This is a genomic window from Pseudoalteromonas piscicida (assembly GCF_002208135.1).
Classification (GTDB): Bacteria; Pseudomonadota; Gammaproteobacteria; order Enterobacterales; family Alteromonadaceae; genus Pseudoalteromonas; species Pseudoalteromonas piscicida_A.
The window spans coordinates 1743943-1801319 of the sequence record NZ_CP021646.1 but is presented as its reverse complement, the minus strand read 5'-3'; the positions used below and the strand labels follow the sequence as shown (position 1 = coordinate 1801319).

General features: G+C 43.5%; 61 protein-coding genes, 1 tRNA gene and 1 pseudogene (2 of these 63 only partly in view). 47 read left to right on the top strand and 16 right to left on the bottom strand.

What is annotated here, in order from left to right:
* A protein-coding gene (gene bioD, locus B1L02_RS08500) for a dethiobiotin synthase (protein WP_088530689.1) crosses the window boundary here: on the top strand, positions 1–369 show its 3' portion. Its footprint begins 327 nt before the window's first position; only the last 369 of its 696 coding nucleotides appear in the window; its start codon lies beyond the left edge, outside the window; the stop codon is at positions 367–369.
* Between the two features lie 235 nt (positions 370–604).
* On the opposite strand, the gene B1L02_RS08495 is transcribed toward bioD, so the two are convergent.
* Together B1L02_RS08495 and B1L02_RS08490 are read right to left on the bottom strand one after the other, a co-directional pair.
* On the bottom strand, positions 605–2110 hold the full coding sequence (locus B1L02_RS08495) for a hemolysin (RefSeq protein WP_088530688.1): 1506 nt from the start codon (positions 2108–2110) through the stop codon (positions 605–607).
* 187 nt (positions 2111–2297) lie between these two features.
* Positions 2298–2501, bottom strand: a complete 204-nt coding sequence (locus B1L02_RS08490) for a hypothetical protein (protein WP_088530687.1) — start codon at positions 2499–2501, stop codon at positions 2298–2300.
* A gap of 114 nt (positions 2502–2615) precedes the next feature.
* Here B1L02_RS08490 and B1L02_RS08485 point away from each other — a divergent pair, with 114 nt between their 5' ends.
* Positions 2616–3095, top strand: a complete 480-nt coding sequence (locus B1L02_RS08485; protein WP_088530686.1) for a GNAT family N-acetyltransferase — start codon at positions 2616–2618, stop codon at positions 3093–3095.
* Between the two features lie 44 nt (positions 3096–3139).
* Here B1L02_RS08485 and htpX read toward each other — a convergent pair whose 3' ends face one another.
* Both htpX and B1L02_RS08475 read right to left on the bottom strand, forming a co-directional pair.
* Positions 3140–4000 carry a protease HtpX gene (htpX, locus tag B1L02_RS08480; protein WP_088530685.1) on the bottom strand — a complete coding sequence of 287 codons (861 nt, stop codon included), beginning with the start codon at positions 3998–4000 and terminating at the stop codon, positions 3140–3142.
* Positions 4001–4147: 147 nt separating this feature from the next.
* Positions 4148–4672 carry a TetR/AcrR family transcriptional regulator gene (locus B1L02_RS08475; protein WP_088530684.1) on the bottom strand — a complete coding sequence of 175 codons (525 nt, stop codon included), beginning with the start codon at positions 4670–4672 and terminating at the stop codon, positions 4148–4150.
* A gap of 129 nt (positions 4673–4801) precedes the next feature.
* Here B1L02_RS08475 and B1L02_RS24365 point away from each other — a divergent pair, with 129 nt between their 5' ends.
* The 4 genes from B1L02_RS24365 to B1L02_RS08455 all read left to right on the top strand — a co-directional run bounded on the left by B1L02_RS24365 (position 4802) and on the right by B1L02_RS08455 (position 9612).
* Positions 4802–5008 carry a hypothetical protein gene (locus tag B1L02_RS24365; protein WP_088530683.1) on the top strand — a complete coding sequence of 69 codons (207 nt, stop codon included), beginning with the start codon at positions 4802–4804 and terminating at the stop codon, positions 5006–5008.
* Between the two features lie 132 nt (positions 5009–5140).
* Positions 5141–5623, top strand: coding sequence for a 5-(carboxyamino)imidazole ribonucleotide mutase (purE, locus tag B1L02_RS08465; RefSeq protein ID WP_010372883.1), 483 nt, complete (start codon positions 5141–5143; stop codon positions 5621–5623).
* A 1-nt stretch (position 5624) separates the two neighbouring features.
* A complete protein-coding gene (locus tag B1L02_RS08460) occupies positions 5625–6773 on the top strand; it encodes a 5-(carboxyamino)imidazole ribonucleotide synthase (RefSeq protein WP_088530682.1) in 1149 nt (382 codons plus the stop codon).
* A 355-nt stretch (positions 6774–7128) separates the two neighbouring features.
* Positions 7129–9612 (top strand): prolyl oligopeptidase family serine peptidase, encoded by a 2484-nt coding sequence (locus B1L02_RS08455; protein WP_088530681.1) that lies wholly within the window; start codon positions 7129–7131, stop codon positions 9610–9612.
* 25 nt (positions 9613–9637) lie between these two features.
* Here B1L02_RS08455 and rrtA read toward each other — a convergent pair whose 3' ends face one another.
* Positions 9638–10222 (bottom strand): rhombosortase, encoded by a 585-nt coding sequence (rrtA, locus tag B1L02_RS08450; RefSeq protein ID WP_088530680.1) that lies wholly within the window; start codon positions 10220–10222, stop codon positions 9638–9640.
* 82 nt (positions 10223–10304) lie between these two features.
* Between rrtA and ggt the strand changes: the two genes are divergently transcribed.
* The 7 genes from ggt (at position 10305) to B1L02_RS08415 (ending at position 17845) form a co-directional block, all read left to right on the top strand.
* Positions 10305–12065 carry a gamma-glutamyltransferase gene (gene ggt / locus B1L02_RS08445; RefSeq protein ID WP_088530679.1) on the top strand — a complete coding sequence of 587 codons (1761 nt, stop codon included), beginning with the start codon at positions 10305–10307 and terminating at the stop codon, positions 12063–12065.
* Positions 12066–12237: 172 nt separating this feature from the next.
* Positions 12238–13932, top strand: a complete 1695-nt coding sequence (locus tag B1L02_RS08440; protein ID WP_088530678.1) for an NAD-dependent malic enzyme — start codon at positions 12238–12240, stop codon at positions 13930–13932.
* A gap of 216 nt (positions 13933–14148) precedes the next feature.
* Entirely contained in the window at positions 14149–14853 is a 705-nt protein-coding gene (locus B1L02_RS08435) for an SIMPL domain-containing protein (protein ID WP_088530677.1), read from the top strand.
* 57 nt (positions 14854–14910) lie between these two features.
* Positions 14911–15285, top strand: coding sequence for an MAPEG family protein (locus tag B1L02_RS08430; RefSeq protein WP_088530676.1), 375 nt, complete (start codon positions 14911–14913; stop codon positions 15283–15285).
* Between the two features lie 2 nt (positions 15286–15287).
* A complete protein-coding gene (locus B1L02_RS08425) occupies positions 15288–15941 on the top strand; it encodes a sulfotransferase family protein (RefSeq protein WP_088530675.1) in 654 nt (217 codons plus the stop codon).
* A 42-nt stretch (positions 15942–15983) separates the two neighbouring features.
* Positions 15984–16556 carry a tRNA-(ms[2]io[6]A)-hydroxylase gene (locus B1L02_RS08420; protein ID WP_088530674.1) on the top strand — a complete coding sequence of 191 codons (573 nt, stop codon included), beginning with the start codon at positions 15984–15986 and terminating at the stop codon, positions 16554–16556.
* 44 nt (positions 16557–16600) lie between these two features.
* Positions 16601–17845, top strand: coding sequence for a S41 family peptidase (locus B1L02_RS08415; protein ID WP_088530673.1), 1245 nt, complete (start codon positions 16601–16603; stop codon positions 17843–17845).
* A gap of 184 nt (positions 17846–18029) precedes the next feature.
* On the opposite strand, the gene B1L02_RS08410 is transcribed toward B1L02_RS08415, so the two are convergent.
* Positions 18030–18323 (bottom strand): hypothetical protein, encoded by a 294-nt coding sequence (locus B1L02_RS08410; protein WP_088530672.1) that lies wholly within the window; start codon positions 18321–18323, stop codon positions 18030–18032.
* Positions 18324–18539: 216 nt separating this feature from the next.
* On the opposite strand from B1L02_RS08410, the gene B1L02_RS08405 reads away from it, so the two are divergent.
* The 21 genes from B1L02_RS08405 to B1L02_RS08320 all read left to right on the top strand — a co-directional run bounded on the left by B1L02_RS08405 (position 18540) and on the right by B1L02_RS08320 (position 29494).
* Positions 18540–18725, top strand: coding sequence for a hypothetical protein (locus B1L02_RS08405; protein WP_088530671.1), 186 nt, complete (start codon positions 18540–18542; stop codon positions 18723–18725).
* Complete coding sequence (locus B1L02_RS08400; protein ID WP_088530670.1) at positions 18722–18937, top strand: hypothetical protein; 216 nt, start codon at positions 18722–18724, stop codon at positions 18935–18937. Before B1L02_RS08405 ends, B1L02_RS08400 begins: the two co-directional genes overlap by 4 nt.
* Positions 18934–19296, top strand: coding sequence for a hypothetical protein (locus B1L02_RS08395; protein WP_151208247.1), 363 nt, complete (start codon positions 18934–18936; stop codon positions 19294–19296). Before B1L02_RS08400 ends, B1L02_RS08395 begins: the two co-directional genes overlap by 4 nt.
* Positions 19286–21232, top strand: a complete 1947-nt coding sequence (locus tag B1L02_RS08390; RefSeq protein ID WP_088530668.1) for a hypothetical protein — start codon at positions 19286–19288, stop codon at positions 21230–21232. The genes B1L02_RS08395 and B1L02_RS08390 overlap by 11 nt, the downstream gene beginning before the upstream one ends.
* Positions 21225–21410, top strand: a complete 186-nt coding sequence (locus B1L02_RS08385) for a hypothetical protein (RefSeq protein WP_088532253.1) — start codon at positions 21225–21227, stop codon at positions 21408–21410. The genes B1L02_RS08390 and B1L02_RS08385 overlap by 8 nt, the downstream gene beginning before the upstream one ends.
* A 12-nt stretch (positions 21411–21422) precedes the next feature.
* On the top strand, positions 21423–22052 hold the full coding sequence (locus tag B1L02_RS08380; RefSeq protein ID WP_088530667.1) for a hypothetical protein: 630 nt from the start codon (positions 21423–21425) through the stop codon (positions 22050–22052).
* Positions 22021–22434 carry a hypothetical protein gene (locus B1L02_RS24360; protein ID WP_088530666.1) on the top strand — a complete coding sequence of 138 codons (414 nt, stop codon included), beginning with the start codon at positions 22021–22023 and terminating at the stop codon, positions 22432–22434. Before B1L02_RS08380 ends, B1L02_RS24360 begins: the two co-directional genes overlap by 32 nt.
* Positions 22424–23224, top strand: a complete 801-nt coding sequence (locus B1L02_RS08370; protein WP_088530665.1) for a hypothetical protein — start codon at positions 22424–22426, stop codon at positions 23222–23224. Before B1L02_RS24360 ends, B1L02_RS08370 begins: the two co-directional genes overlap by 11 nt.
* Before the next feature lie 283 nt (positions 23225–23507).
* Positions 23508–24353 (top strand): major capsid protein P2, encoded by an 846-nt coding sequence (locus B1L02_RS08365; protein WP_088530664.1) that lies wholly within the window; start codon positions 23508–23510, stop codon positions 24351–24353.
* Positions 24354–24362: 9 nt separating this feature from the next.
* On the top strand, positions 24363–24668 hold the full coding sequence (locus B1L02_RS08360; protein WP_088530663.1) for a hypothetical protein: 306 nt from the start codon (positions 24363–24365) through the stop codon (positions 24666–24668).
* Positions 24669–24791: a hypothetical protein gene (locus B1L02_RS24995; RefSeq protein ID WP_257790110.1), complete on the top strand. Its 123-nt coding sequence runs from the start codon at positions 24669–24671 to the stop codon at positions 24789–24791.
* A complete protein-coding gene (locus B1L02_RS08355; protein ID WP_088530662.1) occupies positions 24792–25010 on the top strand; it encodes a hypothetical protein in 219 nt (72 codons plus the stop codon).
* A 9-nt stretch (positions 25011–25019) separates the two neighbouring features.
* Complete coding sequence (locus B1L02_RS08350) at positions 25020–25376, top strand: hypothetical protein (protein ID WP_088530661.1); 357 nt, start codon at positions 25020–25022, stop codon at positions 25374–25376.
* On the top strand, positions 25366–26202 hold the full coding sequence (locus tag B1L02_RS08345; RefSeq protein ID WP_088530660.1) for a hypothetical protein: 837 nt from the start codon (positions 25366–25368) through the stop codon (positions 26200–26202). The genes B1L02_RS08350 and B1L02_RS08345 overlap by 11 nt, the downstream gene beginning before the upstream one ends.
* An 11-nt stretch (positions 26203–26213) precedes the next feature.
* Positions 26214–27251, top strand: a complete 1038-nt coding sequence (locus B1L02_RS08340; protein ID WP_232003165.1) for a hypothetical protein — start codon at positions 26214–26216, stop codon at positions 27249–27251.
* Positions 27251–27733 carry a virion protein gene (locus B1L02_RS08335; RefSeq protein WP_088530658.1) on the top strand — a complete coding sequence of 161 codons (483 nt, stop codon included), beginning with the start codon at positions 27251–27253 and terminating at the stop codon, positions 27731–27733. The genes B1L02_RS08340 and B1L02_RS08335 overlap by 1 nt, the downstream gene beginning before the upstream one ends.
* The gene (locus tag B1L02_RS08330; protein ID WP_088530657.1) at positions 27726–28106 is read left to right on the top strand and encodes a hypothetical protein; all 381 of its coding nucleotides are present in this window, start codon (positions 27726–27728) and stop codon (positions 28104–28106) included. Before B1L02_RS08335 ends, B1L02_RS08330 begins: the two co-directional genes overlap by 8 nt.
* A 3-nt stretch (positions 28107–28109) precedes the next feature.
* Positions 28110–28259, top strand: coding sequence for a hypothetical protein (locus B1L02_RS24015; RefSeq protein WP_167651255.1), 150 nt, complete (start codon positions 28110–28112; stop codon positions 28257–28259).
* Positions 28253–28408 carry a hypothetical protein gene (locus tag B1L02_RS24010; RefSeq protein WP_167651254.1) on the top strand — a complete coding sequence of 52 codons (156 nt, stop codon included), beginning with the start codon at positions 28253–28255 and terminating at the stop codon, positions 28406–28408. The genes B1L02_RS24015 and B1L02_RS24010 overlap by 7 nt, the downstream gene beginning before the upstream one ends.
* A 623-nt stretch (positions 28409–29031) precedes the next feature.
* On the top strand, positions 29032–29259 hold the full coding sequence (locus B1L02_RS08325; RefSeq protein ID WP_088530656.1) for a DUF3892 domain-containing protein: 228 nt from the start codon (positions 29032–29034) through the stop codon (positions 29257–29259).
* 10 nt (positions 29260–29269) lie between these two features.
* A complete protein-coding gene (locus tag B1L02_RS08320) occupies positions 29270–29494 on the top strand; it encodes a hypothetical protein (protein WP_088530655.1) in 225 nt (74 codons plus the stop codon).
* A 33-nt stretch (positions 29495–29527) separates the two neighbouring features.
* Here B1L02_RS08320 and B1L02_RS08315 read toward each other — a convergent pair whose 3' ends face one another.
* On the bottom strand, positions 29528–30010 hold the full coding sequence (locus B1L02_RS08315; protein WP_088530654.1) for a hypothetical protein: 483 nt from the start codon (positions 30008–30010) through the stop codon (positions 29528–29530).
* Between the two features lie 388 nt (positions 30011–30398).
* Between B1L02_RS08315 and B1L02_RS08310 the strand changes: the two genes are divergently transcribed.
* The 9 genes from B1L02_RS08310 (at position 30399) to B1L02_RS08270 (ending at position 40619) form a co-directional block, all read left to right on the top strand.
* Positions 30399–30782, top strand: a complete 384-nt coding sequence (locus tag B1L02_RS08310; RefSeq protein ID WP_088530653.1) for a response regulator — start codon at positions 30399–30401, stop codon at positions 30780–30782.
* On the top strand, positions 30779–31684 hold the full coding sequence (locus tag B1L02_RS08305) for an AAA family ATPase (RefSeq protein WP_088530652.1): 906 nt from the start codon (positions 30779–30781) through the stop codon (positions 31682–31684). Before B1L02_RS08310 ends, B1L02_RS08305 begins: the two co-directional genes overlap by 4 nt.
* Positions 31685–31698: 14 nt before the next feature.
* The gene (locus B1L02_RS08300) at positions 31699–32628 is read left to right on the top strand and encodes a DUF58 domain-containing protein (protein ID WP_223191878.1); all 930 of its coding nucleotides are present in this window, start codon (positions 31699–31701) and stop codon (positions 32626–32628) included.
* Positions 32618–34561, top strand: a complete 1944-nt coding sequence (locus B1L02_RS08295) for a transglutaminaseTgpA domain-containing protein (RefSeq protein WP_088530650.1) — start codon at positions 32618–32620, stop codon at positions 34559–34561. Before B1L02_RS08300 ends, B1L02_RS08295 begins: the two co-directional genes overlap by 11 nt.
* Before the next feature lies 1 nt (position 34562).
* Entirely contained in the window at positions 34563–35891 is a 1329-nt protein-coding gene (locus tag B1L02_RS08290; protein WP_088530649.1) for a Na+/H+ antiporter family protein, read from the top strand.
* A 149-nt stretch (positions 35892–36040) separates the two neighbouring features.
* Positions 36041–36640: a response regulator gene (locus tag B1L02_RS08285; protein WP_088530648.1), complete on the top strand. Its 600-nt coding sequence runs from the start codon at positions 36041–36043 to the stop codon at positions 36638–36640.
* Positions 36641–36642: 2 nt separating this feature from the next.
* The gene (locus B1L02_RS08280; protein ID WP_088530647.1) at positions 36643–38541 is read left to right on the top strand and encodes an EAL domain-containing protein; all 1899 of its coding nucleotides are present in this window, start codon (positions 36643–36645) and stop codon (positions 38539–38541) included.
* Positions 38531–39670: a response regulator gene (locus tag B1L02_RS08275; RefSeq protein ID WP_088530646.1), complete on the top strand. Its 1140-nt coding sequence runs from the start codon at positions 38531–38533 to the stop codon at positions 39668–39670. The genes B1L02_RS08280 and B1L02_RS08275 overlap by 11 nt, the downstream gene beginning before the upstream one ends.
* On the top strand, positions 39642–40619 hold the full coding sequence (locus B1L02_RS08270) for a response regulator (RefSeq protein ID WP_088530645.1): 978 nt from the start codon (positions 39642–39644) through the stop codon (positions 40617–40619). Before B1L02_RS08275 ends, B1L02_RS08270 begins: the two co-directional genes overlap by 29 nt.
* Positions 40620–40751: 132 nt before the next feature.
* Here the strand turns inward: B1L02_RS08270 and B1L02_RS08265 are convergent, their stop codons facing one another.
* On the bottom strand, positions 40752–41186 hold the full coding sequence (locus tag B1L02_RS08265; RefSeq protein ID WP_088532252.1) for an AAA family ATPase: 435 nt from the start codon (positions 41184–41186) through the stop codon (positions 40752–40754).
* Between the two features lie 228 nt (positions 41187–41414).
* Between B1L02_RS08265 and asnS the strand changes: the two genes are divergently transcribed.
* The 4 genes from asnS (at position 41415) to B1L02_RS08240 (ending at position 48482) form a co-directional block, all read left to right on the top strand.
* Complete coding sequence (gene asnS / locus B1L02_RS08260; protein WP_010379069.1) at positions 41415–42812, top strand: asparagine--tRNA ligase; 1398 nt, start codon at positions 41415–41417, stop codon at positions 42810–42812.
* Between the two features lie 278 nt (positions 42813–43090).
* Positions 43091–44101, top strand: coding sequence for a heme-binding protein (locus B1L02_RS08255; RefSeq protein ID WP_088530644.1), 1011 nt, complete (start codon positions 43091–43093; stop codon positions 44099–44101).
* Positions 44102–45116: 1015 nt separating this feature from the next.
* Complete coding sequence (locus B1L02_RS08245) at positions 45117–47510, top strand: TOMM precursor leader peptide-binding protein (protein WP_088530642.1); 2394 nt, start codon at positions 45117–45119, stop codon at positions 47508–47510.
* 9 nt (positions 47511–47519) lie between these two features.
* Positions 47520–48482, top strand: a complete 963-nt coding sequence (locus B1L02_RS08240; protein WP_088530641.1) for a Gfo/Idh/MocA family oxidoreductase — start codon at positions 47520–47522, stop codon at positions 48480–48482.
* Positions 48483–48671: 189 nt separating this feature from the next.
* Here B1L02_RS08240 and B1L02_RS08235 read toward each other — a convergent pair whose 3' ends face one another.
* The 8 genes and pseudogenes from B1L02_RS08235 to B1L02_RS08200 all read right to left on the bottom strand — a co-directional run.
* On the bottom strand, positions 48672–49286 hold the full coding sequence (locus tag B1L02_RS08235; RefSeq protein WP_010604796.1) for an FKBP-type peptidyl-prolyl cis-trans isomerase: 615 nt from the start codon (positions 49284–49286) through the stop codon (positions 48672–48674).
* 119 nt (positions 49287–49405) lie between these two features.
* Complete coding sequence (locus B1L02_RS08230; RefSeq protein ID WP_088530640.1) at positions 49406–49789, bottom strand: hypothetical protein; 384 nt, start codon at positions 49787–49789, stop codon at positions 49406–49408.
* 53 nt (positions 49790–49842) lie between these two features.
* A tRNA-Ser gene (locus tag B1L02_RS08225) sits at positions 49843–49933 on the bottom strand.
* A gap of 90 nt (positions 49934–50023) precedes the next feature.
* A complete protein-coding gene (locus B1L02_RS08220) occupies positions 50024–50395 on the bottom strand; it encodes a hypothetical protein (protein ID WP_088530639.1) in 372 nt (123 codons plus the stop codon).
* A gap of 234 nt (positions 50396–50629) precedes the next feature.
* A pseudogene (locus B1L02_RS08215) lies at positions 50630–53618 on the bottom strand (efflux RND transporter permease subunit).
* A gap of 45 nt (positions 53619–53663) precedes the next feature.
* Positions 53664–54701, bottom strand: coding sequence for an efflux RND transporter periplasmic adaptor subunit (locus B1L02_RS08210; RefSeq protein WP_088530638.1), 1038 nt, complete (start codon positions 54699–54701; stop codon positions 53664–53666).
* 198 nt (positions 54702–54899) lie between these two features.
* Positions 54900–55910: an L-threonylcarbamoyladenylate synthase gene (locus B1L02_RS08205; protein ID WP_088530637.1), complete on the bottom strand. Its 1011-nt coding sequence runs from the start codon at positions 55908–55910 to the stop codon at positions 54900–54902.
* 107 nt (positions 55911–56017) lie between these two features.
* Positions 56018–57377: the 3' portion of an NAD-dependent succinate-semialdehyde dehydrogenase gene (locus B1L02_RS08200; protein WP_088530636.1), read on the bottom strand. Its footprint extends 23 nt past the window's final position; only the last 1360 of its 1383 coding nucleotides appear in the window; its start codon lies beyond the right edge, outside the window; it ends in the stop codon at positions 56018–56020.

The window sequence follows — 57377 nt, the reverse complement described above, 5'->3', positions numbered from 1 at the left end:
GGCGCTGAGTATATATTATGTGAAGGTGCAGGTGGCTGGGCACTGCCCATTAACGACAATGAATACCTGTATGATTGGGTCGTCAGAGCACAACTTCCCGTAATTTTAGTGGTTGGCATGAAGTTAGGCTGTTTGAACCATGCGTTTTTAACGGCAGAATCTATCAAGCAAAAAGGACTGAATTTGGTGGGGTGGATAGCAAATCAGATTGACCCTGAGATGTCAGTATTTGAAGAAAACCTTGAAAGTTTAAAGCTTCGTCTAGACTGTCCACTGCTTGCAACAGCGCCTTACAGTGAGGGCACACCAAAGCTACAGCTTCGCTCAGCGTTACTAGAGTTGCTTGAGCTTAAATCAGGCACCAGTTAATACTAAATAACCAGAACACGGGATAACAACTTGTTCTCTAGCAGCTGTTATCCCCCTTACTACTGCGTTAAATTTGCTTGCAATAGGCCAGCTATTGGCGCACAAATTTGCCTTATATTAAGAGAGTGATATTACGCTTTTGAACTTAGTGATTTTAGTGGATTAACTAACTTCTTATCCCTAGTTCAGGTTAAATCAAAGCGGCTTCTAAAAATAGTAAGCCGCTTTGAGTCTGTTAATTACAACCTTTTTGAATGGTTTGTGTTGTCACACTGACCTCAAAGTCATTGTAATCATTATCGTTTTCATCTTCCCAACGTTGGTTGGTACCTGCAACTTGGTACTTGGTTGATAGAGCATTGCTGTTACCATCGATAGCGAGCACATAGATAAAGGATTGTCCTTGAAGGATGTCATAGCTGCCGGCACTGCCGTATTCATCAAGCAGTTTAATATATTGGCCATTTACTTTGATACCCCAGTCATTACTGAATAACGAGTCCTCTCTGACAAAGGCGTAATTGATCCGCGTATAGTTATCAGGCACACACGCGGTTTCATTGTCGAGGATGTTTCCTGCCTGAGTCTTGTTACCAGAGGTATTGCTCACGCCAGTTACGCTCAAAGAGAGCTCCCGATCGCCGGTATAGTCAGCATCGTCTATTGTTGCTATTTGAATGTTAGCGGTTGTGCCGCCAGCAGGTATTATCAGCGAAGTAGGTGGTGCTACGTAGTCATTTGATTGCGTTGTCACATCATTGACTGCCACCGCAAAACTGACGTCCTGTTCGAAGGCTTTGCTCAATGTCACTTGATAGCTAAGTGTACTTCCTTCATAAACCTCGTTTTCAATACTCGTCAACGTAAAAGATGGTGGCGAAGGAGGCGTTGTTGTGCCGCTGCAACCAGAAACGGTATAGCATGTACTGCTGCCATTTGGGTTATATGCAAGGTCATTTAGTCTTACTGGCAGTGTATTGATATAGCAGGTGCTTCCTGTATCAGGATTTAACTTATAAATCGCGCTTTTGTTGGTGTGACCAGCGTCATTAATGATAACGCGACTAATAATAAGCTCTCCGTTGCTATTAAGGCTAGCACCTGTAACAGAGGATAAGTCGTGATCCGCTAATTTAGTGACAGAAAAGTCGTTTGTATTAACTTGGTAAACAGCTGCACTGGTAACTAGGATTAAACGGCCATTATAAAACTCAACATCGCCGCGGTATTTACCTGCCAATGACGGAAGATCCGAGAGCTTAGTTGCCTCACCGGTGTTTTTATCTATGCTGTAAATAGAGTCGTAGCTTGTTCCAATGAGTCTATCGTTTGCGCTGTCATACGCTAACCCCACCAAATAAGTCGTCCTGCCGACAACGGTATGAGTGGTACCGTCAAAATACGCCAATTGAATATAGCGGTGTTTATTCCCCTCAATGGGAATATCTGCATTAGCTGGTAAGTTTAGATGGCTGGTATCGACTTTGTAGTCGATTGGTCTTGGTGCTGCTGCATAATACCATCGCGCACTGTTAGTATCATAGGCGAGTGCCGATGAACTAAAAGCGGCTAAACTGTCGGCGCTGGCTTGTCCTGCCCCTTCATCTAGGCCAAACAAAATACCAATATCGCCGCGGCCAGCGTTAATACCAAAAACCTGACCTGAGCAACTATCTGCATGGGTGTATGTGGAAAGTAATGTTGAGAGTAAAGCAAGTGTTGTGAGTGATGCTTTTAACATAGCAGGAACCCTAAAAAGATTACGTCCTGTAATTTAAAACAACACAAAGCAATGTCTTCGCAATTGAGTCCAACTCAATGCGATGACTTAATCCTTTAAGGCGGGCGCATCCATTATTAACTTTGCAATCTATAACCATGATTGATCAAAATTCACACTTTTACAACAGTAAAATAGTTAAAAAGTACTAATTATTTGATTCTTGCCTATTTTTAAAGTTCGGTAATAATGACTCAACGATTTCTTTTGCTGAGATGGTATAGCGTACGCCAGAGAACATCACCGATGCATTCTCATCTATTCCTGTTATGCCCGTTAAAGTCCACCCTTCACCTCGCTCTGGGCAGTAAACCTTTGTCGTTGGGGGGATAACGCTGAACTCTTGACTCATTTAATTCTCCAAAAATGCTAAATTATAAAGCAATGCAAGCGGTCATAATATTGAAAGGTGTATTTGCTGCAATAAGTGCTACCATGGCGGCAGATACTTAGACCCGAGCATTTTATGGAATTTGAAACACCAAGGCTAGTCATCAGGCCCATAAGGCACAAAGATAATCCGCAATTGTTAGCGCTACTTAATTTACCGCAGGTAAAAGCGTATAACGATTACGGCGACAACCTCACAGAAGTAGACCTTAAATGCATGATCCAGATGGATATTGAGCGTCAATATGAAGGTAGAGGTGGCCGTTTTTGCCTCGTTTGTAGAAGCACTAAAGCGGTGATTGGTTGTATTGGCTTTTATCACAAAGGCGGTGACGTTGAGGGTCTATATATAGGTTATGAGTTAACGCCAAGTTATTGGGGGAAAGGCCTGATGTCTGAGGCATTATGTTGTCTATTTGCAAATAAAAGCCAGATTGCATTTAAGCTCAGTGTTATATTGGCGCACGTATCGGCTGATAATCAACGTTCATTAAACCTACTCATACGCCTAGGGTTTAGCGCTATCGGAAATAATCTTTACAAAATTGAGTTGTAAAAAGGGCAACTTAATCGTTGCCCAAGTATGAATTTGAAAGAGAGTTACGACAGCGCTCTAATTCTTTCGTCTAGTGGCGGGTGAGAAGCAAAGAAGTCTGCAATAGACTTGCCTGAAGCAATACCAAAAGCCATCATTGAGCCTTCTAATTGCGATTCATGGTTGTGCTTCAAACGCTCTAGTGCTGAACGCATTTTCTGCGCGCCGACTAAATCCGCTGCACCTTTATCTGCTGCGAATTCGCGTTTACGACTAAAGTAAGCGACAACAATAGAAGCCAAAATACCAAAGAGGATCTGGAATATCATATCAAAAATAAAATATGTCCAGCTTCCACCTGACTCTTCTTCATCGCCATTCAAGAAGTTATCAACAATACCCGCCAATACTTTAGCGAAGAATATAACAAAGGTATTTACAACACCTTGGATCAAGGTAAGTGTAACCATGTCGCCATTTGCAACGTGCGACACTTCGTGCGCAAGAACTGCCTCTGCTTGGTCTTGATTCATGTTGTGGAGTAGGCCAGTACTCACAGCAACTAAGCTGTTATTTTTACTCGGCCCGGTTGCGAACGCATTCATTTCAGGGCTGTCGTAAATCGCAACTTCTGGCATCGCAATTCCTGCTTTTTTAGCTTGCTCTGCGACAGTAGAAACTAACCAATGTTCAGTTTCGTTTCGTGGTTGCTCAATAACATAGGCACCTGTTGATTTCTTTGCAATCCACTTCGACATGTAAAGAGAGATAAAAGAACCACCGAATCCAAATACGGCAGCAATAACCATAATGCCTGTATAGCTTCGGCTAGAAATACCAAACACAGACATTAAGATAGATAATACAATTCCTAACACAAGCATCACTGCTAAGTTAGTGATAAGGAATAAGATGACGCGTTTCATTTTGACCTCGTTAGACAAAAATAAGGAACTAAGTAACTTTTCCCAAGCACTTGCTTATTACACTAGTCCTAGATGCTTTATATGGTCAGAAGTTCAAAAGCACAAGTAAATTCGTATGAATATTCAATAAAGAACACATCATACAACTTATTGGTTAACCAGTTTCAACTTCTGAGATAGAGAATGCAGCATCTGGTCAACAGAACTATGATCATTGCTTAACCCTTCTAATAAGGTCATAAAGTAGCAATCCATCATAACGGTGGCTTTCAACTCATTGTATTCCTGCTCACTGAATAACAAGTGTTTGAACAAATTGAGTTGCCCCTTAAAGAATTCGCTATGCCAAATAATCCCACAAAGCAGCTCTTTACTGAAATCTCTATTGCTAAGATAAAAAGCAAATAAATACTTTGCATAGTGGCGTAACTTTAAGCTAGCACTATGCTGCTCATCTGATGTTTTTGCTTCATTAATTAATTCATCTATTTGGTTATGCATTGCTACTTTGAGCATGTCGAGCTTAGTGGGGAAATGAGAGAAAACTGTTCCCGTCGCCACGTTTGCCGCTTGGGCTATTTGCCGAGTAGTAGTGTTTTCAAAACCATTGTCTTGAAAAAGTTGCCAACTGACTCTGAGAATTCTATTGTACGTAATTTCTCTTTTTTTCATATGGTTACCTTTTTATTTGCGAAGAGAGTGTAGCACAATTCCAGATTTTTTAAGAGATAAAGTTTGCAATTAATGAGCGTGCTCACTAATATAATTGAGCGCGCTCATTAAATTTCAATAGGAGTTTTTATGCAATATTTGAGCTTATTCATTGGGTACATTTTGTTCATCCCGTTTATCTTTTTTTACAGCTATATTCTCGGCCCAGTTCTAAAAATGGTGCTAGTCCCAGGTGGACTAGCGGTATTGTGCTTAATAATGGGGCCTAAGACGTTTGCCTCTCACTTTAAGCGTGCTAAAGCATTGAGTATTGAGGAATTGGTGGTGTCGAAATAACTTAGGGGACCATCGCGTGATAATTGCAATAAGTTGATTCTTCGCATTAAAGACGAACTCAGGTATAATGCCCGCAGCTAAGGTGTGAAGGACCTTAGCCCTGTATCGTTCAAAATTAGTCGAGGAATTATTATGACCGTTGGCATCATTATGGGCTCAAAATCAGACTGGCCTACAATGCAACATGCAGCTGAAATGTTAGATAAATTTGGTATTGATTATGAAACTAAAGTGGTTTCAGCTCACCGTACTCCACAGCTTTTAGCGGATTATGCTTCGACAGCGGCAGAGCGTGGGATCAAAGTTATCATTGCCGGTGCTGGCGGTGCTGCACACCTACCGGGTATGGCGGCAGCATTCACAAGTCTGCCTGTACTTGGCGTTCCAGTAAAATCAAAAACGCTTAATGGCGTGGATTCATTGCTTTCAATTTGCCAAATGCCTAAAGGTGTTGCGGTAGGAACGTTAGCAATTGGCGACGCCGGTGCTGCAAACGCTGGTTTGCTAGCAGCTCAAATTTTAGGTTGTCAGCAGCCAGAGATTTTTGCAAAAGTCGAAGCGTTCAGAAAAGAACAAACAGAAACTGTACTAGCTAATCCAGATCCTGCGAAATAACATGAATATTCTTGTTTTAGGGGCGGGACAATTAGCCCGTATGATGAGTTTATCCTCAACTCATCTAGATATAAAAGTGTTGGCTTATGATGTTGGCAGCCAAACGGTAATAAACCCCGTTACCTTTGCAACAACACCAGAGTCATTACAGCAAGCCATTGACAATGCTGACGCCATCACTGCCGAATTTGAACATATTCCTCATGATGTTTTAGCGCTTTGCCAACAAAGCGGTAAGTTCTACCCTGGCGCAGAAGCGATAGCCACCGGCGGTGACCGCGCGAAAGAAAAAGCACTACTAGATAAAACATCTGTGCCTTGTGCTCCGTTCAAAATCATTACGGATAAAGCACATTTTCTCACAGCTATTGATGAATTAGGTATGCCGTTGGTCGTTAAAACCTGTCAGGCTGGCTATGATGGTAAAGGGCAATGGCGAGTAAAATCAGAGTCTGAAATAGACAGTACTTGGGCCGAAATGTCCGAGTTTTTGCAAGCCGGCACTGAGGCACAGCCTCACTCTATCGTCGCTGAAAAAATGATACCGTTTGACCGTGAGGTGTCGATTATTGGTGTGCGCGCTAAAAATGGCGACTGTAAAATTTATCCGTTGACTGAAAACCAGCACACAAATGGTGTACTGACCCTATCAATTGCGGGTAAAGAGAAAGCCAATATTCAAGCGCAAGCGGAAGATGCATTTGCAAAACTCGCGAATGCACTCGATTATGTTGGTGTCCTTGCTATTGAGTTTTTCGATGTTGAAGGTCAACTACTGGTTAATGAAATAGCGCCTAGGGTACATAACTCAGGACATTGGTCTCAACAAGGCGCCCACGTGAGCCAGTTTGAAAACCATATCCGTGCCGTTGCTGGCTTACCGATTGGTGATACAAACCTGCTTCGCCCAACCGCAATGATTAATGTTTTAGGGCAAAGTCACATTCCATCACAAGTTCTAGCTGTGTCAGGAACAACCAGTCATTGGTACGGCAAAGATGCGAAACCGGGGAGAAAAATGGGCCATATTAATGTTTCAGCTGACTCACTTCATAAGCTAGGCGAAGCACTGGCAGAGCTCGCTGACATCTTGCCCGAAGCAGACTACCCAGGGGTGATGGAAACTGCTCAGCAATTAATTTTGAATTAGTACTACTGTTTTTAGCGAAAAAGGTCCATTGTTAACTAAAAACCTAAGCTTATGATAACTATTGAGTTAACTCATTCTTTATAACAGAGCTCAGGGTAGATATAAAAAATTTAATTTTTTACTGTTATTTTTGGAACTCTTTTCTGATAGCGCGGTCTACTATTGTGAGGCGCGGATAGGCCTCATTTCATACTCGTTGTCCATCAACGACTATGTGAGCGCAGAGAGTATTTGGCCAGCATCCCTATGCTGGCCTTTTTTTGTCCCACCCATCGTGCTTTTAATCTTAAATCTGTCGAAATTCCGCTGGCTTTCTGCTTAAATTAGGAAAATTTAACTATTATAAGAAAGTCACATGTTGAAACTCTCTCTTATCTCGATGGCAGTTGCTTCAGGTTTACTCCTCTCGGGTTGTCAAACCACTGAAGTAAACTCGCAATCACAACAAGCTGAATCCAATTCACCAGTCCCACAAGTCGTTGCTACCCCCGTTGATTTCGGTGGTGAGCAAATCACCTTAAAACAAGCAATGGCGCATCCCGATTGGCTGGGAAGACAACCAGAAGGCGCATACTGGGGAGCTGATAGCAAAACCGTTTTCTATAAGCGTAAGCAAGCTGGTTCAGAGTTAAGAGATCTATTTAAAGTCAGTAGCGCACAAACAAGCGAAGCGGTTTCGCTGTCAGATTTGCACGCTGTTGGTGCTGCAAACGCGATTTATAATAAAGCGCGGACGCTACAATCTTATGAGTTTAAAGGCAACATCTTCATTAAAGACCTGAAGTCTGGTGCCATAACACAAGTGACTCATTCTTCAAACTATGAGTATGCTCCGCAATTCTTAAGTGATAACCGATTAGCTTACCGTTCAGGCAACACGCTGTTTGCGTTCGATGTAGCCACTGGCTTAACGAAAGAACTGGTAAAGTTACATTTAGCGGATAAGCCTGAAGGGGTGAAAGAGCCAAATGGATATATCGCTGAGCAGCAACACAAACTGATTCAATTCGTCGCGCTAACGCACAAAAACAGCAAAGATCGAGAAGCGAGAAATCAAGAGATAGAAGCGAATAACGCAAGCATCCAAGATAATCAGTTTTATCTTGGTAAAGGAAAAACGCTTATCTCAGTTAGCTTAGCACCTACTGGTGACAAGTTAATCGCCGTGGTCACCGATGATAAACCAAGTCGTTCTGACTCTGACATCATGCCTAACTACGTGAGTCAAAACGGTGACATTGATCCGGTAAAAGCTCGCCGTCGTGTTGCAGACACTAAACCAATGAGTTCTGATATTATTTTCATTGATTTAGCAAAATCAGAGCAAGTCACGCTGAGCTATGATACTTTACCTGGCTTTGATGAAGACGTACTTGCCGATGTAAAACGCGAAAATGCAAAAGCAAAAGGTGAATCATATCAGAGTGAAAAAGCACCTCGCGACATCAATCTAATCGACACATGGGGCTGGAGTCAATCCGCTATCCAATGGAATAGTGACGGTTCTCAGGTTGCAGTCATGCTCGGCGCTTGGGATAATAAAGACAGATGGTTAGCGACCGTTGATTTTGATAAACAACAACTCGTTTCTCAGCACCGTCTGCACGACGATGCATGGATCAATTATACCTACAATGATTTTGGTTGGTTAAACAACCAAGACGCTTTGTATTATCTTTCAGAGCAAACTGGATATAGTCAGCTTTATGTTAAGCCGCTTAACGGTAAGGCAAAAGCAATGACTTCAGGGAAGTTTGTGGTATCTGAACCAACCTTAACCCACGATAGTCAATTTGTTTATTACAAGGCAAATAAAGACCATCCGGGTTTATACGAAATTTATCGCGTCAATTTAGAAAGCGGCAAAGACGAGCAAATAACTGATTTAGATGGCCTGACTGACTATCAGTTAAGCCCAGATGAGCAAAAGCTGCTATTAACTCACTCAAAGATTATGATGCCACCTGAGCTTTATGTTGCAGATGCAGCGCCAAAAGCTGCAGTGTCACGACTGACTAATACGGTCTCTGATGCGTTTTTAAATAAGAAGCTGATTGCGCCTAAGATTGTTGCCGTTCCTTCAAGCCATCAAGGTGAGCCGGTGTACGCAAAAGTATATTACCCGGCAGATTATCAAGAAGGCGAAACAGGTAAAAACCGTAAGGCTGTGATCTTTAACCATGGTGCAGGTTATTTGCAGAACTCACATATGGGCTGGTCTAACTACTTTAGAGAGTTTATGTTCCATTCACTTCTCGCGAGCGAAGGCTATGTCGTCATGGACATGGACTATCGCGGCTCGAAGGGCTACGGCCGAGATTGGAGAACGGCAATCTATCGTCATATGGGTAAACCAGAAATCGAAGATTTGGCGGACGGTGTTGAGTGGATGGTGAACAACGCTAATGTTGACCGCGGAGCTGTAGGTACTTACGGTGGTTCGTACGGCGGCTTTATGACATTTATGGCGCTATTTACTCAGCCTGATCTATTCCAAGCAGGCGCGGCTTTACGTCCGGTCACCGATTGGGCTTATTACAACGACCCGTACACCTCAAATATTCTTAATCGCCCAGATGTAGACCCAATTGCATACAAACGCAGTTCGCCTATCTATCATGCTGAAGGTTTAAAGAACAAGCTTTTGATCAATGCGCCTATGGTTGATGATAACGTGTTTTTCCAAGATGTTGTACGCTTGGTGCAACGCCTGATTGAGCTAGAAAAGGAAGACTTTGAAACGGCAATTTATCCGGTTGAACCCCATGGCTTTAGACAACCATCAAGTTGGTTGGATGAATACCGTCGTATATACAAGCTGTTTAAAGAAAACTTGTAATTAAATGAGTGGATAAAAAGCCAGCTTAAGCTGGCTTTTTTCTTTTATAAAATAAATAGATAACAGCTAAAATTACACCACCAACTGCACCAAATAAATGTGCTTCAATGGCGACTCTCGAGTCTATCAGCTTAGCTACATCTGCGCTTGCACCCGCATATTGCTCCCAACACACCTTTGCCCACACACCAATAAACAACAGATATCCAGTTGTTAGCTTCCGCTTAATATCTTCTAGCGCTCCCCAGACGATAAGCCCATGTAATAAGCCGCTCAAACCTGTATATACAACAATGTTTGTGGCAAATAGCAAGATCATCAGCCCAGTAAACAGGCCAAGAAAAATCACATTCAGCCAATATTTTCTTAGTCTTGTATATTCGGCATGTAATAACCAAATAAATAAGATACCAAGCAGGTTTAGGATCAGGTGATACCAATTGCTATGGGTAAACTGGCCGCTCAAAATACGCCATAATTCCCCCTCAGCAATTGCATTTCTGTCAAAATCTAAGTATGGGCCAAGCCCGAACAACATTAGTATTGTTGACAATATCGCCAAAGACATAGGGCCAATGAGGTATTCTTTGTTAGTTGGAAGTTCAAACATACGATTTCACGTTATTATTTTTGCATATTGTGCCTAATTGCTTTTATGATGCCAAATATAAGACGTAAGCAAAGTGGGTATTATGAAACATACACTTGCATCACTAGCCGTGATTGCCGCATTCAGCTTTTCAACCAACACCTTAGCTGAGCAACAAAAAACCGAAATTAGAGAGCCGGAAGCCGCAACGGGTTTTCAATCTAAAGAAGCACGCACTGCAGAAAAGTATATGGTCGTTGCTGCCAACCCCTATGCGAGTAAAGCAGGTCAATTGATGCTTTCAAAAGGGGGAAGTGCGGTTGATGCTATGATAGCGACTCAACTTGTGCTTACTTTGGTTGAACCGCAATCTTCAGGTGTAGGTGGCGGGGCATTTATCCTGCACTACAACAAAAAAAACAATGAATTAATTAGTTTTGATGGTAGAGAAACTGCACCAAAGCTTGCAGGTCCCGATCTATTTTTAGATGATACTGGCAATGCGGTTAGGTGGATTGAGGCTGTGGTGGGTGGTCGCTCTGTTGGCGTGCCAGGCATTCTGCACGCGTTTAAATCAGCACATGATAAATACGGTAAACTGCCATGGCAGGAATTGTTTAAGCCGGCTATTGATTTAGCTCGAGACGGATTTATTGTCTCTCCACGCTTGAATATGCTACTTGAGAAAAAGCTTAATCCTGGTTTAACAAAGCTCAGCCCTGCAAAAGAATATTTCTATCCAGACGGTAAAGCACTACAACCCGGGACCCTTAAAAAGAATCAGCCTTTGGCAAACCTTTACTACAAGGTAGCGACACAAGGGATCCAAGCCTTTTATGAAGGACAGAATGCGACCCAATTGGTGGAGGCTGTGCAAAAGTCTGAAATCGCGCCTGGCAAATTGGCACTGAGCGACTTAGAACATTATAAAAGCAAAGCCCGAGCAGCTATCTGTACTGAATATCGTGCGTACAAAGTTTGCTCTATGGCGCCACCTAGCAGTGGCGGTATTGCCGTATTACAAATGATGAAGCTGTTGGAACCCTATGACCTTAGTAAATATAAAGCAAATGACCCAGAAGCCTTGCACCTCTTTACTCAAGCATCTCGCCTAGCGTTTGCCGATAGAGATTTTTATGTAGCCGATCCTGACTTTGTTGAAGTGCCAGCAAAAGCATTGCTTAACGAACAATATTTACTTAGCCGCAGCAAACTTATCGGCGAGATGGATAATCATGACTTCCCAGTAGGCGATCCAACTTCGGGTGCACTCGCGTACGCCATGGATGATAGTTATGAATTACCCTCGACCAGCCATGTGTCGATTGTGGATGCAGATGGTAATGCCGTTTCAATGACAAGCTCAATTGAAATGGCATTTGGCTCAACGGTAATGGTTAACGGATATTTACTCAATAACCAATTAACCGACTTTGCGCTTTCTCCAAAGGTAGGAGATAAATGGGTCGCAAATCGAGTAGAAGCAAACAAACGCCCGCGAAGTTCGATGGCACCCGTAATGGTGTTTAACAAAGACGGCTCGCTTAAATTAATCGTCGGCTCACCTGGCGGCAGTCGTATTATCAACTACGTTGCTCAAACCTTAATTGGTGTACTTGACTGGGGGTTATCTCCACAGGCAGCCATTGATTTACCAAAAATCACCAATCGCAATAAGTACACAACGCTTGAAAAAGGCACTGAGTTGACAAAACAAGCGCCTTATTTTGAAAAAAAAGGTCATGAAGTACAGATCCGTGACTTAAACTCAGGTCTGCATGCCATTGAGGTACGCGGTACGCATTTAATTGGTGGTGCAGATCCAAGAAGAGAAGGTGTTGCACTCGGCGAAAGCAGCGAATAAGCCGTGGTTTCTTAAGTGCTTTTAGGCTATAATTTGGCGTTCCAGAAAAATTCGTTTAGCGTGCTCTGGAACACGTTAATAATGGTCTGATGAGCACTAAATTCATTGTAATTTAATCCTTTTCGACAATAATGAACCCTTAGACTAAAAAATTAGTGTCAAGCTTGTAAATATGACTAAACAAACCGATCCAAATTATCTCTACATTCCCTATTCAGGTCCTACGCTATTAGAAACGCCTCTGCTGAACAAAGGGAGTGCATTCTCTCAACACGAGCGTGAAAATTTCAACCTAGCAGGACTGCTTCCTCCTCGTTATGAGACGATTGAAGAGCAAGTTGAGCGTTGTTATCAGCAATATTCGAGCTTTAGCGACAACCTAAACAAGCACATTTACCTTCGTGCTATTCAGGACAATAACGAGACGCTTTACTACCGCTTAGTACGCGATCATTTGGAAGAAATGATGCCAATCATCTACACCCCGACAGTGGGTGATGCATGTGAGAAGTTTTCTGATATCTATCGCAGCTCTCGTGGTTTGTTTATTTCATATGAAGATCGCTATCAAATCGACGATATCCTACGAAATGCCACTAAAGGCAAAGTAAAAGTCATCGTCGTTACAGATGGTGAACGTATTTTAGGTCTTGGCGACCAAGGTATTGGTGGTATGGGTATTCCTATCGGTAAGCTGGCACTTTACACCGTATGTGGCGGGATCAGCCCAGCTTACACACTGCCTGTGATGCTTGATGTAGGTACAAACAACGAAAAGCTACTCAATGACCCAATGTACATGGGCGCAAGGCACCCTCGTATCGGACAAGATGAATATGACGAATTCTTAGATCTGTTCATTACAGCAGTAAAACGCCGTTGGCCTAATGTATTGTTGCAGTTTGAAGATTTCGCACAACCTAACGCAATGCCACTATTGAAGCGTTATCGCAACGAGATCTGCAGCTTTAACGACGATATCCAAGGAACCGCAGCGGTCACTGCTGGTTCGCTACTAGCCGCTTGCCGTGTAAAAGGGGCGAAGCTCTCTGAGCAAAGAGTGGTGTTTGTTGGTGCAGGTTCTGCTGGCTGCGGTATTGCTGAGCAAATTATTAGTCAAATGATTTCTGAAGGGATAACCGACGAGCAAGCAAGAAGCCAAGTATTTATGGTGGACCGTTTTGGACTTTTGACAGAGGGAATGGAAGGGTTAAGAGATTTCCAAGAAGCGCTAGTTCAACAACAAGCAAACCTTGTAGATTGGACATACAGTGGTGAATTTGCATCCTTATTAGATGTGATGCACTGTGCAAAACCAGACATCTTAATTGGTGTATCTGGTCAAGCAGGTCTATTCACTGAACAAGTGATCCGCGCAATGCATGCTGGATGCGAGCAGCCGATTATTTTCCCTTTAAGTAATCCTTCACGGCAAGTTGAAGCTCATCCAAAAGATGTGATTGAATGGACTGATGGTCAAGCGATTGTCGCTACAGGCAGCCCATTTGAACCTGTAGTACATGGTGAGCAGACAATCATCATACCTCAATGTAATAACAGTTATATCTTCCCAGGTATTGGCCTTGGTGTACTTGCAGCTAAAGCAAATCGTATTACAGATAGCATGTTGATGGTATCGAGCGAAATGCTTGCTGAGTCATCACCACGTGCTAATACGGGCAAAGGTAGCTTATTACCAGCACTAACTGAAATTGAGCCGTTGAGTAAGCGAATTGCTTTTGCAGTTGCTAAAAAAGCAATGGAAGAGGGCGTTGCGCTTGAAATGGAAGACGACGCAATTTGGGCAGCGATAGAGAAAAACTATTGGCTCCCTAAGTATAGAAATTACAAACGCTGTAGCGTCTAATTGCTTTTATTTAGCTAAAACAGACATCGCCGCCATTTCACATTGGCGGCGATTTTGTTTATTAATCACGCACAAGTCTAAATTTGAGAGTACTACATAGACTTCTCAAAGTGACAACTTCCTATTTTGTTAAAGTTTGTTATCCTGAAATCCAATTCAGTAGTTGTTAATTGAAATATGCTTGAATATACGGGTATCACATTTTAGGAGCAAAAGATGCGAATTTTAACTGGCTTACTGGCATTATGTTTATCTGGATTTAGCTTTGCAGGCGCATTGCCTGACTCTCCGCATTTATATGTTAAAGGCACTTCATTTATTCAAGTACAACCCGATACTGCGACCATCCGTGTTGCCATAACCGAAAAGCAAAAGTCGCTACCCACGGCAAAAGAAAACGTCGACAAAATCATGGCGAAAGCCATCGAAATCGCTAAACGCTTCGATATTAAAGAAGATGATATTCATGCAGAACAGCTGAATGTTCACAGACAGACCCGCTACAACCGTGAATCAAACGAAGAAGAGTTTGATGGTTTTCGCGTAAGCCGTAGCCTGACGGTGAAGCTCAAAGATATTAAAAAGTACCCTGAGTTACTTCAAGAGTTTGTAGACAGCGGCATCAACCAGTTCAATAACACTGAGTTTGGTGTTGAAAATGAAGGCAAGTACCTGCAAAGCCTCAAGAAAGCCGCCATCAAAGATGCAAAGAAAGCAGCAAAAGAGCTAGCAGGCGACTTTGATGTTGAATTGGCAAAGCTGTACTCCGTTTCATTCCAACCAATGCAAACGCCAGTTCAACCGTACGTACGATCTGCTGCAATGGCGATGGAAGCAGATCAAGGCGCTTACAAAAATGCGTATAATACAGGTGCAATTACATTGAACGCGGAAGTTTACGCCGTTTACTTAATTGAGTAATACTGGCTGTGAACTAATTAAACTTATACACTAAGCCCTCCATTGGAGGGCTTTTTTATGATCACCGGTTTATATGCCGCATTACTGGCACTAATCTATATTAAACTCAGTTTTAACATAATATCACTCAGACATAGACACAAAGTATCGCTAGGAGATGGCGGTATCGATGCGCTACAAAGTGCAATACGGATCCACGGCAACTTTATCGAGTACACACCATTCGTACTGTTAATGATGTTGTTACTCGAAACTCAACAAATCAACCCTTATCTACTTCATGGTTTTGGCATTGCCTTTTTGTTTTCTCGGGTTGCGCACTATGTTGCACTCGATAAAACTAACTTTTCATTCAGAAAAGTGGCGATGGCAACAACATATGGAGTGATACTTATTTTAGCGTCATTCAACCTCGTGTATTACTTTATCTGACTATGACAAAACACAAAATTCTGGTAACGGGTTTACCACGAACAGGCACGACAAGCCTGTGTATTGCTGCATTAGGTGCTGGATACAAAACAGCACATACTGCATACACTAGGCAAGCATTAGACAGCGCCGAATTGCTTGCCGATACCCCCGTTTTTGCTGACTATGAAAAATTATATGCTTTATATCCTGAAGCTAAAATAGTCCATTTGACACGAGATTTTGAGCAATGGCTTCCCTCAATTAAGCGTTTGATGAAGGCAATGAAAGAAAACTTACTGTCACAAAGAGGGGGCTTTAACGATACCATCAAGCGTTGTTATTTGGAAACTTTCCCTGATTTTGACAAATATTTTGAAGATGATGATTATTGGCAGGCTTGTTATAGCAAGCATTATAATAGGGTGCTTAGCTTTGCAAAAATGAATCATATTCCTTTTATTACAGTAAATCTAACCGCTACTGATGTCGAGCAAGCTCTGGCAGAATTTATAGACGTGGATCGGGACAAAGTGGCTATCCCACATGTCAATATCGGCGGTAAAATAACTGCATGGAAGTGGTTTTCACACCCCAATAAAGTGGAATCGACGCGTAATGGTAAAGCAGATAAAGACACGGCGCTCTTTAGCATTCAAGTTCGCTCAAGCGCGTGAGTTTGTTATACTCAACACAAGCTGTATATACAAGATAGAATTATGTTTGAATTAAAATACCATACACCTTTTAGCTGGACTGAAAAAGTCCTAGCCGACTTTGATACCTTTCTTCAGGATCACGCCGCAGCAGAAAAAAAGGCAGCTGGAATGGCGATGGCAATGCTTGGTCATTATCCAGATAGGATCAAACTAGTAAAAGCAATGGCTGATCTCGCAATAGAAGAAATGATCCATTTTAAACAGGTACTTAAGATTTTAACCGAACGTGGTACGCTACTAGGGAACGATCAAAAAGACCCCTATATAAAGCAAATGCGCGCATTGTTTCGCCAGGGCACAGATGAATATTTAATTGATAGATTGCTGATTGGTGCAGTAATTGAGGCTAGGGGCCATGAGCGCTTTTCTTTAGTTGCAGAAGCGCTTCCTGAAGGCAAAGAGAAAGACTTTTATGTTGCAATTGCCAAATCAGAAGAGAAACACAAAAACCTATTTGTGGAACTTGGCTACGAGTATTTCGACAAGTTAATTATAGACAAACGCCTAGAAGAAATTCTCATAGCAGAAGCGGATATTTGTAAGCGCATTCCATTTAGCGCGGCGCTCCATTAGTACGAAACAACTGAAACTAAATAATAACAACAAGGAAGTAAATTATGAAATTAAAGACATTTTTATGTTTAACTTGCCTCCTAACGACAAATTTTGCTTCAAGTAGTGAGAGGTTTAGTGCGCAGGATGCTTGGAAAGAACTCGATCATAACTTGCAAACCCATTACGCGTACCTAGAGGACTTTAAAGGTTATCAGCAAACCCGGCAACTATTTGAGAATAAGTTAAACAGTTTAGATTCAAAACAAGCCTTTATTGATCTTAGCCAAGCATATTTACGCCATTTCACAGATCCGCATCTCAATCTTGGTCCATTAAATGAAGAGGATTACAGTGTATATCCGACAGGTGCAGATATGTATGTCGAATTTAACGATAACAGCGCACTTATTATTGACGTCAAACGTAACAGCGATGCAGACGTTAAAGGACTAAAACCCGGAGATAAAGTGACAAGGATCGATGGCAATACAATACCTCAAGCTATCCAAGACGTAATGCAGGTGCCATTGAATCAATTGAATAAGGCTCAGAAGAGTTATGCACTGAATGTTGCGTTAGGGGGTAAACGCTATCAAAAGCGTAAAATTGAATTTATACGGGATACAAAGTTAGTCACTGTCGAACTTGCCGCAAGTTATGATGCAATTAATGCGCTACGTAAGGTGCCTAAAGTATCCTATGAAAAAATAGATGAATTTGGTCATATTCGATTTAACAACGCCATGGGTAACGCCCAAACCGTTGATGAGTTTAAAGCAGCATTAGAGTCAATAGGAGAAGTAAAAGGTTATATTATTGACCTTAGAAATACCCCCAGCGGCGGAAACACGGGTGTCGCAGAACCCATACTTGGACATTTTACTGATGTGGAAAGCGTTTATCAAAAGTACCGTACGCAAACGGGAACTGTGCCATTTCAAAATGCAGAGTTAAAAGATGCGCTAACTAAACCAGCACAGCCACAGATTAAGGTACCGTATGTGATACTTGCTGGGCGATGGACTGGCAGTATTGGAGAAGGCATGACAATTGGCTTTGATGCATTGGGTTCTGAAGCAGTAATCGGCGCACCAATGGCTGATTTGCTTGGCGGCATCAAACGTCTCAATCTTGATGAAAGTGACGCTTGGGTTGAAGTTGGGTTTGAACGTTTGTATCACGTAAATGGTAGTTTTCGTGAAGACTTCGAGCCAAACATACTCGTAGCTGGCGACATGGATGAAGATGGTAAAGACGTTGCGTTGGGAACAGCAGTGTCAGTTTTATACCTAAAAACGACGAAGTAGGTTAAAAAGCAACCAATAATAAAAGGTCAAAAAATTTTGGTTGTACAAGAAGGCTAAGATAATCTCTTTTAATTTATCTAATTTAACATAATATAAAACATAAGTTTACCGATTGTCTGGACAGTAGAAGTGGTGCGGTTTTAACATGCTATTTACCCGCAAATTGACGGGGGAAAAATGCTGCCTAAGCAACACTTTTCCGCCAAATTTTTGCCGCCTCTTCATCACCGCGACTTTCAGCCTTGTGAGCTTGAATAATTGCCATAGTTTCAAGGGGTTCGGGGTGGTCTCCCACCAACAGTATCTTCAAGCAAGTTAATTCCGAAAACTCACTTTTGCCTGTTCTTACCGAGCTAACGTTCTGTGTGGTTATACATAGCAGTTTCGCTGCCATGTAGTCGGAGTCAACATCTATCGCGGTTTTGAACCAATCAAGCAGCTCGATTGAGTTGGTTATTTTCATCAGTTTTCTCGTCATCAATAAAATCCCTGTATTTGATTGTAGCCCTATGCAAACGAACTTTCATTAGTCCAATGGCGTTTGCATATGCAAATGCATTTGTATAAATTCAGCTTCGTTAACCAGTTTCTCAACTGATAACAATCCCTTCGGCGTGACTGCTGTATGGCCATACAGTAGTCACATTTTTCTTAAGCCGAAGTGAACAAGGACTTTTTAGCCGAGGTGATAACCATGCAAACAACCCTAATTACAGATTCAAATCATTGGGCGCGACAGTTAAAAATCGTTCGTGCGCTTAAGTCGAAACACTTCCCGAAAAAACCACGCCCTGAGCCTGTGGCCGAGCCAATCACTGAGTATACGGATATGAGTGCATTGCATTCTGCGAGCTACTGGAACAAGCAGGGGGTGCTATGAAGTTTTCAAATACTTACTTTTCTGCGATGCGTGTGGCAATCCAGCAATGCACTTATCTTCACTCTCGCCCTGCGTATCAGTACACGGTAATGACGCTTGCAAATCATTTATGGTTTGTTGATGAGCTTCATGAACTTGGTATGCACCGCATAGCGCATAAGCTTGATGATGCGATTTGTAATGTCGTCGAAAGAAATGGGGTATGCAGATGAGTAATTCACCTTGTGAAATCTGCGGTTACGAACATGCAGACAGTTATGCAATTTACACCATGCCAATTGAGCTGTGCGACGTTGCGCAGCAAGAATACGATATTTGGCTTTGTTGCGATTGTATCGAGATGTGCGAAAAGCGTGTTTCAAAAATACGTAGCCAAAAAGAAAGCCCGCTTTCCGATGAAGAATTTGTGTTACTCAGTCGAGCCGCAATCTGTGGTTGTGATGAGTGGTTAGAAAAAGCAAGCTTAAGCATTGTTGACCAAGAGGGCTATGCAGTAACCAAAGCGCAAATTGACAAGGTGAATAAGGTGCTAGCTCGCCTTGCAAACCTTTGGGGGAAAAATGCCAATTAATATCCCCGAACATATCATTCAAGATTCAGCAGAAAGCGCCCTTAGTGGCGCTTTTTATGGTTCACCAATCCAAAAGGCCACGCCGCTTTGGTGGATAGAAGAACTCGATGCAAAAGCCCGCAAAGCGGACGCCCCGAAAGGGGTGGAAAAAGCTAGGCTTGTCAGAACCCGCAGAAGTCCGACAGGGTTAGAGAAGTCGAAAAAACAGCACGTTAGCGCAGCACAGCAAGCACACACAAGACAAAAAGCCGAAAACCTATACACGGCCGCTGTAAATCAGATGACGCCAGAGCAGCGTTTAGAGCGTCTTGGCTTGCGTGACGGTGAGCGAATGGACTATGCAACGGGCGAAATCGTGTCAAAAGCGGTGTCTTACGTTGACCCTAATCACTTTGAGTCAGCCGTTTTTGATGACACACCAAAGACCACCACACGCAAAAATGGCAAGGAAGTCACCTTTAGCCGCGATTTTACAGGCTACAAAGGCGGCAAGGTTGACTACAACAAGAGCCGTGTTCACTTCCAAACGCGCAATTGGGATAACAGCTACCGCATCGTATGCACGCAACTCACCCAAACCAGCGACGCACCGGACGCCAACACGGGCGCATTGTTCACATCGAAATTGACCAGCCGCGCAAGTGGCAAAATCATTGATAGTGGCCTCTACATGCAAGCGGTTCGCGGTGGATTTACTACGTTCGCCACCATTACATTCAACGCCACAGCACGCCGTGCGCTCAATAATTGTGAAACCACGATAGGGCAGCAAATGAGTCCATTTTTAGATGCGCTTGGCAAGATGCACAAGCGCGGATGGGTGAGCCGTAACGGTGGCGAGGGGTTCGCGGGCGATAAGGTTAAAATCGGCAATAAATCAGTCCGTGCATCAGGCGAATTTACCTACCTTAAATCTATGGGCGGGGAAAAGGTTCACACCGATGTAATGCACGAAAATGAGCGTGTCTATCAATTCGATGGAAAGCCGCAAATCATCAAGTGTGTGGGCGCAAGCGACAAGCCGATTTTCGACTACGTTTGGGTAGCGGAAGCACCGCACGAAATCATCGAAACTCGCACTTATCCGTGGGGTGAAGTTTCGTCACTCGGACACCAAAATTATCACGTTCACATGCTCATGCGTTGGAACGTCGAACACCACCATTTTCGTGAATGGGCGGCTCGCATTGAATCACTATGGGGCAAAGGTTACGTGAAGCTTGAGCGCATCAAAAACGCCAATGCCGCCGCAAAGTATCTCCTTAAAGCCGTTGGCTATATGACCAAAGGTCAAGCGGGCGACCAAGGCGAAATCAAAGGCAATCGCTACAACATCAGCAAAAGCGCTCGTGCCTTGCCATGGGAAAACTGCGCCACGCATGAGGCGCAGCACATGTATGGGTTGATCCAAGAATACATGCAAGGGCTTGAAGCCAAGCGCCAACGCAAAGCCGCAGTCGCCAACAAACTCAAAATGACTATCGGTGAGCGCGAAAAGCAAAAGGGCTTGAATAAAGGCAATTTCAGCGAAAAGCGTGCGCAATTCATAGCGAAACTCACCGAACGCATGACCGCACTTGAAGACAAGGTTAAGGGTATCGGTCGCGAAATTCACGGCAATTTTGCGCGTGGTGGCATGGCGCAATTTGCCAGTGATAACCACTTCCTAGAGTTTGTGAATTGGGCTATTGGCGTGCGCGGTTGGAGGCTAAAAACGGCCTTTGGCAAGTGTGCCGATACCAGCGAAATCGAACAAACAAGACAAGACGAGTCAGCCATCAATCAATGGCTCATTCAAACACAGCAAGCAGTGAACAATTCCATTGATTCACTGTGTAATTGGTACGACAGATTTGAACGTGTGCAACCCCATGAAGCGTTGGCATATAACGAGCTGTCACTGGTGACGGGGAATGTATATGGCTTCAATGAGTAGAAACCAACGTTATGAACAAGCCCGCAAAGCAAAGGGCGAAAAAAAGGTAACCATGTGGATACCAGAAAACGCAGAAGTTGAGGTTCGGCAAATGTGCGAGTTCTTATGTGAAAACCCGCACCATGTGCCGTATATGGCTCGTAGCTTAGTTACGGGCAAATTCAAAAAAGCAGTTTAACAAGGAACAGCCATGCAAAACAAAATCGAAGCTATTAAAGACATGCTAGACGAGGCCAAGCGCCTACCCGCGATTAAGGCCGCTGCCAAAATCGCGGCCGCAGAGAAGGCGCTTGAAAAAGCGCTCAGTCTCATTTCAGAAGTTGCCCACCGCATTGAAGTATTGGAGGGGGTAACAGGCGTGGGGGTCACTATGAGTAAATCCGCCAATCCCGATTTAGGCCATATCCAGTGTGATGGATGTAGCGGCATGGCTGCAATTCGAAGACAACGAACAGGCAAACAATACCTGTATCTACACTGCCCAAATTGCGGCATGGACAAGCGAAGCGGCCACCTCATTCAAGCGAAATGGGAAAAGGCCATTAAGGGCGAAGTGAGCGAAACACTCGCTACTGAAGTGCCAACCAATCAACCCGTAATAACACATAAACCAGCGGCCAACGAATGGACGCCAACCACAACCGAAACGGAGCAAAATCACGATGACCAACAAAGCGAAGCAGAGCGAAACAACAAACGAATTGGAAGCGAATCAGAGCGAAAGCGAGATGACAGCGGAACAAATTGGGGCGCAATCGGGCGCGGTGTCTTTGCAGGACTCTGCGCAGTTGCAGGAATTCGAGTACTCGCATCTAGCTAGTTATACAGGCGACAATGCCGAACTTGATCAGCAAGGCGAAAGCACCGAGGTCACAGAATCTGAGGTTATGACAGACGATGACATGGCGGGATTTGCTGCGCTTGGTGTTGACCAGCTAGCGAATTTTGTTGAGTCGAGTTTCGATGCGCCTGTGACCATCGACCACGACACACGCGAAGTAATAGCAGCGCGTGCTTTGCCTGTGATTAAAAAGCACTGCAAGGGCGGAAAAATGCCGCCTTGGCTTGCGAAATACGGTGAAGAAATTCAACTCGGTGTCGTGCTGGCAACCACTGCCTTTTCGCTATTCTCTCAAGTGAAAAAGTACGAATCACTGAATACGCCTAAAGCGGAAGTTAAGGAGGCGCAAGTTGGCAATTAACGATGATAACTCACTGAAAGCCAAACACGTATGTGTACTGGCTGGCACGGGCGGCGGCAAATCAGCCGCCATCAAGCTGATGGGCATGATCGGCAAGCACGCGGCCATTTTTGATTTGTACGGCGAATATAAATTTGATGGCCGTAGTAAGTCGCCTTTTAACGGGTTGGGTGGTCGACCTATTTACCGCTTTAATTCGCGCAAGGCATTCGCTAAAAATTTCATTGATGCGTGGTCAAGTGGTAAGGCGTTTGTGGTTGCGTATTGCCCTGAGTTCCCAGTGACGTTAAAAGGCGCTGAACTCAAAGAAGCCAGAAAGCGAGAGCTGGAATGGTTCGCACAACTCATGTGGAACGCATCGGACGGGAATCGCGAGCTTGATGTGGTCATTGAAGAACTGGCCAAGCTAACTGATTCAGTGGGTAAAGATGACACAATTGTGGGCGAGCTGGCAACGGGTGGCCGTAAGTTCGGCATTGTGCTTCACACTGTTTTTCAGCGCAGTCAGGAAGTGCCAAAAACCATTTGGAGTAACAGCCCACGAAAAGTACTAGGGGCACAAGAAGTAGAAGCGGACGCCAAGCGAATGGCTACCGAATTTTCTACCGAAATGGCGAACGTAATTCGCATTAGTGTGTTGAACGGACAATACGAAGAAAAGCGCCTTTACTATCTGGTAAAACACAAAGGCGGGATTGGTCAAATTGAGCCGTGTTACATCGACATTAAAACGGGAAAAGTGCACAAATTGACCATGGAACAATTCAAAGGAGAAGCTGAAAAAGCGTAAATTCAAGAAAAAACCACACTAAATTTCACCCCAAAAGAGCGAAAATTTCGCTCTTTTCGCTCTAGGGGGAGCGAAATCCGTTTGCCAAGAGAGCGAAACGCCTGATTTATTAATTAACGCTTTTTCACACGCAATTGGCGTTAACTTAAAATTAGGTAATCACATGCTAGATAAAAACACCCTTGTTCCAGTCGCCGTTACATTAGGCGTTCTTGCCGCAATCAATAACATTCGCGCGCTTCGTTCCGTTAAACGTTTCATCATCGGTTAAGGGGACAAGTACATGTTAGAACTATCACCACTTAACAACATCACAGGCGTTCACGCTGGCGGCACGGCTTCGGTAAGTCTACCGCTTGGCCTGACATACGAAACTATCTTTTTTGATTTACAGGGTATTACCCCTGCACAAATCAAAAACTTTCGCGTTGAACTAAATGGCCGCATGCTGACCGAGTACGAAACACTGGCGGAATTGGTTAAGGAAAACGACTACTACGAGCGTGAACAGCTTGATGGCTATGTTGCACTTCACTTCACCCGTCCAGAAGTAAAAAGCGCACTATCGCCAGACCTGCAAGTTCAGCGTTTCTTCGGTCTTGGCACAGTCGGCCTTGAGTTGGCACAAATCAAATTTGATATCGACAGCGCGGCAACCAACCCGCAGATTAAAGCATGGGCGCATAAGTCAGCGGGCACGTTGCCGGGCTGGTTGTTCAAGCGTCGCGTTTTCCGCTTCAACTTCGCACAAGGCACTAATGAGGTGGCTGATATTCCACGCCCAGAGGGCGCGCACATCGCGCTGATTGAAATCCGAAAGCCAGTGCAAGACACAGAAAACAAGGTCGGTGTGACCGAGGTTGAGTTCCTCGTCAACAACACCAAATGGCGCGACCGCCTACCACTCAAACTACACAACCACATCTTGAAGCAAGGCGGCCGCACCGCCCAAAAAGACACCTTTGCTGTAGACCTAATGCAGCAAGGGGATGTGTTTAGCTCTTTGATGCTGACTAAGACAGGGGAAAACGCTATCCATGATATGCGCTTACGCATTGATTGCGATGAGGGCGGCGCGGCTTCGGTCATTGTTCACTACGCAGATAATTACGCTGCAAGTTCATTCTAAGGGGGACTGATGACAGCACCTGCGAATAGCGGCTTTTGGGGGTCGGTTGATTCCGCCCTTGGCCGCGCATTAGAAGTTTGGGGACAAGTTGAGGCAGTCAAGGCAAAGAAAGCCTCAACGGGTCAATTACAGAATGAGCAAGCCAACACCACGGAGCTAGACAATGGCGCGGCGGTGTTGGTTGATGCACCAAAAACCACAGCACAACCACCACAGCGACAAGAGCCGATGATATTCGGCATTAAGCAATCTCACCTTTTGATGGGGTCGGTTGGCTTATTGGGTTTTGCACTAATTATTAAGGCGGTTAAGTAGATGAACAAGAACACCATAGCATTTTTGAAAGGGGTCGCAATGGCGGCATGTGGCGCACTTGCGGCGAGTGTGGTGAACGATGCATATCGCAAGTATCAAGCACGTAAACAGGCGGCTAAGTAAATGGTCGGCGCGTTATTAGGTGCAACGGGCGCAATGCCTAACCTCACAAACGGGGCGGGTAGCCCCATCACTGCGGGTCCAGCGACATCGGGTGTGGGCGACCAATCACAATCAAGCGGCTTCCAAGGTGGCAATATCAACTTTGGCGGTGGTGGTAATAACCAGTTATTGATTGTCGGTGTGCTTGTGCTTGCTGGCGCGTATTTGTTGACTAGATAGGGGGATAGGGTGCGCGTAGCTCACATCGACGAGTTTCATCACGTTAAGACCGCAGCGCTTGACGATTATGACGAAATCAAGGCTCAGGTAGAAAACAAGGCGGCCGCACTGGTTGAGTTCTCTGGCTGTTATTGTGTGCTGCGCGCGGATGTGGACGGGCTTTGTATTGTATGTGCAGAGGGCGAAAACCTGTTACACATCGCCCCACTTATCGTTGCATTTGCTCGACGCATCAAAGCCCCATCCATTGTATTTCATACCAAGCACAAGGGGTTATCACGCCTCTTGTCTGCCTATCCATTCAAGCATGAAAGCACGCTTGCGGATGGGCACAAGGTTTACAGGATGATTTTGAATGTCGAGTAAATCCAGTTCAGACGCCCGTCAAACCACCAATAACACGTCAACGACGTTCGGGATTGATGGTGACAACAACGGGTATATTACCAATGGGGACGGTAACACGTACCACATTACACAAACTGACCACGGCTTAGTAGATGCGTTAAGTGCGTTCGGCAGCGACATTAGTGGCGCGGCCATTGCGGGTTTTGATGCAGCTAGCAACATGACCACAGACGGATTTAATTTTGCCAGTGACGTTACACGTGGCGGCTTTAACTATGCCAGCGATGTGAACCGCGATTCACTGGACTTTGCAGGGGATGCACTTAACCAAGTTGGTGACACCGCAGACACGGCCATTACCGCAAACAGTAACCTTGCTCGGGATATGGTTGAGTATTCCGCAGGACTAAACAGCGATGTACTTGGCTTTGCGGGTGACACGCTAGACACCACGGTCAACGCGCTAAGCGATGCCAATGGACGTATTGGCGATATCGCATCGGATGCAATGAGCAATTCCGCGCATCTTGCAGGAATGTCCATTGATGCCGCAGACAATGCAAATGCGCGCATGTCTGATTTGGCTTATGTGTCTATCGACAAGGGCAACAACCTTGCGCGAGACCTTACCGAATCCATGCTAAGCGCCACCCAAGACGCCTATAAAACGGCCTCAGACCAATCCATTTTAGCCAACAAACAAGCGTTTCAATTTGCCGATAACGCCAGTCGCTCAGATGACCAGCAGCTCGCAGTAAGCACCAATAAAACCATGATGGTGGTGTTTAGTGTCGTTGGTGGCGTTGCTGCGCTTGGCGTTGTGGCTTACATGCTTAAGGAATAAACCTCATGCTGATGCGTAATATTTTAAAAAAAGATGAAGTGTGGATGATTAACCAAAGCGGAAGTGCATTCTCAGTTATTCGCGCGCAACTTGGGTTAAGAGTAAAGCTATTTGATAGTAGGGGTGATGTCGTTTTAGATTCTGAGGTTGAACAAGGACTCAACCTAAAAGACATCAATTATGCGTATATGTACTTGCTTGCTGAGCGTGATATGCGCGTTGCGGTTTGGGTTGGTAAACATCCGTATAGTTATACCCCTCAGCCTGAGCGTGCATCCGTTATCTCATCGTATACCGTACCAACAAGACCAGGAGTAAATAAGCTCATGGATTTTGACCCGCCACGACTGCGCGCCATGCTGCAAGCACCGTTTGATATTTGGATTGGCGGCGATGATATGACGGGGGATTATGGCTCAGTCAAAAACGGCCGATTGTTTAGGGCTGGTGCTGAAATTGAACTCACAAACTTCGGTGATATTTACTATTTTATCTCAGCCGAAAACAAGCGCGTGTTTCAATCCCAAAGTATTCAACTGCCCTATGTCGTAAGGTATTTAAACTACAACGATGATAGGCCATATACGCGTTCGCAGTTAGAGGGCGAGAGCGTGCCATATTTTGACGTGTTTATCCCTGATGAATTGGACAATGTGCCGTTTGATTTAAAGGTGGATGACACGGTCAAAACCTATCCTTGGACTGAGACAGGTGGCGGGATATACGAGGCAGGTATATACGCAACGGTTGGAGATATTAATACGGAGACACTGACGCTGTTCAAATATGACCGAAGTCCAAACGACACAAACGCGGCGACACCTGAGGGGGATACAAACTGGCCTTATGGCGATAAAACGTTAAGTGTCACGCTATCTAAAGGGTGGCATAGGCTATTTATGGCCTGTGTATCACCACCCAAAACAACCGCTCGGGAAAACGGCCACGCCAATTTCACACCATCGGTGATGTATTTTGAATCGGTGTTCACCAATCAAGATGCGCTGCTTTCGTTGGGTGATGTGCAAATTCTTGAGGAACGGGCGTAATGCGCTTTGAAACGACTCACATTATCACCGCTTTAATTGTATTAGGAATTGGCTATCTCATGACGACAAAAGACACGGTTCGCGGGCTACGTAACAACAACCCGCTAAACATCAAAGAGGGACGTTTGAATGATATTGAATGGGAGGGCGAACACGAACTTGACCTAGACCCCACCTTTGAAGAGTTCCAAACGCCTTTGTATGGACTTAGGGCAGGGGCGCGCATTCTGCGCACCTATGCCAATAAACACGGACGTAAAACCATTGGCCGCATCATTGAACGATGGGCACCGACCAATGAAAACGACACCGCCAATTACATTAACTTTGTGGTCGATTATACGGGCATTCCAGCCAATCGGCTGCTTACCCGTGATGAATATCCGCATGTAATGGCCGCGATGATACACATGGAAAACGGCGAGCAACCGTTCCCACTGGAGACCATCAAGCAGGGGTTTGAATGGGGGTTCTATGGGTAACTTCATTAGCAAAAATCTAAGCCTCGGCTTAACACTGTATGCGGTGTATTGGCTATACAAAAAGATTGATAGCACAACCAAGCCGCTTACTGAAACCGCAGGCAATGCACTGGCAGAAATCCAAATGTGGGCAAATGGCTCACATCCCATTCACCGCGCATGGGCGGGTTTCTTCTTGGACACAGAAGCGCTTACACATGACTACTATCTAAAGGACGAACTCTGGTACGAGGCCATTGATAAACTGCATGATGGTAACAAACTGCTACTGGATGAAATCTTTGATCTGAACATGCAAGTAAAGCCCAAATACCACGTCTTGCTTGATAACGAGGTATCACCCAAGAGCATTGCAACGGTAAATAGGCGGTAGGGTATGGATATGTCTACATTGGCCGTGATAGCGGTAAACGTTGGCGGCTTCGTTGCCACCATCGCCACGCTAAAGAATGACATCAACTGGCTAAAGGTCATCATCAACGCGCAAGACGAGCGCATTAAACAATTGGAGGCAAAAACATGTTAACAACTATCGGCAAATATCTACTAACCAAGCTCGCCACGGAAGCTTTTATTAAGCGCGTGTGTTTATCCACTGCTAAACACTTGGCGAACAAGACTACGAACAAGCTAGACGATGAATTAGTGGCCGCACTGGGTGAGGCACTAAACTAAAAAAAGGGCTGCGATATCGCAGCCCAAACCACTAAGCCGACTTATCCTTTTTCTGCTGCTCAAACCTGAGCATGGCATCCTTGAACTTAAAGCGGTCTGACACTTCTATCGTGTGTTAGATTTAATTGACTTAAAAAAGGTAGCATTACATCGGCCTTTTTATCAATTTTTTCAAGGTGGTCAAATACGTCCTTCCAGTAATCATAAAAAGGTATATAGTTTTATCGAGATAAGGCACTGAGTTATCTCAGCAACTTCATCATCTCAATCTAGACGGAGAAATTTAAACGTCTTTAGGTAATCTAGATAGAAGTATCGAGATGAGCTGTCCGTGTTGTGGGGATATTCATTTCAAGTTTGATGATGAAATTTCAGAGGAAGAAAAAGCCTACAACGACCATTTTTTTAGGTCTGGCCAAAGACCTGAACGCTTCTATTTTTTAATTAGAGGTGTATCATATAGATGTGCTTGAATTTTATGCAGTCAATATCATCTGTTTCGAGCATAAAAAAGGCTAAACATTGCAGTGTTTAGCCTGTAAGTAAATGAGGTTGCTCATTCATAAAGTTCAACTGAATGCTAGCACCTCTTTAAGATTAATTAAATAAATAAGAGGTAAATTATGCCTAAAAAGACAAAATTAAAGGTTATTAAAGGTAATAACGATGGTAAAAATGGTGCGAATGCCACGTATCAAGTAGGGAAAAATAAATCTGTTAAGAAAAGTGTTTTAATTAAGCAGGTGGAAATGGGCAAGCACCCAAATCATCAGGTTGTAAGGCCAGCCAAAAGTGCAAATTACGTTCGCAGCAAAGCTGACGGCCGAAAAGCCAACAACGTAAACCGATAGGGGGCAATTGATGAATACTTACATTCTTAATAAGAATAAACAACCTTACTCTATTGGTGGGAATTATGAGCTTCACAATGAGGGAGCATGTAAGCACCTGCCTGACATAGAAAATAGAGAGTATATTGGTAGATATGACTCTGACTTTCAGGCACTGTTAATAGCTAAGGTGAAATATCCAAATCGCAATATTGATGGTTGCATTCATTGTTGTAACAGTATCCACGTAGAGTAACAAAAAAGGGCTGCGATATCGCAGCCCAAACCACTAAGCCGACTTATCCTTTTTCTGCTGCTCAAACCTGAGCATGGCATCCTTGAACCTGAAGCGGTCAGACATTTCAATTAAATCCCGTCCCATTTCCTTGAGTTTATCGCGAGCAACAACCAACTCTTTCAGGTAATCAATTTCTGCCTGTAGGGATGCTGTTTGCGCTTCATGATAGCGTGAAGTCCTTTGTAGAATGTCGATTTTATTTATGTAATCGGGTTCATATCGTGCGCCGCGAGGAGTCCATAAGTAGCCATCTCGGCATATAAAAAAGCCGTCCCAAGCTTTGTCATTGGACACGCTCCCATTTATACGCATTTCTAAGAGCCGCACCGCGCGGGGACATGGTTTATTTTTGCTGATCCAACGCTCAAGCGTTCGCTCTTTGACCATTAAAAATTCGCATACCTGTTTGCGGTTAAGCTTCCCAAAATTCATAAATCCCGCTCTGAAAAGTAGATTCTTAAAATCTGTCATCATCAATCCTTACTTCCTTTGACGTTGTTTTTGCGTCGAGCGTCCTGCACGGAAGTGGGTTTTTATATGAAATTTTTCGATTAATAAATTTAGAACAATCAATTTTGCTAATGATACAGAAAAACGAGAAAACTTATGAAAATAAGGCTTAGAGAGGGATTTTTGATTGAACCATGAAACACCCGCAAAAGTGTCGCAATTCAGGTCATTTAACATAATATAAATTATAGGATGTATGAATTAGGTAGGTAAGTAAACCAAATAACCCGCTTTGATATGTCCAATACTAGACGGTATCGGACATTAATGAAAAGTTTACTGCATTTTCTATTGAGCTATGGTTTCGCTTTTTATAGTATGTGGTTGAATTTGTAATTTGAAGTATCGACATATGGAATTTGTAAGACCGCTAGAACCAATCTTGATAATTGATGACGCTGTTGAGATCAGAGATTTTCTGACACAGATTTTGGAAAACTTAGGGTTTGAAGAAATTTATGGTTGTGAAGACTTTGATTCTGCAAAACCGCTACTAAAACATAAACAACCCAGTGTTGTCTTCTTAGATATTGAGCTTCCTGATACAGATGGCACCGAAATCCTTTCCTACATTAACGAAAATTTTCCAGTGGCCCATGTCATCATGTGCTCTGGTCATAATAGTATGGAGAATGTTCAAAATACTTGGGAACTTGGTGCTAAGGGCTTTATCGCTAAACCTTTCAATGCACATAAAGTGGATTCGGTAATGAAGCGTTTAGAGCTGGTTACATGAATGAAGAAATAAAGAAACTTACCGATGCGCTCTCTACCGTTATTTTAGAAAAGCCTGAACAAATAAAGCTCGCGATCTGCAGTCTTTTGTGTCGCGGTCACTTGCTTATTGAAGATTTGCCAGGTATGGGAAAGACGACGTTATCTCATTCTCTTGCTGATGTGTTAGGTCTCACATATCGTCGAGTACAATTTACTAGCGATTTGCTCCCAGCTGATATTACTGGAACTTCCATTTTTAACCGAGAACATCAGTCTTTTGAATTCCATCCTGGTCCCATTTTCACCCAAGTTTTACTTGCCGATGAAATCAACCGCGCAAGCCCAAAAACTCAAAGCGCCTTATTGGAGTCCATGGAAGAACATCAAGTTACCATCGATGGGGTGAGCCATGAGCTCCCTAACCCATTTTTTGTGATTGCAACGCAAAATCCACAGCATCAGTCTGGCACGCATCCACTGCCAGAATCACAACTAGACCGCTTTTTTATGCGTATAAGCTTGGGATACCCCTCGGAAATGGCAGAAGCGCAGTTAATTAAATTAGCTGGAAAAGCGAGAAAACTGACTCAAGCACCACAAGTGATCGATGTCAAAACACTGTTGGCGTATCAACAAGTTGTGCCTAACATTGTGCTAAGTGACGCTATTATTGATTACATCCTTCGCTTAGTTAACTACACGCGCAGCTCAGGTCAATTTAGCGATCCTTTATCACCAAGAGCTAGCATTGCGCTTGCAGCCGCAAGTCGTGCGTATGCGTTTATTAGTGGTCGAGATTTCGTGATACCCGATGACGTTCAGGCCGTTTTCACTTCAGTCTGCGCTCATCGACTTGGCGTTACCACGACTAATGAAGCAGAAGTTCAGACACAGGTCTTTCAAAACGTACCGGTACATTAAGCATGATTAACCGCTTGAAACGGAAAGTTAAGCAGCATATTTATAAACGACATCAACGCTCAGAAATACGGTTATCTCATAATAATATCTACATACTGCCATCTAAGGATGGCGGTTTTTTTATCGCTGTGGCTTTGCTTAATTTTGTATTGGGGATCAACTATCAGAATAACCTAATCCTTGCAGTGTCTTACATTATGGCTGTGATGATGATAGCCGCCCTATTTTTAGGTTTTTTCAACTTGAACAATACAAATATCCGATATTTGGGAAGTAATGCTAATTTTAGCCCATATAGTTCATCTATTAGACTCAGTATTTCATCTAGTACAGAGCTCCAATCACTCAGATTATCAAGTGAATACAATCGGACGGCTATCCATATTTCTAAAGTGAGTGATGAAAAAGTTATCGAGTTAAGCGCGCCAGATTTACCTCGTGGCGTATATGAAACGGGGGTAATTAAAATCCTCAGCTACTTCCCATTTGGCCTTATCCGTACCTGGTCGTATATAAAACCAAACGATGCTTTCTACGTGTACCCTACTCCATTGCCTGTTATAGACACAGAGTTTAGCTACGGTAGTGCCACGAATGCAAACCGAAACATACAACAAAAAGATCGCTCAGCTGAGTTCGACCATCTCTCGCAATATCAAAAAGGGATGAGTTTAAGCCGCGTTTCTTGGAAGCATTACGCCAAGACAGAACAAATGTTAGTTAAACAGAATGCAGCTGAGTCTGCAGATTTACATCGAGTTATTTTTGATTATTCGAAGCTCTCAGGCAACAAGGAAGAGCGTCTGAGTAAACTCTGTACTATGGTGCTTGACGCCGATAAGCTACAAACAAATTATGCCCTGTTACTTCAGCAAAATAGGATCCCCTTCGGCCTAGGTGAAACCCATAAGCAGAGGTGTTTGGAGGCATTAAGTGAATTCTAACTTTCCAAAATGGTACTACAGCACGTCACTATTTTTATGGTTGCTAAGCATTATTTTAGTCGATGATTTTGGTATCGGTTTTGTCGGGTTATGTACCGTTTTAACGCTTTGGCAAGCATCGAGACTAGCGACTAAACCAAGCGTCCTGAGCATTGGTTTTATTAATTTGGTCACTTTACTCGGAGCGATTGCAACAGTCACATTAATAGGGCTCAAAAACAGCGTAAATGTTTTCGTGGCGTTAATGTTGGTCGCCTCCCTGCTTAAGCAAGTTCATGCCACGCAACCTCGCCAATTTACACAAATATGCATTCTGAATTTTTTTACTTATCCGTGCTTATTTCTTTTTACACAAAGTATATTTGCAGCGTTTCTTGTATTGATTTTGCTGGCTGTAAATTTAGCTGTCATGATTAATCTCGAGCAAAACCTAAGGTTCAAATCTGCACTTAAGGTCAGCGCAAAGGGATTAGTATTGGTGTTACCTGTGGCTACTCTATTGGTCATTTTTTTACCAAAGCTTCCTGCATTTTGGCAGTTGCCTGCACCGCAGAATCAAGCAAAAACAGGGTTATCTGAGAATGTAGATCCTTTCAATATTGCCAACTTATCCCAGTCCAGTGACTTGGTGTTTAGGGCGTCATTTGAGGATACTCAACAAACCGGACCTTTCTATTGGCGTGCTATTATTCATGATGAATTTGACGGACGGCAATGGAAAGTCTCTGAGTATCAAGGTACCAACATCAAAGCGCTGCCCAAAGAGCCGATTGGCGCAGCAACGATTATTGCACAGCCAAGTCAACTTCCCTGGTTATACGGTCTGTCATACTCTTATTCGAAAAGCGCTAAGTTAAATAGTAACGTATTTGGTACGGTCTATTTGAACAAGTTATCGGCCAAGCCTATCGAGTATCAGATCGATTTCACTGATTTTGAACCTCAAGATTCATTAAGGCCTTGGTATTACAGGCGTAACACCGCATTGCCTGAAGGGATCAATCACAAAGCAAAGCAACTGGCGCGCGATTGGGACAGTCAATCGACAACAACCAGCCAATTCATTGAATTAATGAAGCGCTATTTTTTGCAAAATGGTTTCGTCTATACTTTAACACCAACACTATCCCAATCGAACGATAGGATAGATGACTTTCTATTTAGCTCGTTTAATGGCTTTTGTGGTCACTACGCCTCTGCCGCTGCATTCCTGCTGCGAAGCGCGGGTATCCCTGCGCGCTTAGTATCTGGCTATTTGGGCGGTGAAAAAAATGACAATCAAGGTTATTACAGCATCTATCAATATGACGCGCATGCTTGGGTTGAATATTTTACACCAGGAATTGGCTGGCAGCGCTTAGATCCAACTGCTTGGATTGCCCCAGAGCGAATGACAGGGAGTCTTTCTCAGTTAGAACAATTATCGAGTGAATTCAAAAGTGGTTTGGGCTACAGCTTGATTGGACTGTCTAATTGGCAACCTATTAATTGGTTGCGGTTACAGCTCGAAGAGCTTGACTATCGCTGGACTCGCGTCGTCATCAATTTTGATAAAGAGAAGCAAGGCGCATTGTTTAAGGAATGGTTTGGTAGTAATGGCCAGCTTTGGGCAGGCATCTTTTCGCTGTTTCTGCTATTTTTGGTTTCAATTGCGCTATTTTTCCTCAGCAAGCAGCTCACTCGGCATAAAGGCCCTATCGAACTTGTCTATTACAATGCTATAGTGTCCGATTTCAATGAGCAGCTAAGCGGCGCAACGGCGAAACAAAATATTGCCGAGTTGTGTAGGTTATTTCCAGAATTAGAAGCATCGCTTTGGCTGTTTTATCAATTACTTGAAAAGTCACAGTATCAACAGAAACCACTTACTAAACTTGAACTCAGTGAGTTGAAGGTGTTGTATAAATCAATAAAAAGAAAGGCAAGAAAATAGTATGAATGCTGTTATTTTGGGCGTCTTGCTCATGTTGGGGTTAACCCTCTTTAGAATAAATGTGATTGTCGCCATGACCGTCAGTGCAATGGCCGCAGGCTTAGTGGCCGGTTTAGATTTGAAGACAACCTTAAACGCCTTCAATGATGGATTATCTGGAGGCGCAGAAATTGCCTTGAGCTATGCCATGCTAGGTGGATTCGCTGTAGCTATTTCAAAGTCCGGTTTAACTCAAATTCTCGCGCAAAAGCTACTCAAATTAGTTAATGCCAATAATAGTGAAGGCTCAACGTTTTTGAGCATGTTTATTATGGTGATAATATTGGCTTGCTCAATTGCATCGCAAAACCTTGTGCCAGTCCATATTGCATTTATTCCGATCCTCATTCCACCGCTGCTAGTCGTACTGAACAAACTGACGATAGACCGCCGCGCAATTGCGTGTATTTTAACGTTTGGCTTAGCGACCAGTTATATGGTGTTGCCATACGGATTCGGTGGTATTTACCTTTACTCTATTTTGCATAAAAATCTTGTGGATAATGGTCTAGAACTGGTTAAGTTCGACGTGCCATACGCTATGGTGATCCCTGCGCTTGGTATGCTGATTGGACTGTTAATTGCCGTTTTCATTACTTATCGTAAAAAGCGAGTTTATGAAGTGACTCAACAGCAAATTACACAATCAAACACAGTACCTGAGGGTAAAGAAGCAACTAAGGTGATGATTGTCGGTGGCGCTGCGGTGCTGGCTTCTCTCATCGCACAAAATATCAGTGGCTCAATGATATTAGGTGGACTCGTTGGTGTGATGATTTTTAGCCTCTTTGGTATTGTGAAGTGGGAGCAAAACTCCGATGTTTTCAGCAAAGGCGTGGCGATGATGGCGATGATAGGTTTTATCATGATCTCTGCTCAAGGCTTTGCCTCCGTCATGAAAGCAACGGGCGATGTGACAAGTTTAGTAGCAAGCTGTGCCGATTTTGTTGGAGATAATAAACCACTTGCTGCCGCAATGATTTTACTCGTTGGCTTGCTTATTACCATGGGAATTGGAAGCTCATTTTCAACCGTCCCCATTATAGCAACGCTATTTGTACCGTTGTCTCTAGAAGTAGGCTTTTCTGCGATGGCAACCGCGGCCTTAGTGGGAACCGCAGGTGCACTAGGCGACGCGGGTTCTCCTGCATCAGATTCCACACTTGGGCCGACCTCTGGCTTAAATGCCGACGGCCAGCACGATCACATATGGGATTCCGTGGTGCCAACATTTATTCACTTCAATATTCCGCTATTATGCTTTGGCTGGATAGCCGCGATGGTGTTATAGACTTATACATCCATGATGGTACCAAGGCTCCCCGCTTAGGTACCTTTAGTTCATAAACGCACTATATTCTCTTTGTCTCTAATGTCGCTTTTGTCTTGTTAGTTTTCTTGTGCTATACCAATAGGTAAAAGAATTAAATCAATAAGACTATGCAGACACTTAAACCAAGCGAAATCGCCATTTACTGTAACGTACACCAACGCAGTGTGAGTCGTTGGATTGCCAATGGCGAGTTGAAAGGTCATAAGCTTCCTGGGCGCGGTAACTACCGTGTCTTACTTGAAGACTTTTTATCCTTTTTAAACAAGCACAAAATCCCCCTTTCGCAAGACTTTATTAGCGACTATCAAATCGCAGAAAGTGGTCTACACTCTGATAAAGAACGGGATTTAGCTAAGGTGCTTATCATTGATGACGAGCCCCAGTATAGAAAAGCGATACGACGAGTGATAGGCAACGATTATTTGATACAAGAAGCTGGGGATGGCTTTATGGCCGGTATTGCCATCTCAGAGTTTAAACCAAACTTAATCACGCTCGATCTTTCGATGCCGGGAATGGATGGCTTTGAAGTGATCTCATTTATCCGCGAAAAAGAAGAATTTAAAACGATTAAGATTTTGGTGGTCTCCGCGTTAAACGATCGTGAACTTGAAAAGGCCAAAGCGATGGGTGCCAACGATGCCCTTTCTAAACCGTTTGATAATTCTAATCTGTTAAAAAAAATTAATGCGCTAATACAGGGGTAGCTATGAATGCACCTATCATGTTGGTTGATGATGAAATTGATATTCTAAAGTCGCTTAAGCGCACGCTGCGTTTACAGCATTATGAAGTGGTATATACCGATGACCCCAGACAAGCGCTCGGATTGATACAAGAGCATAAACCTCATGTGCTTATTACCGATTTCAGAATGCCTAATATGAATGGCCAACAGCTTATCCAAGAAGTGAAAAAGCATGATCCCAGCATTGAATGCATCGTGCTTAGTGGGCAAGCTGATTATGATGATATGAAGTCGCTGATCAATGCGAATAATACCTTTAAGTTTTTATCCAAGCCCTGGAATAAAGAAGAACTTTACTCAACCATCGAAGCTGCACTCAAAAACTATCACAAGAACGAATTAAAAACCCAGATATTGCGTAGCAATAATGCGCCCCTAGTCGAAGTAAATACCATAGGTAATGTTATCGACTGCAATTACGCCTACACAGAGTTAGTATTGAACGAGGTTAATAAAGGCAATTTCTTTCAACTTTTTAATTTTGAAAGTGATAAATGTCTTGATGATTTTGCCGAACGCAGAATTGCAACACTAAAAAGCTCAGGGGTCTTATGCCAAGTTGAGCTTAAGCTAAAAACAGAATTAAGCTACTTACTTATCATTAAACCCCTCTCAGGCGAGCAAGATAAATATCCCAACTTCTACCAGTGCAAACTTAGCTTTATCGAACATATCAATCGCACCGATAATTCTGTGATGATCTGCCTTAAAATTCGTGATTTGCTCGTTAAGAATATAATTTCCAACACCCCGATATATTCCGATACGTTTAAAAAAATCATAGATCATGCGCTGCTGAGTGAAGCGACGCATTTTTCTATGCTTGAAATTGGCTTTGACCAAGCCATTTTCTGGCTAGATTCAGTACAAAGTGAAATTGAGGTACACAAATTTTTAGACGAGTTAATCAACTCAATTAAACAGTTTTTCATTCGCAAAAATATCCAAATCAAGTTCTCCGTCTCTTACACTATGATTGAGCCTGAACAACCACTCTCGGAAGCAATAGACCGCTTGGTGATCTATACCCAATTTGTTTGTGAGTCTCGTACTGACTTCTATATGCGTTATTCACAATCACTGCTGTCAGAAAAGCTGAATGAACATAAAGTCTCTGAAGCATTATTCAACGCCGTTGATAATGATGAATTTTATCTAAGGTTTCAGCCTAAGCTTAATTTAAATGAACATTCAATCAACAGTTGTGAAGTGTTAATTCGTTGGAAAAACACCCAGTTTGGTGCTAACTCACCAGATTATTTTATTCCTCTGGCAGAAAAGGACGGGCAAATAGTTAAAATAGGAACTTGGGTGCTTGAGCAGGCGTGTATCGCACTGTGTGAATGGCAAAAGGAAGAACTTGATATTCAAAAAGTTGCAGTAAATGTTTCACCCTATCAACTCTCCGATCCCAGTTTTGTCCAAACCATGTGTTCGATTCTTGAAAAGTATTCACTCAAACCCGAGCAATTTGAATTAGAAATAACTGAGAATTTTGTGCTAGAGAACCTCGATCAAGCCAAGACCAAATTACTACAATTAAAGGAAGTCGGATTCTCCATTGCCATTGATGATTTTGGTACCGGATATTCCTCTTTGGGCTACATCTCAAAATTGCCAGTGGATGTTATCAAAATTGACAAAAGCTTGATTGAAAACATCGACAGCTCGAAGTCGGCTCGAGATCTTGTCCAAAACGTTATCCGATTAGTTCACGACCTTGAATTGAAAGTTGTCGCTGAAGGAATAGAAACCGTCGAGCAGCTTGAAATTCTAGAGCAGTTAAAATGTGATGAAGTACAAGGATATCTCATTGGAAAACCTGTTTTGCTTGAGGAGTTTACTCACTATGTCTATTAAAAGCCAAGTGCCACGGATTGTACTCGTTGATGACGATGAATTAATGTTGAAGTCGCTCCTCCGTCACTTCAAAATTAGCATGGAAGGCGCTGAAATATTAACCTTTTCATCACCCAAACAATTCATTGAAGCCTTAGATACGTTAGCGAGCATCGACATCTTAGTTAGTGACTACCTTATGCCATCAATTAATGGCGTTGAATTAATCAATATCGTGAGACGCCGTTATCCGCAAGCCCTCACCGTATTGCTAACTGGCGATACCACAGGAAAGGTGCTGTGTAAGTCCTCAATTTCTGCGACCTTTATCGTCGCTAAACCATTTCGAAGAGAAGAATTTGATGAGGTTATCACCGCTTTTTATCGACTCAATGAGCTGCCATTAAGTGAAGCAATAAAGCGTGCGCTAAATGAAACTTTCATTGAAAACGAATTGCCTATCTTGCTAAGTAAAATTGAAGACATTGATTTAGATTTTCACAAGCTTGAAGCGATGCTGGAACAAGAGGTGCTCATTCAAGCTAAATTATTCCACCTTTGTAACAGTGCTTATGTGGGATTATCGACAAAGCAATACTCCCTCTCTACCGCAATTAAGACGCTCGGTGTGGATTTAGTGTCTGCAATTATTGTCTCTGTGTGTTATCACAATATGGTCGCAGCCAGATATGATATCGCGAACTGTGAGCAGTTAAGCGATATTAACTTTAGAAAGGTCAAGTTACTTAAGGAATTGGTACACAAGCTACATGACGCTTCAATTGATTCTGAACGTGTTGTTTTTCTTCAATCCTTATTATTTCTTGGCGAACTCGGCTCAGAAATAGCTCAGCTTATAACCGAAAGTCAATGTCATTCCCCACAGAGCTGCTATACCGAGAAATTGCATATCGCCCTTTATACCGCCACATTGATTGGCTACGAGTCAGCCATCACAGATCAATTGTATGCACTCATTAATGCCCTAGAAACGGGTAGCTCAGATTGCAACGCCACTAAGCTATTGTTGCTTATAGACACTATCACCAATAAAGAAGTCAATCAGATGGTAATCAACACCTTTTTTGATCAAAAGAGCCAAGATTGGTTGGAGCTTTTCTATGAACTCAGAAGCAAATACTTTAGTTAATTACAAAGTACTGATATTAGACGATGAGACGTCAATACTTAAAGCATTAAAACGGGTCATACGTCTGCCTTCAGTAGAGGTTGTCAGTTTTGACAATCCTTTTGAAGCACTTGAGTACATAGACACGCACTCCGTTCAGGTTATTATCTCTGATTTTAGAATGCCGCTCATGAATGGTGGAGATTTTCTAAAACGAGCCAAAAAACTTAATCCTGGAGCAATTGGCTTAATTCTCAGCGGTTATACTGACTCCGATATGCTTATCGATATGATAAATAGCAAGGTTGCACATAAGTTTTTGTGTAAACCATGGGAGAACGACAAATTACTGGAAGAAGTCAACGAAGCAATAGAGGTATACAATAATAATTACTTTAAAACGATATTACAGGAACAACTAAAAAAGCGTGATTGCCCCCGAGTGTTAATCAATAATGAAGGTCAAGTTGTCGAGCATAATCTCAGTAAAGATATAGAATCTAAGATACTTACAGAATTTTCGGCATGCTTTAGTGGTAACGGTATCTACCACACCCCTCTTGGTATTTTAAGGTGTCAGATCCGTAGCAATCCAAAAGACGAAGAGTTTTATCTGATCACCATCGAAAAAGTCGAAGTAACAGACGAAATTAACATCTATGAAGTTATCACCGAACTGCTATTATGTTACTCGATAAACCCCGTTTTAACTTACTACGCGTTGCCAGCAAGTGAGCCCACTACAACAAAATTGGCGGCTGCGGCTCAAGAAGTTTTTAGAAACTATAAAATATTGACTTCGCCCACACATAACTATCTGTTCGTGTTGGATAACATTGAGCAATCCTTACTGCCAAGAAAACAGATAGAACTGGAAATTCAGTTGGAAAAGTTACTCGACACCGCGTTATCTCACGAGATACAAAGTAACACCACTCAGCTTACTACATTTTTAGTTGATGTGGAGTAAGCGCGGATACTTTTTCAAAAGTGAATTAACTGTACTAGCTCAGATTCGCCCTGACAGTTACCCGTTTTTCAATCGGTGACTGTCAGCCTAGATTTGGGCTAGTACAAATAACAGTGTTAACACCAAGCTTTATCACCATTCGAAAAGGTGGGCCATTTTTGAAATTGTTTTCAAGCCAATGCCATGGCTATTACGCTTAGCATATAAGTGCTGTAGGGACTTATCTTTGATTTCGCCAACAATGACTTCTTTCACTTGATAACCCATTGCCACTGCAGCTGATGCATAAGCAACGAACTCCCATTTTTTGATATTGGTGTTGTCTACAACGACCAAAGGGATACCTTCAGCTAAGGCGTTAATAAACCGGGCTAAGTTTAAGTTGTGATATTCTGAAAGGCGTGGCTTTTCAAAATGATACTCGCCGTTTTCATTAAGAAAATAATCATCGGTTGAACAGATAAAATACTGTGTTTCATCGCCGGAGACTAGGTCGTCGGCTAGCGTTTGCGCGTAATGCGATTTTCCAGAGCCAGGTAGACCCCTCAAAATAAAAACTTGTTTCATCGAGTTTTGAACGTCACTGTTAGTATTAATAAAGCTATTTTTATCATCGAACATTCATAATGCCACAGTTCGACTGTTTTTTCATGGCTTTTACTCATTCTTTTCAGCCCAGTTTTTTGCATTTCAGTGTTTTTTTATTTGTCCATCGCAGGTAAGATACGGCTTACATGACGATAAGACACTCTGTCTTTTAATTTACAAATAAAAAATAAATCATTTGGAGTAAAGATGAGCCACACAGCGATAACGGAGCTACTAGCAGGCACCGTTGCGGTTGACAGCCAAGTAACAGTAAAGGGCTGGATCCGTACACGACGTGATTCAAAAGCAGGTATTTCATTTCTAGCCGTTCATGACGGTTCTTGTTTTGACCCTATTCAAGCCGTAGTCCCTAATTCGCTGAATAATTATGACGAAGTGACTCGTCTTACTGCTGGGTGTTCAGTAGCGGTGACTGGTGTGCTTGTACAATCACAAGGTCAAGGTCAATCTTTTGAGATCCAAGCGAACAGCGTTGAGGTACTAGGCTGGGTAGAGAATCCAGATTCATACCCAATGGCTGCAAAACGCCACAGTATTGAATACTTACGCGAACATGCGCACCTTCGCCCTCGCACTAATGTTATGGGCGCGGTTACGCGTGTTCGTAACTGTCTAGCACAAGCTATCCATCGTTTCTATCATGAGCGTGGCTACCAGTGGATCAGCACACCTATCATTACCGCGAGTGACTGTGAAGGCGCAGGTGAGATGTTCCGTGTATCTACACTTGATATGAACAACCTACCACGCACAGACAAAGGCGATGTAGACTATTCAGAAGACTTTTTTGGTAAAGAAGCATTCTTGACCGTATCAGGTCAGCTTAACGGCGAAACATACGCGAGTGCCCTTTCAAAAATCTATACTTTTGGTCCAACATTCCGTGCTGAAAACTCAAACACTTCTCGTCACTTAGCAGAGTTTTGGATGGTTGAGCCTGAAGTGGCATTCGCCGACCTTAACGATATCGCAGCGCTTGCAGAAGACATGTTGAAGTATGTGTTTAAAGCAGTACTTGACGAACGTCGTGATGATATGGAATTTTTCGCACAGCGCATCGAAAAAGATGCCATTACTCGCCTAGAATCATTCATCGATAAAGACTTTGCTCAGGTAGATTACACAGACGCTATCGAAATTCTAAAAGCATGTGATAAAGAATTTGAATTCCCTGTTGAGTGGGGCGTCGACTTACAATCAGAGCACGAACGCTACCTTGCTGAAGTACACTTTAACGCACCAGTAGTTATCAAAAACTACCCTCGTGATATTAAAGCATTCTACATGCGCCAAAACGAAGACGGTAAAACCGTTGCCGCTATGGACGTCGTTGCGCCTGGTATTGGTGAAATCATTGGTGGTTCACAACGTGAAGAGCGTTTAGATGTGCTAGATGCGCGTCTTGAAGAAATGGGCTTAAACAAAGAAGATTACAGCTGGTACCGCGACCTACGTAAGTATGGAACAGTGCCTCACTCAGGCTTTGGTCTTGGCTTTGAGCGCTTGGTTGCTTATGTTACTGGTATGGGCAACGTACGTGACGTTATTGCCTTCCCTCGTACTAAAGGCAGCGCGACTTACTAAAACGTCACCAACTCAGCCTTGCTAAAAACGCTCCCTTTTATGGGAGCGTTTTGCATTGCGCGTTTTGAGATCTCTCAAGATAACGTCAGCGCTTTACTATAGTTGTACCCACATAGCGCTCACCCGAAGTCAAAGAACCCTACCAATTCAAACGCCTAAGTATTCATATGCACAACACAACCCTCATGTAATGTGATGTAATCGATCAATTTACATAACCATACTTAAATTAAACACTGAGAACACTTTATTAACAAACCTTTTAAAGGGAGTTTTTTATGTTTAATACTGTCACCAATCAGCAAGCAAAAGCCACAGCAGATCACCTACAAGCTGTGCTGCAACCTAACAAGCAAGGTTTTGTCCCAGATTACAATATACCTTTACTCGCAACAGGGGGAGGAAATAGCCAGCCAGAAACCCTCAGCGCACTTGGGCCATTGGCAGATCTCATTGGCACTTGGGCAAGCGCTCGTTTTGCGGGATTTAACGTCATGCCGCTGCCGCAAGAAACTGCTCCAGAAGGGGTTATATTATTTAATTTCCCTTACTACGAGGTGATCACCTTTAGCGCCACACAAGGAAAAGTAGTAAATCGAGGTGGAGATTATCAACAAAATAGTTATACGATCTTTTATGAGCAACGTGTATTTTTTGCCGACGGTGACAAGAAAGACCAACTTGTGCATGCTGAAAATGGCACTTGGCTCAATTTAGCCACCACCAATCAAGGTTCAGGTAAGTACAACCGCCCTCCTTATATCCCCGCTCCTTCAGGTGGAGCAAACGTGCCAATACAAAATCCAGAGCATGCGATAGTCAAACAAGTTTCAATTCCACACGGTAACTCAATTTTAGCACTTGGAAATCATCACTTTGTCGATGGTCGTCCAGAAATCCCCATTGCCAACACGCTGCCGCAACCAGAAACTAAGGCAGGTACTGCCATTGCGGGTTTGTATGGCGAAAACTCACCGAGTAATCCAAATATCAATCCGAATATCGTGTTAGAACAACAATTGCTAGTTAACCAAGCATATAACCCTATCACTAAAACGGATATTTTGACCGTTAACAGTGACAATGATGGATTAGTTTCAAGTATCCCATTTTGTAAAAACCATGTAGACGTTCCAAACTTTTCTTCCACTTACTGGATAGAAAGATTATCCAATGGCGCGTTGCAACTGCAATACACACAGAATATTTCGCTACAGTTTAACAACACCAAAAACAGCAAACTACTGTTTCCCCACATTACTGCAAACACCCTGTTTAAGGTGGGATAGCGATACTAGGATTTCGCTTAGGTTCAAAATATAAGTTGATATCTACAGTGTAGTTAGTCAGGTCTCAACCTTGCTGTTATTTGCCATGGCGAATTTAGCGGTGTCTATCGCCCGGCACCAAACATCAATCTAAAGCCATGACTTTGGTCATAAAGGATTTGAAAATGAGTAATGACGTTAAAGATCTTCAGGTTCAGCTCACTGAGCTAAGTTCAAAAGTTAAAGAATTAGAAAAGCAATATTCTGAGCAGCAAGCAGAGGGAGTACGTAAATGCGACGCTTGTGCCGTTACTTGCAGCCCTTGCTACTTATGTACACCTTGTACTCCATGTTCGCCTTGTACAAACTGCCTCCCTTGTGTTGTCAATTTCTGTAACTGCTGCCTTCATTGTCAGCCCACTGCTACGCCAGAATCTGCATCACTGCAATGTCTACAGTGTCAACCTTCAGGGGGCGCTAGTGTTCAATGCGCACAAAGCATACAGTGTGTTCCTTGTATCATTTCGTTCTGTGTAACCTGCCAGCCTGCGCAATGCGTTACTTGTCAGCCTACACAGTGTGTATTATGTCAACCGCAGTGCGTTCCTTGCCAACCAACACAGTGTGTATTATGTCAACCACAGTGCGTTCCTTACCAACCAACACAATGTGTTTTATGTCAACCGCAGTGCGTTCCTTGCCAGCCGACACAATGTGTTTTATGTCAACCGCAGTGCGTTCCTTGCCAACCAACACAATGTGTTTTATGTCAACCGCAGTGCGTTCCTTGCCAGCCTACACAATGTGTTTTATGTCAACCGCAGTGCGTTACTTGCCAGCCAACACAGTGTGTGTTGTGTCAACCCTCTGTTAATCACTTTCAAGGTGCACAATTGTGTGCCGGAAGTAACCCAACATACCAATGTTATACCTGTACACCAGGTCCAATTTATTGCTGTATGTTGAGTGCAGTTCAAGGATAAAGACATTAGTGAAGCCTCTTTATCGGGGCTTCCATAACTTACAGAGGATGCATATGAATAAAGATAAAATAAGGCTATCACCTGCCGCAAGTATCTTACCTAACGATGAGGGAGTATTGCTACGCTCTGATCTTGGAGATTTTCAACTCCATGGAAAAGACATAAGTGCTTTTGTTGACGACATTATTCCTTTATTAAAAGGTGACTTTGGCCTCGATGAGATCGCATCACAGATAACGCAATACTCTAGCGCTAGTGTTGAACAATTATTGCGCTTATTGGAGCAAAAAGGTCTCATTGAACGCGTTGTTATCAACTCAACCTCAGCTCCTTGGCCTGAACAATACCGCTTTATTAACGCGTGGCAAAATGAGGCAAAGCGCGATCCACGAACACTCCAGAATAACCGTATTCTGTGTATAGGGTTAACGCCTTGGGCGATGCCTATGCTAGAAGAGCTATTAAATGCTGGCGTGGGGTATATTCATATTCTTGATGATGCTAATTGTACTAACCAAAGTGGATATTATCATCATGCAGTTAATCACCTGCCAAGTAATACTACAACGGTCGATGCCTTCACAGACTACCTAAAGCAACGCTTTGTTCACTCAGAAGTTAGTGCACAAACGGCCGAACTGAACTCCCCATTAGATGAAGTTATCCTTCAAAACTGGGATCTGGTCGTTATTTCTCTGCCATCGGACTCGCTCAGTGCGCATACCAACATCGCCACGCATTTAGCTAAGATTGCACTACCTACTTTTTACGTCTCTATTGATGGGCTAACCGGGCATGTAGGTCCATATGTTACCAATCAAGGCGGTGGATGCTGGAACTGTTTACGACTGCGAAAACTTGGCACTGCAGTAAATCCGCAAACTGCACATAAGATTGATGAAATCACGAATAAAGCACATTCCGGCGCTCGAGCCCATTCAATTTTAAGTAGTATGTCAGCATCAATCGCAATGCAGGCTGCAACTGATATACAAACCATTTTGTTACAGTACACGCAATCTGTGCTGCAAAATACTACCAGAACAACCAATTTGGTTAGTGGAGAAAGCTCGCTTCACCCTATTATTCCAGTCCCTGAATGCGCAGTATGCTCTGGCCCTAGCGTACAAGATATCTCTGCTAGCAATAACACCTTACCGGCCATTTCTGAATTACAGACAGTTGAACAATTTAAAAAGGTGATGCGAGGTTGGATAGACCCAGAGTTTGGCGTGATAAAACAATTAACGGGCCATGCATCCCACTTGCCTGAATTCCCTATCACCGCATCTGCTAGTCTAAGTAGTTTTACAAGTGGTCAGTTTGATCCGAGAACACAAGGCCAAGTTGGTTCAGGTAAAGGGTTAGACTCGCTTTCTGCTCATATTAGTGCGGTTGGTGAAGCGCTTGAACGTTATTCGGCTGCAAGATACGATATTCGTAAATGTCGTTATGCCACGGTAAATCAACTTCAAGGAGACTACGTAAACCCAGCAGATCTGGTCCTCTATTCTCCCGAGCAGTATGCAACACCTGGGTTTCCCTTTAGCAAATGGCGAAGTAAACAAAAAATTCATTGGGTTGAAGGCAATTGGATTGGCACAAGTCGCGCTACTTGGGTACCCGCTTTAGTGAGCTACTTTAATTTTACTTGCCCTTATGAAGAACAATTCAGTCAAGTTTCTTCTAATGGCTTAGCGGCAGGTAAAGATAACGAAGATGCCGCTGTCAGAGCCTGCTTCGAACTCATTGAAAGAGATGCGATGATGCTTACCTGGTACGCCCAACTCCCTTGTACTAGATTAGATGCCGACTCGCTGCTAACTGGCAAGTTGAAACTCATGGTCGGATCGATAACACAGCAAGGCATAGCGCTAGAGTTATACCTTCTTGACGTCGGCATCCATATCCCAACGGTGGTTTGCCTTGGTCTAGGCGATGGCATCACCACCCCTGCGGTATCAGTTTCACTAGCAACCCATGACAACATCAATGTGGCTGTCACCAAAGCATTATTGGAGCAAGGTCATGTTATGCCCTATCTTTGCAGCCTAATGCAGAGTGGACATAAAGCTCCACAAACCGTAGAGCAGGTCAGGACGTTAGAGGATCATGCTGCATTTTATTTCTCTGGTGCACACTTATCCGCCTTTAACTTTATGAGACAGCCTGCATCTGTATCTAAACCGCTATCATGTTGGCCTTATCCTACACTTGAGGGAGCCGCAGATCTAAGACAGCGCATTACCAAAGCGGGAGTTGATATTGCCATTGTTGATGTCACTGCTTCAGACGTTGCATTAAGTCCATTTAGAGTGGCTCGAGCTGTTGGTGTTAATATGCAGCCCATTCATTTTGGTGAACAATTCAAGCGCATTGACAACCCAAGATTGCATAAACTCTTGGCTGGTCGCGCGGTTAACTTGTATCCACACCCCATTGCATAAGGACTCGCTATGAAAATTTTAGTATGCGGAACAAATTACGGTGCTACTTATATTCGGGCATTACAGTTTCAAAATACGGGATTGATGCTCAGTGGCATATTGTCAACTGGTGGTCTTCGCTCAACACAGTACGCTCAGTCCTTTGCCGTACCACATTACACCGATGCAGAGCAGATAACAGACAAACAAGTGGATATTGCTTGTGTGGCTATCGCTGGCGATGCCGGTATTGAGATTACTATCGCACTATTAGAAAAACATATCCATGTAATTTGTGAACATCCAATTGGGCCGACCTCGATGGCACAGGCACTAGCAGTTGCCAAAGCTAATGGTGTTAGATTCTGGGTGAACGCCCATTTCGCCGATTTGTATCCTATTCGCTCTTTCTATGACAACTACTTCAGTGCCGCAGCACATGGCCAATGTATGCATCTAGACCTCGCCGTCAACCTCAGGACACTGTATTCGGGACTGGATTTAATTTGTCGTCTATTTACCGACGAAGTTGATGTGACAGTTGCCATTCAACCAAAGGCTACTCCGAGTGCGTTTGCTAGTATTTTGCTACAACGCGGGGCGATGTCCATTTCGCTGCTTTGTCAAAACTTTGCGTCTGAGTTTGATGATGGCTCAGCAACATTTATCAATCACAGAGTCTCAGCCATATTCAACCATGGCACATTACTGCTAAGCGATACTTATGGTCCATTAACTTGGTTACCATCACCTATCACTATGTCCAGTAAAGAGTGGCGGAGCCACTACCTGCTTGAGCAACATGCGTTTACGGTGAATGAAATAGTGACATTGCGCGATAAAGCCAACTTAGCCGTACTTGAACAACTTAAAGCCGTGATCTATGGCGACAGCGTCTGTCCCCATTTTCAAACATCTGACTACCTAATTGCATTAGCCAAGCTTTGGGAGAATGTGTATTTAGTATTGAATGGAAGCAATGAGGCGGGTTAAAGAAAATATGTCGAAAAAGTAATACCAACTAGCGTAACTCAATGATCCATTTTGAGACGAGAAAATCTTGTCGATAGCACAGCTATGGGCAAGGTAAAAGCTTTTGTTATTTAGTCGCTCAATTTGAGGGAGTATTAACGCTAAATGGAATAATAGAGTGGATCCAACAGATCCACTCAAAGCATAGACTTAAAGTACGTCTAGTAGCTCAACGTCAAAGATCAACGTTGAGAAAGGTGCGATTGCAGCACCCGCACCACGCTCGCCGTATGCAAGCTCATGCGGTACGTATAGACGCCATTTAGAACCTGCTGGCATCATTTGAAGTGCTTCAGTCCAACCTTTGATCACGCCATTTACTGGGAATTCAGCTGGTTGGCCGCGCTCGTATGAGCTATCAAAAGTCGTACCGTTGATTAGAGTACCGTGGTAATGAACACGTACTTTTGAATCTTCAACAGGCTTATCGCCTTCGCCAGTTTCAACTACTTCATACTGAAGACCTGACTCAGTTACTGTTACTTCAGCACGTTTTGCATTTTCTTCTAGAAACGCAACACCTTCAGCTGCTAACACTTTAGCTTCTTCTTCACGACGCTGTTGGATTTCAGCATTGATCTTCTCAAATGCCGCTTGAATTTCAGGGATCTCAACGCGGAAGCTGTCACCAGCATAAGCGTCTTTCATACCTTCGAATACAGAGTTAAGGTTTAGACCTTCAAAAGGGTTTGCTTTAAGTTGCTCACCCATTTGTAAACCAATACCGTAGCTCGCTTTATCTGCGTCTGTGTTGAATTGAGACATAGTCTTTCCATATTTTTTATTAACAAGAATCTTAGATTGTATCACAGCCAAAATAGGCAAGATACCGGAGCTGTTTGATTATCAAGCAGTCGAGCTATTCGTCGGACACAAAAAAACCGCTAGCTAGCGGCTTTCTCTTCGGCATATTGTTTGAGTTTTTTAATTACAAAGGTTGCGAATGGCAGCAATAATACAAGACCAATATTGAGCTCATCACTGTACTCTCCCAAGCTACCAACAAAGTAGTGCCCAAATCCAACCACACCAAATAATGCAATAACCACACTGGCGATTTCTGGCCATGATTTTTCATACTTAGTGATCAGATGACCAACAAGGCAATTAAATAAAAAAACATGCAGCAGCGTCATCGCAATATCAGGATCTTGTTGCGAATCAATCGACAACGTTAGCGCCATGTTTAGGCCACTAAGATAAAAATAACTAAATACAATCCAAATAGAACTATGTTTTATTATTGCCATATTACTAGCCGCAGACATACACGCCTCCAAACGAAAAAAACCGCCATTTGGAGGCGGTTTTGGGAATGAGGTGGCGGAGAGATAGGGATTTGAACCCTAGATACGCTATTAACGTATGCCGGTTTTCAAGACCGGTGCTTTCAACCACTCAGCCATCTCTCCGTTGTTGGCGCGCATTTTATGGAGATATCCAGCGGTTGTAAAGCACTATTTCGATTTTTGCATTCAAAAGCGCAAATAATAGCCGAATAATCAATAATATTGCTTTGGCCTTTTGGCAATGTAAGCAAAAATACAACTGGCGATAACCATTGCAATCACGATGATCCCAGAATCAATCACACCAATGACTGCGTTTTTCGCAGGCAGCACTTTTTCAATGATAACGGGAATAGATGAAAACAACACAACGGTACTGAGCACTTTGAATGCTCTGGAAAAATCAAATCGCTTGGTGTAACTCATCCATGTTGTTAGTAATCCTAATACCAAGATAGGCGCTAATAGCCCCATCCATATCTCACTGGTATAACTCGATAATGCAACGGTAGCCGTGCATCCTATCAAGCTCCAAATAATCCAAGCGGTCCAATTTTCCCTTTCTTTTAAAAATAAATTACCCATGGCACATCTTCTTTCAATTAGCTTGTTATTTTTATTATTGTTATAGAAAACAGGATTTACTGTCTTAGGATAGCAAACATACTGGCCATAAAACAACCACATCGGTTGTGACAGTTTAAATAATGAAAAGTTCAACAAAAAGTATCAAAGAATGTGTTACCACAACATTAATCGCGGTATAAAAAAAGCGCAGCTGTTGCTGCGCTCACCTTACTTTATTTTTAACAGGGAAATTTAACTTTCAGCTTTATCAAGTTCATCCACTAATAATTTGGTTTCATCCGCCCTCGGTTTTGTAAATCTCGCTAAACCGAGATAAACGACAGGTGTGAGGTAAAGCGTAAAGAAAACCGCCAAGCCTAAACCGCCAAATACAACCCAGCCGATTGCATTTCTCGACTCAGCACCTGCGCCTACCGATAAAATCAACGGTAAAGCACCAAGCAATGTGGACACCAAAGTCATCATGATAGGACGCAAACGGATCACCGCAGCTTCTTCAACAGCTTGTCTTACTGACCGTCCTTTGTCACGCAACTGATCAGCGAACTCAACTAACAAGATGGCATTTTTAGCAATTAAACCAATCAACATCACTAAGCCGATTTGCGAATATATGTTTAGCGAAGTTCCAGTAAGATACAGCGCCAATATGGCAGAGGTGATCCCAAACGGAACTGTGATCATAACTACAACGGCACTATTCACGCTTTCAAATTGCGCAGCAAGTACAAGCAACACAATCAAAAACGCCAGCACATAGGTAAGTAACACTTCGTTTGCCGTTTCTTCAAACGTTAACGCTTCCCCTTTAAACGCCAGCGTCACGCTGTCGGGTAAACTCTGATCTGCCAGCGCTCGTAATTTTTCAACCACTTCAGCCATTGGCATGTCTTCTGGCTGTTTCATATCCAGCTCGATACTACGACGCTGAGCATGGCGTTCAAGCTCAGCAGCTACGCCCTCTTCTACAATAACGGCAAGGCTACTTAGCGGAACTAATGCACCAGAGCGGCTGCCAACATAAAGATTGGCCAAATCACTTGGATCTCTGATGGTATGGTTTTGAGCTTGCAGCATAATTGGTATGGATTGATCGCCAACATTCAAATCAGCAACATCATCGCCATTAATGGCTGCCCTAAGTGTCGTTGAAATATCACTCAAACTAACGCCAAGCTCTTCTGCTCTTCGACGGTCAATGTTTACGCGCAGCTGAGGTTGCGAAGGTTGATAAGAGATTTGCACCGGAGCCACGTCTGGCATTTCTTTTTCAACCAAAGCCGCAAATTGTTGCGCTGCTTTAAAGATCTCTAAATAGTCGTTACCAAGTAGCGCAAGCTCGATACCACCACCTTGGCCTCTTAGGTTTAAGCTATTTGCACCAAAGGCACGAGCAGGTGCACCGGGTATGTTGCCAAGCGGTCCTCTGATCTTATCGATAATTTCCTGTTGCGAGAAATGACGCTCATCCCAATGCTTTAATGGCACAGTTATGAACACGATATTGGGATCCCACTGACCAACAACCGTATAGATTGACTCTATTTCTCCACTTTCTACAAAAGGTAACAAAATGTCTTCCATTTGTTTGGCTTGCCTATCCATAAAGTTAAGACCAACACCGTCAGGCCCTCTTGCGAAAATCCGGATCTTACCTCTGTCTTCAGATGGCAAAAGCTCATTATCCAATTGCGAATAGAGCGCACCAGATAAGCTCGCAATAACCAAAAATACACCAAAGGTTAGCCATGCATGGTCAAGTACCCAGTGGATCGTACCGCGATACATTTTTGCGAGTTTCACACCAATACTCGAAAATAGATGCTTTTTGCTATCTTGCTTTACTTTTAACTTAGAGGTTAATGCTGGCACCAATGACAGTGCTACAAATGAAGAAATAATCACGGCACCAGCTAACACGCCACCAAACTCCCTGAACAGTCGGCCCGCAGTTGACGGTAAAAAGGCAATCGGTACGAATACCGCAGCAAGTACTGCGGTTGTCGCGACTACAGCAAAGAAGACTTCTCTTGTCCCAAGAACCGCCGCAGCGCGACGACCTATCCCTTCGCCACGGCGACGCTGAATATTTTCACTAACAACAATCGCATCATCGACGATAAGTCCAGTGGCCAACACCAGTGCTAACAAGGTTAAAATATTAACAGAGAAGCCAAGCGCCCAGATCAGCGCCAAAGAACCGATAAGCGCGACCGGGATCGCAAAAGCTGGAATAAGCGTCGCACGCCACGAGCCAATAAATACCCAAAGCGTGAATACCACCAACAATATGGTTATCACTAAAGAGCTCAAGACTTCATCTACGGATGAACGAATAAACTGTGCATCATCGGAGGTGACGAATAGCTCCAGATCTGGAAAGCGTACTTTTATCTTATCAACGAGCTGCAATACTTCATCTGAGATTTCAATGGTATTGGACTGTGCTTGGCGAATAATTTCAAGGCCAATTACCGGCTCTCCATCGAGTCTCACCACGAACGATGATATCGCTCACCTGTTCAGCGGTGACTGACGTGGCATCAGCACGGACAATTAACTGCTGATCATCCGACTTTAAACTGCCTGCTGGTACATCAAACGGGGCTTGTCTAAGCGCCGCAGCAACATCAGGAACAGTTAGATTAAAGCTAGTCAGTTTTAAGGGGTCAAGCCTTACGCGCAGCACCCGCTCTCTATCGCCATTCAAGCGCACATCAGCTACGCCCGGAATAGTTAAAAACTGTGGCGCTAAGTCTTTTTCTACACGTTCTGTTAACCCCTCAAGTGTCAAAGAGGCACTGCTTACGGTTAAAGATACCACCGCTTCTGCATCATTATCCGCTTTAATAATAGACACCCGCTCAACTTCTTCAGGTAGCTCTCTTTGTACTCGAGAAACGGATTCGCGTGTTTCGTTTGCTGCATCATCTAGGTTAATACCGGGACGAAATTCAACCACAATACGCGCATTATTCTCTTCACTTTGTGCACGAATGCTTTTTACACCACTGACACGTGCGACTGCGCCTTCTAACTTACTCGTTACTTCGGTGTCGACGGTCTCAGGCGAGCCGCCAGGAAACGATGCGGACACCGTTAAACGCGGCCTATCTACATCAGGCAGTTCACGAACTTCAACCCCGGCCAGTGCAGCAATACCTGCAATAATAATCAATAAATTTAATACAACGATTAATACCGGACGGCGAATAGCCATCGACGGTAAATCTTGCAACTGTGGTAACTCCGGTTTAGTCACGATTTATTCCTTCGCCAGTGCATTCGTCACCGCAATTTCTTGCCCAGGACGAAGACGTTGCACCCCTTCTACAACTAATAACTCTCTTGCAGCCAAATCGCCTGATACTAACAATTTACCCGGCAAACGCTGTTGGATTTTCACATCAATACGCTTAGCTTTGCCATCTACTTCTTTCCATACATATGGACCTGTTGCGCCCCAAAGTAATGCAGCTTCAGGAATAACGGCAAACTCTTCACCTAATACCGTTAGTGTTACTCTAAAGCTCATTCCAGGCAAAAAACGGTCATTGCGGTTTTCAAAGATGGCTTTGACTTTTAGTGTGCGGGCTGTTGGGTCTATTCTAGAGTCCATTTGCGCTATCTTTGCATCTATCCGTGTTGAATTATCATTCCAAGGTGTCAGCAGCACGCTATCGGTCGATTTAAGCATGCCATAGGCAGATTCCGGTGCAGCAAATTGAACATACAACTTATCAAAGTTGTCGATACTCGCAATCGCGGTTTGGGTGGTAATGCGATCTCCAACCTCAACGTCGGTGAGTCCCATTACGCCAGAAAAAGGGGCGATCACTTGGCGGTCTTCTAATTCATTCTTAGCTTGGATCAATGCGACCTTTGCTAAGTCTCTGTCCGTTACCGCTTTATCTAATTCATTAATTGGGACGGCGCCGCGCTTTTGGCTATCGGTTAGGCGGTCAACGGTACGCTGCGCATCTGCAAGACGAATTTTAGCTTCCTCAAGTGCCGCTTTTTGGCGACGTGAGTCTAGCTCCAATAGCAAAGTACCCGCTTCAACCTGATCGCCCGGTTTAAAATGTACCGCAGTCACCTTATCACCAATCGCGGGATACAAAATAACTGATTGAATAGCTTCAGCATTACCTACTGCCTGAATTTGCTGGCTACTGCTTTCAAATTGAATAGGCTCTGCAATCACTTGCGAAGGTTTAGCCAAAGCGGCATTGGTTATCAGCATAGTGGCCGTAAAAACCACCAAGCGCGTTACTTTACACATATTAACCTTAATAATTTCCATTGTTCTTAGCTATATTTGAGTGTAACAGTTAATCACTCATATCAAGATGAACTATTCGATAACACACAGTATAAGTGCGATAAGATGCAGTATGCCTTGCAGCGTTTCAAAGGCAAGATAAGCCCATGTAAAGTAAGGTAAAGTTATGTAAAGATTGAGGCAGAGTAAGGCGCGATAGGCTACCGCGCCAAATTATGTCTATTGTGCGGCCGCGCGCATTAGTCTGTCGTTAACATCGCGCCACTCAGGCGTTGTTGGTGGTGCTTCCAACAAAATCTCGGTTGCACTTGATTGATCCAACTGATGTAAACCGTGATAAAGTCCCTGCGCATACTTGGCTTTGTCAGCACCAAGTTTGAGATCCACCAGCTCGTTGTTTTCTGAATTCTCAGAGATCATTCGCTCAATTTGCAATGAATAATACATCACACCCGTGTTAGCTTCGCACTGGCCGCTTAGGCGAGTAACTAACTCTTCCGTTGACAACAGGGTAAGTGGCTTGCTTGGTTGGTAATGGGCTTTTACGTTACCGGGAACGGCTACGGTGTGCACATCAGGCTCATCCACTTTAATATTTAGCACCGCTTCGAGTTCAGCTTTGGTAATTGGTCCTGCTCGTAAAATCCTCGGTGTAGCAGAAGATATATCTACAATCGTAGACTCAAGTCCCACTTCACATGGGCCGCCGTCTAACACTGCAGCTATCTTGCCCGACAATCCAAACAAAACTTGCTCGGCGGTGGTTGGGCTGATTTTTTTGTAAGGATTAGCAGAAGGTGCGGCAAGTCCCGAGTTAATGCGCTGCAATAATGCCAGCATCGCGGGATGATTTGGCACACGTAAACCCACCGTTGGGTGCCCGCCAGTCACGATATCGCTCACATGAGCTTGCTTTTTGGCAACGATCGTCAGTGGCCCCGGCCAAAACGCATCTGCTAGCGCATCAAAGTAGTCTGGTAATGTTTCCACCCATTCAGTGACCAATGACTTATCGGCGAGGTGTACGATTAAGGGATGATCTGCTGGACGCCCTTTCGCTGCAAAGATTTTCTTTACCGCATCAGGTTGCCTCGCATCTGCCGCTAAGCCGTAAACGGTTTCAGTTGGAACAGCAACAAGTTGACCATCACATGTAAGCTCAGCCGCTTGCGCCACTGCGCTTGGATCAGTTGCCATTAAATGTAAGGTATTTAAGCTTGCTTCGCCCACGAGTCTTCTCACTGTAAAAAATGGACGCGAATTATAACCAATTTAAAATGCAAAGAGCCAGTACTACTGGCTCATGCGTAAAAGCTAACGTCAAAAATCAGTTTGCGTTATTCAGCGCTTGCGACCATCACAGTCTTCACGTTAACAAACTCTTTGATCCCAAAGCCGCCATGCTCTCTGCCATAGCCACTGTCTTTCACACCACCAAATGGTAAATTCGGTTGTGCCAGCGAATAGCCATTGATGTTCACCATGCCAGTGTCAAAATCCTTGATAGCAAGCTCCGTCGCACGTTGCGTGTCTTCAGAAAAAATACCGCCACCTAAGCCGTAGCGCGAATCATTTGCGACCATCATTGCCTCGGCCTCATCATTCACGCGAATAAGCGACGCCACAGGGCCAAATAACTCATCATCATACGCAGGCATGCCGGGTTTAACGTCCTCCAAAATGGTGACAGGATAATAAAATCCTTTTTGCTTTGGAATTTCTCCACCAAGTGTACAGTTTGCACCCGCATTAACCGATTCTTCAACTTGTTGGTGTAATTCGTCGCGTAAGTCTTTACGCGCCATTGGACCTAAGTCGGTGTCTGCTGCCGTTGGGTCTCCCACCTTGAGCTGCTTAAATCCTGCCACGAAAGCATCTCTAAATTGCTCATAGATTTCTTCAACAATAATAAAGCGCTTCGCGGCAACACAGGTTTCACCGTTATTGACAATACGACCTTGGATACACGCCGACACCGCTTTATTAATATCTGCATCTGCCAGCACCACAAAGGCATCGTTACTACCAAGCTCTAGGACGGTTTTCTTAGAAAGCTCAGCAGCTTGTTTTGCAACTTGTTTGCCTATTTTGTCACTACCGGTAAATGTCACACCGCGAATATGTGGATTCTTTATCAATTCGCTTGCCGTTTCGCCGTCTATTAACAGTGACTGGTAACAACCTTTTGGAAAACCTGCCTCTAGGTACAATTCTTCAATTAATTTAGCCATTCCAAATACATTTGAGGCATGTTTCATTACCGTGGTATTACCCGCCATAACGTTCGAAACACTGTATCTGATAACCTGATAAAGCGGAAAGTTCCAAGGCTGTATTCCTAAGATCACGCCTATTGGTTGATAGGTGATAATGGCATGTCCCTGCTCAAATACACGATGCTCATCCTGTAATTCTTTTTCACCATGCTCAGCGGTATAGCGGCAGATTTCAGCACATAAAGAAACTTCTTGCTCGCCTTGCTCCGTCACTTTGCCCATTTCCTCGGTCATTAGTGAGACTAACTTAGATTTATTTTGTTCAATTAAGTCAGCAAGCCTATTTAGCTTTTGCGCTCTTTGTGTGAAGGTGGTTTTCTTCCAAAATGAATAACAGTCATTGGCTAAGTCCACTGCCTTTTGCGCTTCATCCGAACTCATTAACGTATATTCGTTAACGGGTTGCTCTGTCGCAGGATTA

What these genes read in the sequence shown, in the direction of transcription:
- B1L02_RS08495 (WP_088530688.1), bottom strand. Translation starts at nt 2,110, where the DNA reads ATGTTAAAAGCATCACTCACAACACTTGCTTTACTCTCAACATTACTT.
- B1L02_RS08490 (WP_088530687.1), bottom strand. Translation starts at nt 2,501, where the DNA reads ATGAGTCAAGAGTTCAGCGTTATCCCCCCAACGACAAAGGTTTACTGC.
- B1L02_RS08485 (WP_088530686.1), top strand. Translation starts at nt 2,616, where the DNA reads ATGGAATTTGAAACACCAAGGCTAGTCATCAGGCCCATAAGGCACAAA.
- htpX (WP_088530685.1), bottom strand. Translation starts at nt 4,000, where the DNA reads ATGAAACGCGTCATCTTATTCCTTATCACTAACTTAGCAGTGATGCTT.
- B1L02_RS08475 (WP_088530684.1), bottom strand. Translation starts at nt 4,672, where the DNA reads ATGAAAAAAAGAGAAATTACGTACAATAGAATTCTCAGAGTCAGTTGG.
- B1L02_RS24365 (WP_088530683.1), top strand. Translation starts at nt 4,802, where the DNA reads ATGCAATATTTGAGCTTATTCATTGGGTACATTTTGTTCATCCCGTTT.
- purE (WP_010372883.1), top strand. Translation starts at nt 5,141, where the DNA reads ATGACCGTTGGCATCATTATGGGCTCAAAATCAGACTGGCCTACAATG.
- B1L02_RS08460 (WP_088530682.1), top strand. Translation starts at nt 5,625, where the DNA reads ATGAATATTCTTGTTTTAGGGGCGGGACAATTAGCCCGTATGATGAGT.
- B1L02_RS08455 (WP_088530681.1), top strand. Translation starts at nt 7,129, where the DNA reads ATGTTGAAACTCTCTCTTATCTCGATGGCAGTTGCTTCAGGTTTACTC.
- rrtA (WP_088530680.1), bottom strand. Translation starts at nt 10,222, where the DNA reads ATGTTTGAACTTCCAACTAACAAAGAATACCTCATTGGCCCTATGTCT.
- ggt (WP_088530679.1), top strand. Translation starts at nt 10,305, where the DNA reads ATGAAACATACACTTGCATCACTAGCCGTGATTGCCGCATTCAGCTTT.
- B1L02_RS08440 (WP_088530678.1), top strand. Translation starts at nt 12,238, where the DNA reads ATGACTAAACAAACCGATCCAAATTATCTCTACATTCCCTATTCAGGT.
- B1L02_RS08435 (WP_088530677.1), top strand. Translation starts at nt 14,149, where the DNA reads ATGCGAATTTTAACTGGCTTACTGGCATTATGTTTATCTGGATTTAGC.
- B1L02_RS08430 (WP_088530676.1), top strand. Translation starts at nt 14,911, where the DNA reads ATGATCACCGGTTTATATGCCGCATTACTGGCACTAATCTATATTAAA.
- B1L02_RS08425 (WP_088530675.1), top strand. Translation starts at nt 15,288, where the DNA reads ATGACAAAACACAAAATTCTGGTAACGGGTTTACCACGAACAGGCACG.
- B1L02_RS08420 (WP_088530674.1), top strand. Translation starts at nt 15,984, where the DNA reads ATGTTTGAATTAAAATACCATACACCTTTTAGCTGGACTGAAAAAGTC.
- B1L02_RS08415 (WP_088530673.1), top strand. Translation starts at nt 16,601, where the DNA reads ATGAAATTAAAGACATTTTTATGTTTAACTTGCCTCCTAACGACAAAT.
- B1L02_RS08410 (WP_088530672.1), bottom strand. Translation starts at nt 18,323, where the DNA reads ATGACGAGAAAACTGATGAAAATAACCAACTCAATCGAGCTGCTTGAT.
- B1L02_RS08405 (WP_088530671.1), top strand. Translation starts at nt 18,540, where the DNA reads ATGCAAACAACCCTAATTACAGATTCAAATCATTGGGCGCGACAGTTA.
- B1L02_RS08400 (WP_088530670.1), top strand. Translation starts at nt 18,722, where the DNA reads ATGAAGTTTTCAAATACTTACTTTTCTGCGATGCGTGTGGCAATCCAG.
- B1L02_RS08395 (WP_151208247.1), top strand. Translation starts at nt 18,934, where the DNA reads ATGAGTAATTCACCTTGTGAAATCTGCGGTTACGAACATGCAGACAGT.
- B1L02_RS08390 (WP_088530668.1), top strand. Translation starts at nt 19,286, where the DNA reads ATGCCAATTAATATCCCCGAACATATCATTCAAGATTCAGCAGAAAGC.
- B1L02_RS08385 (WP_088532253.1), top strand. Translation starts at nt 21,225, where the DNA reads ATGAGTAGAAACCAACGTTATGAACAAGCCCGCAAAGCAAAGGGCGAA.
- B1L02_RS08380 (WP_088530667.1), top strand. Translation starts at nt 21,423, where the DNA reads ATGCAAAACAAAATCGAAGCTATTAAAGACATGCTAGACGAGGCCAAG.
- B1L02_RS08365 (WP_088530664.1), top strand. Translation starts at nt 23,508, where the DNA reads ATGTTAGAACTATCACCACTTAACAACATCACAGGCGTTCACGCTGGC.
- B1L02_RS08360 (WP_088530663.1), top strand. Translation starts at nt 24,363, where the DNA reads ATGACAGCACCTGCGAATAGCGGCTTTTGGGGGTCGGTTGATTCCGCC.
- B1L02_RS24995 (WP_257790110.1), top strand. Translation starts at nt 24,669, where the DNA reads ATGAACAAGAACACCATAGCATTTTTGAAAGGGGTCGCAATGGCGGCA.
- B1L02_RS08355 (WP_088530662.1), top strand. Translation starts at nt 24,792, where the DNA reads ATGGTCGGCGCGTTATTAGGTGCAACGGGCGCAATGCCTAACCTCACA.
- B1L02_RS08345 (WP_088530660.1), top strand. Translation starts at nt 25,366, where the DNA reads ATGTCGAGTAAATCCAGTTCAGACGCCCGTCAAACCACCAATAACACG.
- B1L02_RS08340 (WP_232003165.1), top strand. Translation starts at nt 26,214, where the DNA reads ATGCGTAATATTTTAAAAAAAGATGAAGTGTGGATGATTAACCAAAGC.
- B1L02_RS08335 (WP_088530658.1), top strand. Translation starts at nt 27,251, where the DNA reads ATGCGCTTTGAAACGACTCACATTATCACCGCTTTAATTGTATTAGGA.
- B1L02_RS08330 (WP_088530657.1), top strand. Translation starts at nt 27,726, where the DNA reads ATGGGTAACTTCATTAGCAAAAATCTAAGCCTCGGCTTAACACTGTAT.
- B1L02_RS24015 (WP_167651255.1), top strand. Translation starts at nt 28,110, where the DNA reads ATGGATATGTCTACATTGGCCGTGATAGCGGTAAACGTTGGCGGCTTC.
- B1L02_RS24010 (WP_167651254.1), top strand. Translation starts at nt 28,253, where the DNA reads ATGTTAACAACTATCGGCAAATATCTACTAACCAAGCTCGCCACGGAA.
- B1L02_RS08325 (WP_088530656.1), top strand. Translation starts at nt 29,032, where the DNA reads ATGCCTAAAAAGACAAAATTAAAGGTTATTAAAGGTAATAACGATGGT.
- B1L02_RS08320 (WP_088530655.1), top strand. Translation starts at nt 29,270, where the DNA reads ATGAATACTTACATTCTTAATAAGAATAAACAACCTTACTCTATTGGT.
- B1L02_RS08315 (WP_088530654.1), bottom strand. Translation starts at nt 30,010, where the DNA reads ATGATGACAGATTTTAAGAATCTACTTTTCAGAGCGGGATTTATGAAT.
- B1L02_RS08310 (WP_088530653.1), top strand. Translation starts at nt 30,399, where the DNA reads ATGGAATTTGTAAGACCGCTAGAACCAATCTTGATAATTGATGACGCT.
- B1L02_RS08305 (WP_088530652.1), top strand. Translation starts at nt 30,779, where the DNA reads ATGAATGAAGAAATAAAGAAACTTACCGATGCGCTCTCTACCGTTATT.
- B1L02_RS08290 (WP_088530649.1), top strand. Translation starts at nt 34,563, where the DNA reads ATGAATGCTGTTATTTTGGGCGTCTTGCTCATGTTGGGGTTAACCCTC.
- B1L02_RS08285 (WP_088530648.1), top strand. Translation starts at nt 36,041, where the DNA reads ATGCAGACACTTAAACCAAGCGAAATCGCCATTTACTGTAACGTACAC.
- B1L02_RS08280 (WP_088530647.1), top strand. Translation starts at nt 36,643, where the DNA reads ATGAATGCACCTATCATGTTGGTTGATGATGAAATTGATATTCTAAAG.
- B1L02_RS08275 (WP_088530646.1), top strand. Translation starts at nt 38,531, where the DNA reads ATGTCTATTAAAAGCCAAGTGCCACGGATTGTACTCGTTGATGACGAT.
- B1L02_RS08270 (WP_088530645.1), top strand. Translation starts at nt 39,642, where the DNA reads ATGAACTCAGAAGCAAATACTTTAGTTAATTACAAAGTACTGATATTA.
- B1L02_RS08265 (WP_088532252.1), bottom strand. Translation starts at nt 41,186, where the DNA reads ATGAAACAAGTTTTTATTTTGAGGGGTCTACCTGGCTCTGGAAAATCG.
- asnS (WP_010379069.1), top strand. Translation starts at nt 41,415, where the DNA reads ATGAGCCACACAGCGATAACGGAGCTACTAGCAGGCACCGTTGCGGTT.
- B1L02_RS08255 (WP_088530644.1), top strand. Translation starts at nt 43,091, where the DNA reads ATGTTTAATACTGTCACCAATCAGCAAGCAAAAGCCACAGCAGATCAC.
- B1L02_RS08245 (WP_088530642.1), top strand. Translation starts at nt 45,117, where the DNA reads ATGAATAAAGATAAAATAAGGCTATCACCTGCCGCAAGTATCTTACCT.
- B1L02_RS08240 (WP_088530641.1), top strand. Translation starts at nt 47,520, where the DNA reads ATGAAAATTTTAGTATGCGGAACAAATTACGGTGCTACTTATATTCGG.
- B1L02_RS08235 (WP_010604796.1), bottom strand. Translation starts at nt 49,286, where the DNA reads ATGTCTCAATTCAACACAGACGCAGATAAAGCGAGCTACGGTATTGGT.
- B1L02_RS08230 (WP_088530640.1), bottom strand. Translation starts at nt 49,789, where the DNA reads ATGTCTGCGGCTAGTAATATGGCAATAATAAAACATAGTTCTATTTGG.
- B1L02_RS08220 (WP_088530639.1), bottom strand. Translation starts at nt 50,395, where the DNA reads ATGGGTAATTTATTTTTAAAAGAAAGGGAAAATTGGACCGCTTGGATT.
- B1L02_RS08210 (WP_088530638.1), bottom strand. Translation starts at nt 54,701, where the DNA reads ATGGAAATTATTAAGGTTAATATGTGTAAAGTAACGCGCTTGGTGGTT.